Source organism: Janthinobacterium sp. BJB301 (genome assembly GCF_002735685.1).
In the GTDB taxonomy this organism is placed as follows: Bacteria; Pseudomonadota; Gammaproteobacteria; order Burkholderiales; family Burkholderiaceae_D; genus Janthinobacterium; species Janthinobacterium lividum.
This window is the reverse complement of the sequence record NZ_PDZJ01000005.1, coordinates 225,493-282,519: the sequence shown is the minus strand read 5'-3', so window position 1 is coordinate 282,519 and position 57,027 is coordinate 225,493. Positions and strand designations below refer to the sequence as shown.

The following is a 57,027-nucleotide window of genomic DNA, read 5'->3' as shown; positions in this document are numbered from 1 at the left end:
CCATCGAGGTGCACGATGGCCGAATCATTCGTCCATTCCAGGCGGCTGGCCCGGCCCTGCAGCACGCTGACGTTCGGCGCGAACTTGAGGGCGGCGTCCAGCGCCTGGCCCAGGTTGCGGTCTTCGATGATCCAAGCCAGGGTGCCCACATGGGCGCCGTAGGCGTCGAAACCGAGTCCGCCCGCCTGCGCGCCATCGCCGTTGACCAGCATGGCGTCAACGGGCGCCACCCTGTCGGGCGCCAAAGCACCCCATACCTTCAGCGACGACAGCAACTGGTGCGCCGTATGATTGAGCGCATACACGCGCACGTCCCAGCTGGCGTCGACCGGCTTGGCAGCCGAAGCGGGGGCGGGCGGGCTCACCGGCGATAGCAGGGTGACGCTTTGTCCTGCCTGGGCAAACGCCAGCGCCGTGGTTTTCGCGATGGCGCCATTGCCGACGATGCAAACGTCGCTGTGGCTATGCATGAAGCGCCGCATGGTAGGGGGAGTGGGACTGTTCATGCGGCCATTATAGCGTTTGCCCCACCCTTTTCAGATAGTCCGGAAGTACAGAACGCGTGCCCCAGATCAAGCGGCGCCATGAAAGACGGGCAGCACGTGGTCCGCGATCTCCTGCATCGTCTCGGCCAGCGGGCGGCTGTTCTGCCGCAGCTGCAGGCCGATATGCCGCACGCCGGCCGCGCGCATGGCGTGCAGCTCCGCAATCAGGCCATGGCGCCCCGTGCGTCCACCGAAGCGGAAGCGCTGCAGCGGCAGGTTCGGATCCTCGTCCAGGTCCAGGTGTATGAAGCTGACATACGGCTTGTTCTCTCCGGCCACGGCGCGCCATTGCGCCGAGCGCCGCGCATGGTCGTCCGGCGTGCCAGGATAGGCGAGCCAGCCATCCATCTGCGCGCCGATCCACGCGGGCGACTGCTGCGCCAGCCCCGCCACCAGCAGGGGCAAGGGCGCGGCTGGCCTGGGCAGCAAACGGATGCCGGGCGGCAGACGCGTCTCTCCCCAGTCGCGCAGCATGGCGACCTGCTCGCGGAAGGCCGCGCCGCGCTGCTCGAGATCGCGGCCGAAGACGGGATATTCGACGGGCCGGTCGCCGCTGGCCACGCCCAGCAGCAAACGTCCGCCGCTCAACTGGTCCACGCTGGCTGCCGCTTTTAGCGTCAGCACGGGCTCGCGCAGCGGCAGCACCACGGCGGCCGTGCCCAGCAAGATGTTCCCGGTGATGCCGGCCAGGTAGCCAAGATAGGTAAACACCTCGAAGACCTGGGCCGCGTCGCCGAACGACGGGTCGTACAGGGGCACGTCGCGCAGCCACAGGGCCCTGAAACCGAGGCGGTCGGCCAGCTTCGCCAGTGCCGCATGCTGTTTCAGGTCAGGTTCGCCCGGCACGCAGCCGGAGACCGCATTCGCCTGGCGCCCCATGGACGACCAGTCATTATCGAGCGGCAGTTCCAGGCCGATACTGAAACCGCCCTGCCCCAGCTTTGTCATGGCGCCCATCTCAATCCCACTGCGGCGCCAGGCCGTCCGGGTTGGCCAGGCGTTCGCCCCGTTCCAGGGTCGCCATCTGCGCCATCTCGTCCGGCGACAGGGTGATGCGCTGGAAATGCAGGTTCGCTTCCAGGTTGGCACGTTTCGTCGACGATGGGATCACGGCAAAGCCCTGCTGCAGCGACCAGCTCAGGGCCACTTGCGCCGGCGTCACGCCGTGCTTCGCGGCGATGGCGGCGATCACGGGGTCCGCCATCACCTTGCCATAGGCGAGCGGCATGTAGGCCGTGATGTGGATGCCCTGGCTGCGCACAAAATCGATGACCTTGCGGTTTTGCAGGAACGGATGGATCTCGATCTGCTGCGTGGCGATTTCTGCCGCACCCACCGTATCGATGGCTTGCTGCAGCTGCGCATTGGTGAAATTCGACACGCCGATGGCCTTGGTCAGCCCCTGCGCCTTGGCCTCCGCCAGCGCCGCCATGTATTCGGCGACGGGAATCGCGTCCTGCGGCGACGGCCAGTGGATCAGCGTTAAATCCAGCTGCTCCAGCTGCAGCTTGTGCAGACTGTCTTTCAAGCTGGGAATGAGTTTGTCGCGCCGCAAGCTCTCGATCCAGATCTTGGTCGTGACGAACAGCTCGTCGCGCGGGACGGGGCTGGCGGCGATGGCCTGGCCCACTTCGGCTTCATTGCCGTAGATTTGCGCCGTGTCGATATGGCGGTAGCCGACGTCCAGGCCCGTGGCGACGGAATCGATGACGACCTGTCCCTGCAGGCGGAAAGTGCCCAGGCCGATTTCAGGGATGGCGGTGTGATGGGTGGTGGCGTTCATGCGGTAATCCTCTCAAGTCAGTAACGATGACCACACTATGCGCCCATCCTTTGTTGAGAAAAATACCGTTTATATCAAATCATATTTGATCCACAAGCAAGTAAGGTGTTGCCTATGCAGAAAATCGGGGAAAAGTCACAGCCGGCTCTTGCATTCCCGTTTTGGTCTGCTATAATTCGCCACCTTGGCCTGGTAGCTCAGTCGGTAGAGCAGAGGATTGAAAATCCTTGTGTCGGTGGTTCGATTCCGCCCCGGGCCACCAAGAATTCGTTTTACATTCAAAAACGCCACCTTCGGGTGGCGTTTTTGTTTGTGGACTGCGCCAATTCACCGCAGCATCCCCCTCTTCCGGCCGCATGCCGGCATCCTCCCCTCATCCGATACGGTATTTCCCCTCCAGCGCATGGCCCGGCGGCCTGACGCGAGACGCCAGTACCCCGATACCGGCAGATATTCCCCGCGGGAAACATGTTAAAATTAAATAAACATTAACACCGGCATCAAGGATGATGAAAATGAAAAAATGGTTCTTGCTGGCTGCCACCAGCGCACTTGCCGGCATGGGCACGGCACAGGCCACGCAAGTGGCAGAGCAAGTGAAAAGCCCATCTAGCGCAACGCCTCAGGAACAGAAGAGTGCCGTCCTCCACAGGCCATGGGAACGAAAGGTGGAGGGGGAGAAATTTTCCATGGAGATGCTCGACAGCGACCGCCTCGATCCGGCGTATCCAGGCTTGCCGCTGGGCGCGGTCATCGAGGCAGTCAAAAAATTTGTGCGCGAGAAAAAGGGGGAGTTTGAATCGACGGCTGACTACAAGCGCAGAATGGCGGCAGCGCTGAACGAAAAAGTGGTGGCGGATTCGAGCTTGAATGATGCACTGGCCTTTGTTGTTTCCGTCAAAAAAGACGGAGCATATTCCGTTGGCATTGGGTACGATTTCAATGCGGATACGGGAAAAGTGAAGCTGTATGTCTTTCCCCGCACACGAGACTTGAATGGCATCGGCGCGCCTGACTATGACATCAACAAGCCTTCCTATAAAGGACTGGACCAATTTGACTTGAGCTCCAAATTGAACTCGAAAGGCCGTTATAAAGGACGCAGCACCTATCGCGGCTACTATCGAGGCTACTATCCCATTGAAGAAACGTACACATCCACGATGGGCGTTGCCGTCAATCGCATCCCATTCCTGGATATTGACCGGGGCTACACCCAATACATAAAACCTGCATTCCAGTTTACGCTGGAAAATGCCGTCGCGGCAAAAGAATTGCCGGTCTTGAAGGCGATGATCGTGATGCAGCTGGCATCGCCTTACATTGCCTACGACTACAAGTCGTCCGATTCAACACCACAACAAATCGACGTGACTACGACAGATAGAGTATTTCTTACTGGGAATATCTTGGGCATCGTTTTTTACTCCGGCATCACTGGCGAAATCCTGGGGCGATTACCAGCGTCATTTGGCCTGCCTGCTGCCAGGCAAGCCACGAATGAGAGAAGCGCGCCCGCAGCGCAGTAATGGCAACTGTCCAGATACCGGCCTAGCCTTGCATCTCCCCGTGCCTTGCTTGCGCCGGGTAACAGAATTTGCCGCGCCAATAAAAACGCCAACCTTCGGGTTGGCGTTTTTATTGAATCGAGCAAGGCTGCCGGCTGCGGCCAGCCCCGTCGTTCTTACCACATCAAATCATCGGGAATCTGGAACGCCGCATACGGATCGTCCTCGTCCACTTCCGTGCTGGCCTGTTTGACGCGCACGACGATGGCGGGGTCGCGTTCTGCAATCTTGTCGGCGATGATGCGCGGCACCAGTTCCACGGCGCCGCCCAGGCAGATGATGACCAGGCGGCCCGCCACCAGGTGGGCCTGCACGGCAGCCGTCACGTAGATGCGCTCGATCTTGTTGTTGAACGTGAAGTTATACGGCACGTCGCCGTTGTTGCCCTTGCTCTGGCGGTTCTTTTGCACCATTTGCGCGATCTGCGCCACGATGGCCTTCTGGTTGGCTGCCGCGTCGCGCTGGGCGTTCAGTTCGCGCGCGCGTTCCGCGTTCTTGCGCTGGGTCTCGAGCGCGGCCAGGCGCACTTCGTCGACGCTTTGCGTGCCGCTCTTGCGCTCGTCCTTTTTTTGCTTGCTCTTGTCCTGGTTGGCCAGCTTGACCTTCTTCTTGTCGACCAGGCCGGCCTTTAAAAACTGCTCTTGCAACGAGACCATAACTACTCCGTATTGAGGGTGCGCCGGCCAAGGCAGCGGCATCGGCCGGTGGAAAGTCGCTAGCATAGCAAAAAACAGGGGGGCTGCCGCCGCAAGATGGCTGCCCGGGGCAGCCGGCAGGTTCCTGGCGCCGGCCAGTAACAAAAAGACACACTCGATTGCAAATTTTGTTGATAAATGTCATATAGTTAGTTACGTTCTGCATATCGGCATTGCCTGCCGGTTGCATGTCCCCTTCCACTGACTGCGTCTACAAGGATTTGCCATGAAACAATTATTCGCCCTCTGCATCGCCGCCGCGTTTGCCAGCACCGCCTTTGCCGCCGCGCCGGAAGCGGCGCCCGCCGCCAAGACGACCCAACAGTCAAAAATGACGACCTGCAATGCGGACGCCGCCGGCAAGAAAGGCGATGAGCGCAAGGCATTCATGAAGGAATGCCTGAGCGCCAAGCCGGCGCCGGCCATGACGCAGCAAAACAAGATGAAGGCATGCAATGTCGACGCCAAGGACATGAAGGGCGATGCCCGCAAGGCTTTCATGAAGGAATGCCTGAGCGCGCCGAAAAAATAAGCGCCTCGTCTGCTTGCCCCACAACGCCAGCATCATGCTGGCGTTTTTTTTTCACGGCGATGCGTAGGCCTGCATGAGCAGGTCAAGGAAAACAAACAGCTTGCCATTCATGGCCTGCCAGTCGTGGGCGCGCAGGGTCGCTGGCTGCTGCACGAAGCGGTGCGACTCCACCGTGGCCAGTTCCGTTTCTGAAGCGGCGATCAGCAGGTCGACCACCTCCGGCGTGAACTCCATATGACACTGGAATCCGTACACCAGATTGCCGTATTCGACGATCTGGCGGGGGCAGCCTTCGCTGTGGGCGATGACCTTCGCGCTGTCAGTCAGGCCCGGCATGTCGCTATGCCAATGCCCGGTCTCCAGGACATCGCCGAAATGGGCGAACTTGTCGTTCGCCTGCCCTTCTCGCGTCAGCATGATGGGGAACTTGCCGATCTCCTTTTCTGGGCTGTGCGCATGGCGCGCTCCCAGGGCCGCGCCGATCAGCTGCGCGCCCAGGCAGACGCCGACGACCGCCTTGCCCGCCGCGGCACATGCGGCGATCAAGGCCTGTTCGGCGGCGGCGTCGAAATGCGGGCATTCCTCGCGCGTCGTCGACGGCGACTGCGGTCCGCCCATGACGACCAGCAGGTCGATGCCCGCGATGGACGGGGGCAGCGGTTCATGGGCGTGGACGCGGGAATACGTGGCCGCGTAGCCGCGCTCGCGTACCCATGTCTCGTAGGCGCCAGGCGACTCGAACGCTTCATGCACGATGAAATGGACTTTCATGATGTTCCCTTTCTGTGGCGAGGAATTAAAAAACTATGGCCGGCCCAGCACCTGGGCCAGCACGGCGGCGAACGCCTGCGCACGCGCTGCGTCCATGGTCGATACGGTGATCCGCAAGCCCTGCGTCGGCGCCTGCACGCCGAAGGCTTCGCCGCCGCGCACCAGCCAGCCATGCCGGGCCAGCGCCAGCACGGCCGCCTGGCTGCCGCCCGGCAGCGGCAGCCACAGGTTCAGTCCATCGGCAGGACTGGCGCCAACCAGGCCTTGCGCCGCCAGCGCATCGGCCAGGATGCCGCGGCGGCGCGCATAGTCGGCGCGGGCCAGGGCCACCTGCGCCAGCACGTCCGGTGAAGACAGGCAGGCGCTCACGGCATCCTGCAAGAGATGACTGACCCAGTTCGTGCCGGGCGCCAGGCGCAGGCGCAGGCGCTGGGCGGTCTGCCCGTCGCTGGCGACAACGGCTAAGCGCAGGTCGGGGCCGAAGATCTTCGATACCGAACGGATCAGCGCCCAGCGCCGGGCCGCATGGGGAATCACGTCCTGGTAGCTGGCGACGGACAGCAGCGAGAAATGGTCGTCGATGATGACCAGCACGTGCGGGTAAGCGGCCAGCACCGCGCGCAGCTGGTCCGCGCGCGCCGCGCTCAGGCTGCATCCGGTCGGATTGTGCGCACGCGGCGTCACGATGACGGCTTGCGCGCCTTGCGCCAGCGCCCGTTCCAGCGCCTCGGCCTGCATGCCCTCGGCATCGACAGCCACGCCAACGGCGTGCAGCCCGGCGATGCGCAAGGTGTTGATGCTGCTGACGAAGCACGGGTCTTCCACGGCCACCTTGTCGCCCGCGACCAGATACGCGGCCAGCAGGCGCTCCACCGCATCGACCGCCCCATTCGTCAGGGTGATGTCGTGGCCCTCAGGGCAATCGCCGGCCATCCAGCGCCGCGCCAGGGCTTCCAGCTCCGGATCCAGCGTGGCTTCGCCATACAGGCGCGGGCGGTATGGCTTGCGCGCCAGGGCCGCGCCGACATCGGGCAGCCAGGCAAGGTTAGGATTGCCACCGCCCAGGTCGGCCAGCGGCGAGCCGGGCAACATGCCTTCCTGCTCGCCGGGATCGCGCTGTGCGCGGATGGCCGTGCCCAGGCGTCCTTGCGTGACCGCGATCCCGGCCGTCACCAGGCGCTTGTACGCCAGCGACACGGTATTGCGGTTGACGCCCAAGGTCGCGGCCAGCTCGCGCACGGTCGGCAACTCCTGGCCCGGCGTCAGTTCGCCCGCCTGCGTCAGAGCACGGATGCTGTCGAACAGCTCCGCAGCGGTTTTCCCTGCAATCCTCATGATAGTCTCAGACATGATATATTTTGGCATAGGACAATCATACATCACTGCGGCGACTCCTGCCGCTCATAAGGCTGACACAAGGCTGACACATGAACAATGACACTCCCCTGCTCACTGCGACCATGCACGCGCAGCATGGGCGCTGGCCGCAAGCCGTGTCGGTGGACGACTTCCGCCGCAATCTGGCCGCCGTGCACGCGCGCATGGCCGCCGCATGCCAGCGGGTCGGCCGCGATCCGGCCGGCGTGCGCCTGCTGCCCGTCAGCAAGACCAAGCCCGAGGCGAGCCTGCGCCTGGCCTACGCCGCGGGTTGCCGCCTGCTGGGAGAAAACAAGCCGCAGGAGGCAGGCCGCAAGTGGGAAGCGATGGCGGACCTGGGCGACCTGCAATGGTCGGTGATCGGCCATTTGCAGACCAACAAGGCCAAGCTGGTGGCGCGCTTTGCCAGCGAATTCCAGGCTCTCGACAGCCTGCGCGTGGCCGAGGCGCTGGAACGGCGCCTGCAAGCGGCAGGACGGGGGCTCGATGTGTTCGTGCAAGTGAACACCTCGGGAGAAGCCAGCAAGTACGGCTTGCCGCCGGACGAGGTGGCCGCTTTCCTGCGCGCGCTGCCCGCCTTCCCCGCGCTGCGGGTACGCGGACTCATGACATTGGCGCTGTTGTCGGCGGAAGCCGTGCGCGTGCGCCGCTGCTTCGTGCTGCTGCGCACGCTGCGCGACCGGCTGCGCCAGGATGTTCCCGATGGCATCGGCCTAGACGAGCTGTCGATGGGCATGTCCGGCGACTATGAAATCGCCATTGAAGAAGGCGCTACCGTCGTGCGGGTCGGCCAGGCCATCTTCGGCGCACGGGACACGCCAGATAGCCACTACTGGCCCACGGCGGAAAAGGAATAGACGGCCCGATGCGCCCTGCGGGTAGTCGTGCAGTCAATCATATCGAATGATCAAGATGACATGCAGAACGATACCGCGTAATATTTTTACCATACTGCTCAGCTCGGCAGCACAGCTCCTTGGGGAAAGGACGGCAGCGTGGCCGCGTCAAACGATCTCGCGCACTGGCGCGGACAGATTTTTGCGCGCCTGCTGCAGGCGGTGCTGCTGCTTGGCATCGTCACTGCCATTCCCAGCGCCCTGCTGGCGGCGCGCGAAGCTATCTGGTCCATAGTCGCCCTCGACGTGCTGGCCATCGGCTGGGTCGGCCTCATCTGGCATCTGCGCGCCATGCCCTACCGCTGGCGCGTGTGGCAATTCCTGATCGTCGCCTACCTGGTGGGCGTGGGCCTGCTGCTGAAAATCGGCCCCGTCAGCCAGATCTACATGATGCTCATGCCCGTGCTGGCGGCCCTGCTGCTGGGGATGCGGCCAGCCTTGTCGACCCTGGCCCTGACTTCGCTGACCATTTTTTTCCTCGGCCTGCATCCCGACGTGGAGCTGCAATTGCGCGGCGTGCCCGACTCCCCCGTGCTGCGCGCGCTGATCGTGGCCCTGAACTTCCTGTTCATCGCCGCCGTGCTGACCCTCTCCTGCGCTTTTCTGCTACGCCACCTGGAACGCAGCAGCCAGGCACTGTCGCAGCTGAACGCCGATCTGCGCCTGACGGCCACGGCGCTGGCCCGCCTGAACGACATGGTGATGCTCGCCGAAGTGGCCGATGCCCCGCCAGGCGCGGGTGCGGCGCCGGCCACGCGCATCATCTTCGTCAACGACGCCTTCGAGCGCAGCAGCGGCTATGCGCGCGCCGAGGTGCTGGGCCGCAGCCTGCTGTTCCAGCAAGGCCCCGCCACCGATGCGGGCGAACTGGCGCGCATCGCCGCCGCCATGGCCCGCGCCCAGCCGGCACGCGCGGAATTGCTCAATTACAACAAGGCTGGCAAGGCGTACTGGGTCGAAGCGGAACTGGTGCCGTTCACGGATGCGGACGGCAGGCAGACGCACTGGGTGGCCGTCGAGCGCGAAATCGACGAGCGCAAGAAATCGGAAGCGGACATCCACCGCCTGGCCTTCTACGACGTGCTCACGGGCCTGCCCAACCGGCGCCTGCTGATGGACCGCATCGGCCACCTGCTGGCCGCCGCGCCGCGCGGCCATACCATCAGTGCGCTGATGTTCATCGACCTCGACCACTTCAAGCACATCAACGACGCGCGCGGCCACGCCACCGGCGACGCGCTGCTGCGCCTGGCCGGCGAACGGCTGGCGCAGCTGATGCGCAAGGCCGACACGGTGGCGCGCATCGGCGGCGACGAATTCGTCGTGCTGCTGGCGCACCTGGCCGATGACCTGCACAACGCCGCCCGTGCGGCGGCCCAGGTGGCCGAGAAAATCCGTGCCGCCATCGCGCGCGACTTCGAGATCGAAGGGCAGTCCTATCATTGCAGCGCCAGCATCGGCGTGACCCTGCTGCCGAAAGCGGGCCAGCAGGCGCACGACCTGCTGCGCGAAGCGGACATCGCCATGTACCGCGCCAAAGCGGAAGGACGCAACGGCATCGCCTTCTTTGAAGCGGCCATGCAGGCAGGCGTGGAACGCCGCCTGACCCTGGAAAGGACACTCGCGCGCGCCCTCGATGCCGGTGAATTATGCATGCACGTGCAGCCGCAGGTCGACCGCCACGGCCGCGTGACGGGCGCCGAACTGCTGATGCGCTGGCCGCAGGCGGACGGCGGCCATATCGCTCCCGCCATCTTCATCCCCATCGCCGAGGAATCGGGGCTGATCGTCAAGCTGGGCCACTGGGCCCTGCGCGAAGCGTGCCGCGCCGCCGCCATGCTGGCGCGGGCCGGATCGCCTGTCGCCCTGTCCGTGAATGTGAGTCCGGCCCAGTTTCGCCAGCCCGATTTTGCCGCCCGCGTGCAGGCCGCGCTGGCCGAACACGGCACGCCGGCCGGCGCCCTGATCCTGGAACTGACGGAAGGCTTGCTGATCGACCAGCGCGACGCCTCGCTGGCGCGCATGCGCGAACTGGCGGCCCTCGGCATCCGCTTTTCCATCGACGATTTCGGCACCGGCTATTCCAGCCTCGCCTACCTGACGTCGATGCCGCTGTACGAACTCAAGATCGACAAGCGCTTCATCGACGACACGCCGCACGATGCGCGCGACACGGCCATCGTGCAAGCGATCCTGGCCATGGCGCGCCACCTGGGCTTGCGCGTGGTGGCCGAAGGCGTGGAAACGCAGGAGCAGGCTGACTTCCTGATCGCCCACGATTGCGACGGCTTGCAGGGCTACCTGTATGCGCGGCCGATGCCGCTCGATGACTTTCTCGCCTGGCTGGCCCAGCGCCAAGCTTAGCTTTCCGACATTTCCTGCACGAAACTCCTCCGCTAGAATACCGGCCTCATAGCCTGTACCTTCACCATCCCCTTTGATTAAAGTGATCCCCGATGCGTCTGGTTCTTCCCCTGCTGCTCACCCTGATAGCCGCCCTGCCCGCCGCGCATGCGGCCCCATCCACCATCCCCCCCACGCCGATCACGCTGGACCAGGCCATGGCCGACCCCGACTGGATCGGCACGCCCGTCGAAGCGGCATGGTGGGGCTGGAATGGCCAGCTCTACTACAAGCAAAAACGCCTCGGCTCGCCCCTGCGCGACACGTATCAATTGCTAGGCGCAAACGCCAAACTGAATAGCGGCAAGAAGGTCGACGATGCGCAGCTGGCCAATCTCGATGGCCAGCAGATGGTCGTCAACCGCTCCGGCACGCGCGCCATCCTGCTGCGCAACGGCGACTTGTTCGAGCGCGACCTGAAAAGCGGCGCCTTGACGCAAATCACGCGCGGCGTCACGGCCATCAGCGACCCGCAGTACTCTGCCGACGGCGCCGCCGTGCAATACCGCAGCGGCACCGACTGGTTCAGCTGGAGCCGCGCGGAGCGCCTGAGCGCCCCCGTCGCCCTGCTGCGCGCCGCCAAGGACCCGGACGCCACACCGGAAGCGGACGCCCTGCGCGACCTGCAGCTGCGCCTGATCGTCAACCTGGCACGCCAGAAGCAAGACCGCGACGCGAACCGCGAACGCCGCCATGAAGAGCGCCGCCTGGACGCCACGCGCGCGCCGGAACCGATTTACCTGGGCGACAAAGTCACCATTTCCGGCAGCGCCCTGTCGCCGGACGGCCGCTGGCTGCTGTTCGTCACGCAAGACAAGGCGGCCGAAAAAGGCAAGCTGGGCAAACTGGCCCGCTACGTGACGGAAACGGGCTACCCGGAAGCGGACGACGAGCGCACGCGCGTGGGCCGCAACATGCCGATCGCGCAAAGCCTGAAACTGGCCGACCTGCGCACGGGCACCGTGCGCGAGATCGGTTTCGACAGCCTGCCCGGCATCGCCACCGACCCGCTGGCCAGTCTGCGCGCCGAACAGAAGCTGCCGCCCCTGAAAGGCAACCGTGCCGTGCGCATCGACGCCCAGCGCGACGGCATCGCCTGGACCGATGACGGCAGCAAGGTGGCCGTGCGCATCCGCGCCGTCGACAACAAGGATGGCTGGCTCGCCAACGTCGACCTGGCCAACGCCGCCCTCGTGCCCGTGCACCGCATCAGCGACACGGCCTGGGTCAACCGCCGCGCCGACGAATTCGGCTGGCTGCCCGACAACACCACCCTGTGGTATCTGTCCGAGGAAAGCGGCTACGCCCACCTGTACACGAAGACGGGCGCGGCCCCGGCGCGCGCGCTGACCAGCGGCCAGTGGGAAGTGAGCGCCGTCGAATGGAGCCGCGACGGCAAGCATGCCTATTTCATGTGCAACCGGCAGGCGCCCGGCACGTATGAAGTGTGCGCCAGCACGGCCAGGGATGGCGGCGCGCGCGAAGTGACGAATTTGAAAGGCGTGGAAAACTTCGGCCTGTCGCCCGATAACGGCAAGCTGCTGCTGCGCTATTCGACCAGCTATATGCCGGCCCAGCTGGCGACGGTTGCCGTCGCGGGCGGCAAGGAAAATATCCTGACCGATACGCGCAGCGACGCCTTCAAGGCGCGCAACTGGGTCATGCCGGAACTGGTGCAAGTACCGTCCACGCATGGCGCGGCGCCGATCTGGGCCAAGCTGTACCGCCCGGCGCAACTGGAAGCGGGCAAGCGCTATCCGATCGTCATGTTCGCGCACGGCGCCGGCTACCTGCAAAACGTGACCCAGCGCTATCCCGTCTACTTCCGCGAACAGATGTTCCACAACCTGCTGGTCGAGCAAGGCTACATCGTGCTCGACGTCGACTACCGCGCCTCGCTCGGTTACGGCAGCGCCTGGCGCACGGCCATCTACCGCCAGATGGGCCACCCGGAACTGGAAGATTTTATCGACGGCGCCAACTGGCTGGCGCAGCAGCACCAGGGCGACATCCGGAACGTGGGCATCTATGGCGGCAGCTATGGCGGCTTCATGAGCCTGATGGCACTGATGCGCGCGCCGGACGTGTTCAAGTCCGGCGCCGCCCTGCGTCCCGTGACGGACTGGACCACGTACAACCACGAATACACGGCGAATATCCTGAACACGCCGGACATCGATCCGCAAGCCTATAAAATCTCGTCGCCGATCGAATACGCGGACAAGCTGACGGGCAACCTCCTGATCGCCCACGGCATGATCGACGACAACGTGTTTTACCAGGACTCCGTGCGCCTGTCGCAGCGCCTGATCGAACTGAAAAAGGATAACTGGGAAATGGCCAGCTACCCCATGGAGCGCCATGGCTTCGTGCAGCCGGAGGCGTGGTATGACGAGTACCGCCGCATCTATCAGTTATTCCAGAGAACATTGAAATAGACCCCGATGCCCGCTTGATGCGGGCATTTTTCATGGACTCATTCAGTCAAACGGCACGGGCCGTGGCGTCGTGTCCGACGACGGTGGCAGGATCGGCAGCACGAGGTGCGGCTGCTTGCCCGTCAGGGTTTTCAGGAAGGCCACCAGCTTGGCGTTTTCATCGGGCGTGAAGGTGCGGCCCAGCTGCAGGCGGCCCATCACGTCGACGGCTTGCGTCAACGTCGCCGCTTCGCCATCGTGGAAATAGGGATACGTCAGTTCCACGTTGCGCAAGGTCGGCACCTTGAAGTTGAAGCGGTCCGCATCCTTGCCCGTCACGGCCGAGCGTCCCTGCGCCGTCATCGCCGTTTTATACGGTTCCACCACACCCATCTTCTGGAAGGTGTTGCCGCCCACGGCGGGGCCGTTATGACAGGCGATGCAGCCGCTCGATTTGAACAGCTGGTAGCCGGCCAGCTCGTCCTTCGTCAGCGCGCTCTTCTTGCCCGACAGCCATTGATCGAAACGGGAACCTGGCGTCACCAGCACCTCTTCAAAGGCGGCGATGGCGCGCGTGACTTGCTCGATGGTCAGCTTATCCTGGCCAAACACTTGCCGGAACTCCGCGCGGTAGGCGGGAATCGAGGCCAGCACGTCGATGGCCAGCTCGTGCGTAAAAGCCATTTCGCCGGGATTGGCGATGGGACCGCCCGCCTGCTCCTGCAAATCCTTGGCGCGGCCATCCCAGAATTGCGCCACGTTCATGCTGGAATTGAGCACCGTGGGCGAATTGATGGGCCCGCGCTGCCAGTTGTGGCCGATCGAGGTCTTGATATTGTCCGTGCCGCCCATGCTCAGGTTGTGGCAGCTATTACAGGAAATAAAGCCCGAACGCGACAGGCGGGGGTCGAAAAACAGCTTCTTGCCCAGTTCGACCATGGCCGGATTGGCGATCTTGGCAGCAGTGATGGGCTGGATCGGCTCCTTGTCGGCGGCATGCAGAACGCCGCCAAGGGCCAGGCTGGTGATGAAGAGAAAGGGTGAGAGGGTGCGGCGCATAATCTAACTCCTGGAAGCATTCCCGAATCGGCGGCGCGCGCCGGCGCGGGAATGCAGCGCACCGGCCCGGTTGCCACCCGTACATCGCTGGTTGGATGTTAATTTATATTAACTTTGACTAGTTAATAAGGAAAATGACCAGGGTCAAGGTTCTCGCCAAGTGCGAATCGCGCTTGCCATTTACGCAAGCGTGGCACATGATAAAGGCATGCACACACCTACCTACTCCCTGCTGCGCGCCGCGTGCGCCAGCTTCCTGCTGCTGGCCGCCAGCGCCTGCGGCAGCGCCCCCACGCAAGATGATGCGCCGCCCGCCCCCGGCAATGCCGGCCTGCTGGCGCAAATCCAGGCGGAAGTGGGCGTAGCCGCCTGCGATTCCACCCAGCAATGCCAGACCATCGCCATCGGCGCCAAGGCTTGCGGCGGCCCCGAGCGCTACCTGGCCTGGTCCAGCAAGGGCAATGACGGCAAGAAACTCAAGGCACTGGCCCAGGCGCAAGCCGAGGCGAGCCGCAAACAGCAGCAAGCGGACGGCATGATGTCGACCTGCTCCATCGTCACGGACCCGGGCGCCACCTGCGAGGCGGGACGCTGCGTGCTGCAAAAGAGCGCCCTGGGCGGCAGCGCCGCCATGTAAACAAAGCCGCTGAATCAGCGGCTTGAGTGCTTCGGCAACACGTCAGGACTGCAATTGCAAGGTCTTGACGATCTTGCTCTCCACGTTCTCGCCCGCGCCCGCGGTGGCATTCTTGCTCTCCTTGCGCAGCAACAATAAATGGTCGCCGCTGACGCCATACTGGCGCGTCTCGTCCGACTTCTGCGTAAAGCTGACGACGACAAAGGCGCGCCCGCTCACGTCAAAGTGGAAATGGCTGGCCAGCGGCGTGCCGTCCGCGGCGATCCATACCTCGATGCCGCCTTCGAACTTCTTCACATACTTGCGGTCTTTCTCAGGCACCTTGTCAAGCGACAAGGTAAAGCTGAGCAAACGCGCCGGCTTGCCCTTGTAGCTATCCATCTTTTCGCTGCTGAACACGGCTTCCTCGATCTCGCGCGACAGGGCATCGGCCGCCGACACCATGGAACGCAGCTCCGTCGCCTTCATTTCCCCCAGCGCAAAGCCGATCGGCGTCTTGACCTTCGGATCCTTCACCCTGGCGCGCTGCTCGGCTTCCACTTTCGCCAGCAAGTCCTTGCCGTAAAGCACCTGCAAGCCCGCCGGCCCGCCCTCGACAGTGACAGTGGCCTGGCCGCTATCCTCTTCCGCCGCCTTGCCCTCGCCCTCACGGCGCCAGGATTTCGATTCGACCTGCGCCTTGATGGGCATCTGGCCCTGCAAGCGCGCCAGCGCCGCATTCAAATCAGCGAGCCCGTCGGCCCGCGCCGTGCCGCACAACAAGCCGAACAAGCCCGCCACCGCCAGGCCTTGCACTCCAATACGTCGCTGCATCGCCACATCCCTTCAGTTCATACAAGGATGCCAAAACACTATGTTTTGGCCATCTGTTGCATTTGAACACAGCTAGCTCTGGTCAGGTGGAAAGTCTTTCTGCTATAATTCGCCGCCTTGGCCTGGTAGCTCAGTCGGTAGAGCAGAGGATTGAAAATCCTTGTGTCGGTGGTTCGATTCCGCCCCGGGCCACCAAGAATTCAGCAGCACATAGCAAAAAGCCAATCTTCGGGTTGGCTTTTTTGTTTCTCTTTACCAAACCCTCCCCCACCCCGCCGCTATGTACGCAAACGTACGGACTGCGGCCGCCCAAGAGTACATGCTGCAGGCAGACCACACCCCCTTCCCGCCGCCAGCGTCCTGCGCGACACGGCGCAACGGCCACCTGATCAGATTCTCGCCGTAACACCGCCATGCGAAACTCGCGCCCGACGCCGTCGAGCCGTTCCGTACATCACGGCACACTGCCAAAGGATGCATCATGAAAACTACCCTGATATTGCTCGCGCTCGCCTCTACCCTCGCCTTGACCGCTTGCCAGCGCGAAGCGCCACCTATCGTACAAGTGGTTCCCGGCCCTGCCGGTGCGCCTGGTCCTGCCGGCGCTACGGGTGCGACGGGCGCTGAAGCCCCTGCCGGCGCAACCGGTGCCACCGGCGCCACGGGCCAGACCGGCGACAGCGGTGCCGCCGGATATGACGGCGCCAAGGGCGCCACTGGCGCACAAGGCAACGATGGCGTTCAAGGCAACGATGGCGCCAAAGGCGACGACGGCGCCAAAGGCAAGACGGGCGACACGGTGATTGTCGTCCCGCAACGTTAATACGCCCCACGCCATACAGCACAACGCCAACCCATGCGGTTGGCGTTGTGCGTATGCGCTGTACCGCACAGTAACATTCGCCAAATCGGCCTACCCTGTTCTCATTACACAGGGAGATACGCATGCTGACGATCCTATTGATGGTAGCCCTGCTGGGCTTGGCTTTACTGTTCGCCCCCGGCCCCGTGCGCCGCGCCCTCGTCACCCCGCGCCTGCTGGCCTTGTTCAAGCGCATCTTGCCAACCATGTCCGACACGGAACGCGACGCGCTCGAAGCGGGTACAACGTGGTGGGACGCGGACCTGTTTTCCGGCCGGCCCGACTGGCCCAAGCTGCTGGCCTATGGACATGCCTCGCTCACGACCGAGGAGCGTCACTTTCTCGAGCATGACGTCGAGCGGCTGTGCGAACTGGTCAACGACTGGGAAACGCAGCAGGCGCAGGACTTGCCGCCCCAGGCCTGGGCCTACATGAAGGCGCAAGGTTTCCTCGGCATGATCATCCCGAAACAATACGGCGGCAAGCAATTCTCCGCCTACATGCACTCGCAAGTGGTCATGAAATTGTCGAGCCGCTGCTCGGCGCTGGCCGTCACCGTGATGGTGCCCAATTCGCTGGGGCCGGCCGAGCTGCTGCTGCATTACGGCACCGAAGAACAGAAAAACCATTATCTGCCGCGATTAGCCGCCGGCACCGAGATTCCCTGTTTTGCCCTCACCAGCCCGTATGCGGGTTCCGATGCGGCCGCCATTCCCGACCTCGGCGTCGTGTGCATGGGCATGCATGAGGGCCGCGCCACGCTGGGTTTCCGCCTCACCTGGAACAAGCGCTACATCACCCTGGCGCCCGTCGCGACCTTGCTGGGACTGGCATTCCAGACCAGCGACCCCGAACATCTGCTGTCCGAGCATGACACGCCGGGCATCACTTGCGCCCTGATCCCCGCCAGCCACGACGGCGTGGTGATCGGCCGCCGCCATCACCCATTGAACGCCGCGTTCCAGAACGGCCCCACCTCGGGCAACGATGTCTTCATTCCCATCGACTGGGTCATCGGCGGCCAGGCGCAAGTGGGCAAGGGATGGCGCATGCTGATGGAGTGCCTGGCGGCCGGGCGCGCCATTTCGCTGCCCTCGTCCAGCGTGGGCATGGGCAAGATGGCCGTGCGCGGCACCGGCGCGTATGCGGCCGTGCGGCGCCAGTTCAACATGGCTATCGGCAAATTCGAAGGGGTGCAGGAAGCGCTGGCCCGCATGGGCGCCAACCTGTACCTGATGGACGCGGCCCGCACGCTGGCCGCGCACGCCGTCGACCTGGGCGAAAAGCCGGCCGTCATTTCCGCCATCGTCAAATACCACGTCACGGAACGGGGCCGCGCGCTCGTCAATGACGGCATGGACATTCTCGGCGGCAAGGGCATCTGCGTGGGGCCCAACAATTTCCTGGCCAGCGCCTACCAGCAAATCCCCATCGCCATTACCGTCGAAGGGGCCAACATCCTCACGCGCAGCCTGATCATCTTCGGCCAGGGCGCCATCCGCGCGCATCCGTATGTGCTCAGGGAAATGGCCGCCGTCAGCGAAAGCGATGGCCGCAAGGCCCTGCGGGATTTCGATGCTGCCTTCTTTGGCCACGTGGGCTTTGTGCTGGGCAACCTGGCCAGGGGATTATGGTACGGACTGGGCGGCGCACGCCTGGCGGCCGCGCCCGACACCGGCGCGCCCGCACTGGCGCCCTACTACCGCGCCCTGACGCGGCTGTCGACGGCGTTTGCCGTCATGACGGATATGTCGATGTTCGTGCTCGGCGGCGAGCTCAAGCGCCGCGAGCGGCTGTCCGCCCGGCTGGGCGACGTGCTGGCGCAACTGTACCTGGCTTCGTCCGTCCTGAAACGCTACGAGGACGATGGCCGCCCCGAAGCCGACCTGCCCTATGTGCACTGGTCGCTGCAGGATGCGCTGGTCAAGGCGCAACAGGGCTTGACGGGCGTACTCGATAATTTCCCCGCGCGCGTGCTGGCCGTGCTGCTGCGCACCCTGCTGTTTCCCTTCGGCCTGCCGCATCGCCCGCCTTCCGACGAGCTTGGCAGTGAAGTGGCGCTGGCCCTGCAAACGCCGGGCGCCGACCGCGAGCGCCTGCTGGCCGACGGTTATGTGGCCAACGACAACACAGATCCCGTGGCTTGCGCCGAGCGGGCACTGGCCCTGCTGGCCGAGGTGCTGCACATCGAAAAACGCCTGAAAGACACGCCCGCAGGCGCAGCCCTGCGGCACCTGCCGCAAAGCCTGTCCGCCATGCAGCAGTGGCTGGCAACGGCCAAGGCCGCAGGCTCGGTCAGCTGCCAGGAGCACAATACCTTGCTCGAATATGCGCGCCTGGTCGACGGCTTGATCCAGGTCGACGATTTTCCCGCCGATGCGGCGCATCTGGCTCAAGGCGGCGGCGCCGTGCAGCGTCTTGATGACGAATCCGCTGGCGAGAGCCGCGCAGCCTAGGCGGGGCTGCTTTGCGGCCTATACTGAATTGAGCGGGTGCGGTGCCCGCTCTTTCCAGAAAGGAGTCGATCATGACGCGCAAATACATCGATTGCAGGGAATTCCCAAGCGACACGCATTGCTCGGTAGCCATCTCGGCTGACAGCGAGGAAGAGCTGTTGGGCATTGCTGTGGAACACGCAGTCTCGGTACACCATCACCACGATACCCCGGAGCTGCGCCAGCAACTACGCCAATTGTTCAAGGACGGCACGCCGCCCGAACATCTGCCCATGACCGGGCAAGCCGGCAGCAGCGGGGCCTCGCACGCGCACTAGCCTGCCAGGGCTTGCGCCGGTTTCTGCAAGCGCAAGCCCAGCACGAGCGGCACGAGTGCCGCGTACACGACGATCACCGACAGCCAGACGGCGCCGGGCCAGTACGCCCTGACGCCAAAATAGATGCTGGAAAACACCAGCGGACACAGCACGGATGCCAGGCTCACGGCCGAGGCCAGCACGCCCTGGAACTGGCCTTGCCGGTCCTCGGCCACCTGGCGCGTGGCCAGCGACTGCAGGGCCGGCGCGCCGATGCCGCCCAGGGCGAACACGGGCATGATGGCGAAGATCATCCAGCTGCGCGTGGCAAACGCCATGACAGTCAATGCCACGCAGGCGCAGGCCACGCCCGCCAGGATGGTGGCGCGCTCGCCCAGCAGTTTCACGGCCGGGCCAGGTAGAAAAGCCTGGGCCAGCGCCTGGCACACGCCGAAGGCGCCCAGCGACAGGCCGATCCACAGCCCGTTCCACGCGAACGCGTCGTGGCCCCACAGCGCCCAGCACACGCCATACACTTCGCCGGCCGCGCTGAAGGTAAAGAAGATGACGGTAATCGGCAGCAAGCTTTTCTCCGAGAAAACCCAGCGCAACGGGCGCAGAGGGTTCAATGCCGCCAGGTCGATTTTTCCCCGTGTCGGCGTGCGCGAGGGGGCGCGTGATTCTGGCAGCAGATGCCAGGCCAGCAGCAAATTGCCGGCATTCAAAACGGCTGCCGCCATGAACGGCAGGCGCAGCCCGTAATCGCCCAGCGCGCCGCCCAGCACGGGGCCGATGATGAAGCCTGCGCCGAACATGGCGTTGAGCAAGCCGAAGCGACGCGCCCGCTTCACCTCGGGAGAAATGTCGGTGATGTAGGCGGTGGCCACGGAAACGTTGGCGCTCGTCAACCCGGCGATGGCACGCCCCAGCAGCAGCATCCACAGGCTCGGCGCAAAGGCGAGGAACAGGTAATTGACGGCCGCGCCCGCCAGCGAGAGCAGCAGCACGGGGCGCCGCCCCAGGCGGTCGCTCAGCGCCCCCAGCACGGGCGCAAAGATGAACTGCATCAATGCATACAGGGCCGTCATGATGCCGATATACCGCGCCACGTTATCGGCGTGCGTGACCTCCCGCAGCAGCGCCGGCAGGATGGGGAAGATCAGGCCGATGCCAACGGCGTCGAGCACGACAGTGGTAAAGATGACGGGCAATGCCGCCACGGGAACAGATTCTTTCATATACTCAATCTAAATATGTACTCAGTACATAAATAGTACGCCCAGCCTGGCCGCGCCAGCAAGCCTTATCTGTACTCAGTACACTTCGTGTATGATCGTGGCAACATGACGATTCCTTCCGACCTCCGCTCCCGCAAACGCCTTGCCACCCGCCAAGCCATCTCGAATGCCGCCACGCGCCTGTTCTTCGTGCGCGGCTTCGAGCAAGTGACGGTGGACGAGATCGCGGCGGCCGCCAGCGTGGGACGCATGACGGTGTTCAACCATTTCCCCCGCAAGGAAGACATGTTCTTCGACCGCGAGGAAGAGGGGCGCGAACTGCTGCGCGACGCCTTGCGCCAGCGCGATCCCGCCATCCCGCCCATCGAAACCCTGCGCCTGCTGGCGCACCGGCTGGTACTGGAGGACAGTCCCTACATCACCTTTTCCGCCGCTGGCCAGGGTTTCATTGCCACCATCGAAGCCAGCGATACCTTGAAAGCGCGGGCGCGGGCCATCCGCGACGAACTGGCGCAAGTGGTGGCGCAAGCGCTGACCGAATCCACGGGGCGCGATGCAAGCGATCCCCTCGCGCACCTGGCGGCCAGTCTGCTGCTGGCCACGTGGAGCACCGCCCTCATCGAGGCGCACCGTGCCTTCGCGCAACATGGCGACGCGCAACTGGCCAAGGCCGGCTTCCTGTCCCTGGTGGACCGGGGACACACGGGCTTGAACGCCGCCATGGCGGGCACGCCCTACGCCTGAAGCGGCAACCCCGTCGTTCAGGCAGCCCATCGTCTGTCGCAGCGCAAGCCCTCGCATTTCCTTGTTTCATTTGCCAGCACCTGGGCTTGCGTACCGTCTGGTGCCTTCCTATCATGAAACCACGCGCTGGCAAACGATGCATGCAGGCCGGCACGCGGGGACAGTCCTCCTGCTTCCCGTCACCATACCCATAACCGCATGCAGCCGCTGGGAGGTACACGATGAATACCTTGACGAACGGCCAGCTCAATGAGTTGCAAGCCTCATTGAGAGGGCAACTGTTACAAACGAACGACGCCGGCTACGACAGCGCGCGCGCCGTCTGGAATGCGATGATCGACCGGCATCCGGCACTCATCGCGCGCTGCGCGGGCACGGCCGACGTGCGCACGGCGCTGGCATATGCGCGCGACCACGGCCTGCCCCTGGCCGTGCGCGGCGGCGGCCACAATATCGCCGGCAGCGCCCTGTGCAACGATGGCCTGGTGATCGACCTGTCCGGCATGCGCTCGGTGCATATCGATCCGCAACAACGCCGCGCCCACGTCGAAGGCGGGGCCACCTTGCACGACTTCGACCACGAGGCGCAAGCGTTCGGCCTGGCCACGCCGCTGGGCATCAATTCCACCACGGGCGTGGCAGGACTAGCCCTGGGCGGCGGCTTTGGCTGGCTCAGCCGCACGCTGGGCCTGGCGGCCGACAACCTGCTGGCGGCCGATGTCGTCACGGCCGACGGACAATTCCTGCATGCGAGCGCGACGGAGCATCCCGACCTGTTCTGGGCCTTGCGCGGCGGCGGTGGCAACTTCGGCGTGGTCACGCGCTTCGAGTTCCAGCTGCATCCGGTGGGGCCGCAAGTCACGGCTGGCCTCATCGTGTTTCCTTACGCGCAAGCCAAGGCGGTGCTGACGAAATACCGCGATTTCGTCGACGGCATGCCCGATGAATTGACCGTCTGGGCCGTCTTGCGCAAAGCGCCGCCGCTGCCCTTTCTGCCACCGGAAGTGCACGGCCAGGACGTGCTGGCCCTGCCCGTCTTTTCACCCGTGCAATCTGCCGCCATGCAGGAAGCGATCGAGCGCATCGGCAGCTTCGGCCAGCCGCTGGGCATGCACCTGGGCAGCATGCCGTACACGGCCTGGCAACAGGCGTTCGATGCCCTGCTCACGCCGGGCGCGCGCAATTACTGGAAATCGCACAACTTCACGCAGCTCAGCGACGCGGCCATCGATACTGTCATCCGCCATGCCGGCAAGCTGCCGACGCCGCAATGCGAAATCTTCCTCGGCCTGCTGGGCGCGCAGGCGAGCCGGCCGGCGCCGCAGGATACGGCCTATCCGCACCGCGACGCCCTGTACGTGATGAACGTGCACACGCGCTGGGACGAGCCGGCCGATGACGCACGCTGCATCGCCTGGGCACGCGAGTTTTTCAACGACGCCGCGCCGTATGCGACGGGCAGCGTGTACGTCAATTTCCTGACCGAGGATGAAAGCGGGCGCACGGCCGACGCGTATGGCGTGAACTATCCGCGCCTGGCGCGCATCAAGAAGCAATACGATCCCGCCAACCTGTTCCGCGCCAACCAGAACATCTGTCCGGCCGCCTAGGCTGCCACGGCGCAGCGCCTTGCAATCCCTTGATCCAGGGCAATGCAATGCGCTCGCCGCCCGCTTACAATCGCCGGCTTTGCCCCTCCTCCATGCGCCACGCTCCCGAACTCCTCCTGCCTGCCGGCTCCCTGGCCAAAATGCATGCCGCCTTCGACTTTGGCGCTGACGCCGTCTACGCGGGCCAGCCGCGCTACAGCTTGCGTGTGCGCAATAATGATTTTTCGACCTTGCAAGCCTTGCAGGAGGGAATTGATGGCGCGCATGCGCGCGGCAAGCAATTCTTTGTCGCCAGTAATATCTTCGCCCACAACGCCAAGCTGAAAACGTATTTGCGCGACATGGAACCCGTGATCGCCATGCGTCCCGACGCCCTGATCATGGCCGACCCGGGCCTGATCATGATGGTGCGCGACAAGTGGCCGGACATCCCCGTGCACCTGTCGGTGCAGGCGAACGCCGTCAACTGGGCCGACGTCAAATTCTGGCACCGCATGGGCTTGACGCGCGTGATCCTGTCGCGCGAATTGTCGCTCGACGAGATCGAGGAAATCCGCCAGCGCTGCCCGGAAATGGAGCTCGAAGTATTCGTCCACGGCGCCCTGTGCATCGCCTATTCGGGCCGCTGCCTGTTGTCCGGTTATTTCAACCACCGCGATCCGAACCAGGGCACGTGCACGAATTCCTGCCGCTGGGATTACAAGGTGAAAAATGCGTCCGAAGACGCCAGCGGCGACCTGGGCGGCATGCAGGTAGTGCCGCTGGAATTTCACCAGGCGCTGGCCGAAGCCGACAACAACGCGTTTTCCGCCCTGCACCAGCAGCCGCGCCACCCGCTGGCCGACCAGCCATATTTTATTGAAGAAGCCCAGCGTCCGGGCCAGCTGATGCCGATACTCGAGGACGAGCACGGCACCTACATCATGAATTCGAAGGACTTGCGCGCTGTCGAGCACATCGAGCGCCTAGTGAAAATCGGCGTCGACTCGCTGAAGGTCGAAGGCCGCACCAAGTCGCTGTACTACGCGGCGCGTACGGCGCAAGTCTACCGCCAGGCCATCGATGACGCCGTGGCGGGCCGCCCCTTCGATATTGGTCTCTTAGGTCAGCTGCAAGGCCTGGCCAACCGCGGCTACACGGACGGTTTCTACCAGCGCCACCACACGCAGACGCACCAGAACTACATGCGCGGCGCGTCCGAAGCGGACCGCAGCCAGTACGTGGGCGACGTACTGGGCGTGACGGATGGCTGGGCCAGGGTGGAAGTGAAAAACCGCTTCGCCGTGGGCGACCGCATCGAGGCCGTGCATCCGGGTGGCAACCGCGATGTCACGATTACCCGCATGCTCAGCGATGACGGCAGCGAGATCCAGGTGGCGCCCGGCAGCGGCCACTTCGTGCGCATCGAACTCGACGGGGCTCTCGACAAGGCCTTGCTGGCACGTTATTTGTAACCGCCAGTCTGCAGCGCGGGGTGAGGAACCAGTATCTAAGTGTTTGATTTGGCAAGTAAAAATCCACGCATCACCGCCTAAACAATTTGTTTAGGCTTCAACATTGCTATACGATACGGCCACCCTGCGCCCGGGGGCCTTATCGGCACCCGGTGCGTCCCTGACACGTTCACCGGAATCCCCGATGCCACCTGCCACTACCGCCCTGATCACCAATGACGCCGTCGTCCTCGGCTTGCTCGCCATGACCCTGGGAGGCGTCTTCTGGACCGCTTCCCGCCAGGATGGCTTCTGGAAAAAGTTTTATACGTATATCCCGTCGCTGCTGATGTGCTACCTGATCCCGGCACTGCTCAACACGTTTGGCATCATCGATGGCAACGCTTCCGGCCTGTATGCGGTGGCGCGCGACTACCTGCTGCCCAGCGCGCTGGTCCTGCTGTGCGTGGCCATCGATTTCGGCGGCATCATCCGCCTCGGCCCCAAGGCCATCATCATGTTCCTGATCGGCACCCTGGGCGTCATGCTGGGCGCCCTCGTCTCGTTCGAAGTCTTGCGTTTGATCCACCCGGAAACGGTGGCAGGCGACACGTGGCGCGGCATGACCACCGTGGCCGGCTCGTGGATAGGCGGCGGCGCCAACCAGGCAGCCATGAAGGAAGTGTTTGAAGTGGACGCCACCCTGTTCGGCCAGTTCGTCGCCGTCGATGTGCTGGTGGCCAACGTCTGGACGGCCGTGCTGCTGTTCCTGGCCGGCCGCGCGGGCGCCTTCGACCGCTGGACGGGTGCCGATTTGACGGCCATCAATGCGCTCAAGGACAGCATCGAAAGCTACCGCACGCAACACGCGCGCATCGCCACCCTGACCGACATCATGATCATCCTCGGCGTGGGCCTGGGCGTGACGGGCCTGTCGCACTTCCTGGCCGGCCCCATCATCAGCTGGATCAACACCCTGCCCGCCGCATGGCGCTTGCAGGACTACAGCCTGACGTCGAACTTCTTCTGGATCGTCGTGCTCGCCACCACCTTCGGCTTGCTGCTCAGCTTTACCCGGGCGCGCAGCCTGGAAGGCGCGGGCGCCTCGACCATCGGCTCGGCCATGCTGTACGTGCTGGTGGCAACGATCGGCATGCACATGGACCTGGGCGCCCTGCTCGACAAGCCGTTTTTGTTCCTGCTGGGCCTGATCTGGATCGCCGTGCACGGCGGCCTGATGCTGCTCGTCGCCAAACTGATCCGCGCCCCCCTGTTCTTCATGGCCGTGGGATCGCAGGCGAACATCGGCGGCGCCGCCTCCGCCCCCGTCATCGCCAGCGCCTTCCATCCGGCCCTGGCCCCCGTCGGCGTGCTGCTGGCCGTGCTTGGCTATGCGCTGGGCACCTACGGCGCCTACATCACGGGGCTGATCCTGCGCAGCATGGCGGGGTGATGACGATCCTGGCTTGACCAGGCGATCCGCAACGACAACGCCAGCCTTCGGGCTGGCGTTGTCGTTTGTGCGCGGCTCAACTTGCTAGCGGCCACCAATAGTTGCTAGAGAGAGACATGCAAACATAAATAAAATGCAATTTCGTTCCATAAATAGCATGAAGTACGATAGTATTTTAAAGCAATATATTTTCAAAAGAAGTCAGTTGCTCCCTTGCTTTGAATACATCCGATCGCACGTAACATGGCGCAGCTGGCCTATCTCCCTATTCATGAATGAACGTTCTCCAACTTCGTTGACTGAAGCCAAGTCCGTGTGGACAGGCGCCACGCGCCCGACACCCGCAGAAATGCGTGAGTTTCCTTACGATACTACGTCGCCGGCGTTCCCCGATAAAAAGCTGCTGGTCTGCGCAGCGCCACGCGCATCGAGCAAGCGGCTGGCCCGCCTGTTACTCGGCGCAGGGATCGGCGTGCCGCTGGAGTATTTCAATGACAATAGCGTGCAGGCGCTGACGGAGCGCTGGCAAATCAACAAACAGGATTACCTCGCGCATATTTTTGCCAGGCGTTCTGCGAATGGCCTGTTCGCATCGAATATCCAGTTTCCCCAGATGCAAAAATGGCCGTATCCGCACGACTTTACCGCCTTGTTCGAAGGCGCGACGGTCGTTCATTTGATCCGCGACAACAAGCTCGCCCAGGCGGCATCCCTGGCGACCTGCATGATCACGGGGCGCTGGGGTTTCGAAGTCGCCCCGGTGACAAAAAATTACTCGACCTGGCGCCTCAAACTGGCGGCGCGCAAGGCCATGCAGCTGATTGCCGTGGATGAACAGCTTTGGCAAGACTGGTTCAGGCAACGGGGTATCGAACCGCTCGTCATCAGTACCGAACGTGTCAACCGGCACGACATGACGCTGATCGATGACATCGCCGCCTTGCTCGGCGTCAACGCCGATGCGGCAAGCGCCCAGCGCATGCTGGACGTGGATCGGGGCGCCTACCCGGGTGATCTGGAACTGAAATCGCGCATGCGCACGCTCGTCGAAGAACTTGCGGCACGCGGCTAATCAACGCCCCGCCTCCCCATTTTCCTTAAACACGTACAACAAGAAGGACGAACATTGAATATCTTTATGGTGCGGCCCACCACTCGCAACATCGGCAACGACCTCATCGGCTACGCTACAGCAGAGCTCCTCTACGAAGTGTTCGGAGCAGCCACCAATGTCGTCAGCATTCCCGCCTTGAAGGGACCGCAGTTTGGCGGCCTGGTGCCACGCCAGATCTATGACATGAACCGTCTCGCCGACGCCGTCATCGTCGGCGGCGGGAACCTGTTTGAAAACGGCCAGCTGTCCTATGATGTCCAGGCCGTCAATGCCTTGCGCCGGCCGATGATGCTGATGGGCCTATCCCACGGCCGCATCACGGGGCGCGACGGGCAAATGGAAGACCGCACCGATGCGCTCAGCCCGACTGCGATACGGCACCTGGTCGAGCACGCCAAGGTGGCCATGGTGCGCGACACGGGTTCGCAGGAAATCCTAGCCGACCTTGGCGCCAAGGTGACGGTCGGTGGCTGCCCCACGCTGTACCTGCCGCCGAATGCCGAGGGTGAAGCGGCCAGGGGCGGCGTGATCATTTCCATCCGTCATCCCATGCGCATGAGCGTTCCTGCCCCCTTACAGTGGCGCATCGCCGAAGACTTGCGCCGCCTGATTGCCGCCCTGCGTGCCGAATATGCGCAACCCGTCTATCTGGCCTGCCACGACTACATCGACCTCGAATTTGCCGCCGGCTTCCCGGACGCGGCGCCCCTGTACTTTGACGAAGTCGGCCGCTACATCGAGGCGCTGCGCACCTGCAAGCTGCACGTCAGCTTCCGCCTGCATGGCTTCCTGCCCTGCCTGGCCATGGGCTCGCACAGCATCAACCTGTCGTATGACGAACGGGGCCGCTCGATGCTGTCGACCATCGGCATGGCGTCGTGGGATGTCGATCTGATGCAAAGTGGCGACTGCGTGAGCGCCATCATGGACCGCGCGCGCTCGGCCGCGCAGTATTACCGCGCCCGCCAGAACGCCCTGCCGCTGATACAAGAATTGCGCCAGATCACGGTGCACGGCTTGCAGACATTGCGCACCCTGGCATCGGAGCAATGAAGATGAGCGCTCCATCCTCGACACAGGGCGTGTGGCTCAAGTGTCACGTCCGTGAACTCGCTCCGTGGGCAACGATGACCGAACGCGTGCTCAGCGAAATCATTTCCACGGTCGAACAAATGAAGGGCACCTCGGCAGCCCAGGTGCTGCGCCAGCATGGCATCGAGCGGCTGCACGAAGTGATCGACACCGACGATGTGACGTCCTTGCGCAACCAGGTGCTGGAACGCTTGCGCCAGCCCTTGCTGGCCATGGCAACGGCCGTCGGCCGCCAGATCCTGGGCTGGGATGGTGATTTCTATGTGGATGACTATTTGATCCTGCGCATCAACTTCCCCTATGAAGTGGCGCGCAAGACCAATCCGGCGAGCGAAAATCCCGGCATTGGCCGCCTCAGCGCGTCCGTGCGCGAGCAATTTCAAGCCCGTAAAGTCGTTGACCCCGTGTACGCGCCGAAAGACTATCACCGGGGCCACCCGCCCGCCGCCTGGGCGCATGGTCCGCACATCGATAGCTGGGCCGGCCATTCGCGGGACGGGCGCAATATCTGGTGGGCCATCGGCGAAGTGCCGGCGGAAGCGGGCATGGTGCTGTATCCGGAATTGGCCAACACCTCGCTGCCCTGCGAGCGACGCACGCTGTACCTGCAAGCGGGCTACCGCCTGCCGGTGCCGACTTATCTGCCCCTGGCGGCAGGCGAAATGCTGGTCTTCGATCCAGAAGTGCTGCACGGCACGCACCTCAATACGACGGACGCGACGCGCGTGGCCATCTCCATGCGCCTGAATGCTTCCCGCCCGACCTTCGATCCCGCCTGTTTTTACTCGCGCGAATTCTGGCGCCGGGCCGCCGATATCGAGCAAGGCCACGATGAAGTGCTGCACCTGCGACGCGAAGACAACTTCGGCGCGCCCGTCGTCGCCGCCCCCGTGCAGACGCCGGCAGCCGTTCCCGTCATTGCCGGCCAGCTCGACCAGGCGAGCGGCTTCATACATGGCCAGCTGCCTGCCGCCGGGCCGGACACGCAGCGCATCATCGTCGATGCCGCGCCGTATCGCATCATGCTGGTGCACACCAGCGACGGCACCCGCGCCTACGACGCGGCCTGCCCGCATTACGGCGTAGACCTGGCCGATGGCGGATGCGATAGCGACAAAGTGTATTGCCCGGCCTGTGCCATCTCGTTCGACTTGCAAACAGGAAAATCATCGTGCCCGTCATTGACACTGCAACCGTATGACATCCGGCAAGACGGCGCAGCCATCCGCATCCGTGTTGCGCTGCCAGAAGCCGTGGCGCCATGAGCGTCGCCCCCGTCAGCGTCATCATTTGCACCAGGAACGGCTGGTCCAGGGGCTTTCTCGACGACACCTTGCAATCGCTGCTGGCCCAGTCCAGGCCCGCGCAGGAAATCTTGCTGATCGATGACGCCAGCAGCGATGGCACGGCCGCCTACGTCCGGCAAGCCTACCCGCACGTAATCATCGTGCACAATGCGGGCACCGGCCTGGCGGCCGCCCGGAACACGGGAGTGGCAGCCGCCCGTTTTCCATGGGTCTCCTTCATCGACGACGATGACATCTGGTGTCCTGGAAAACTGGCTGAACAACTGGCACAGGTACACGCATCAGTAACGCCAGATGCGATCATGTATGTATCACAAGTTGCCACGCTGAACAGCCATGGCGGCAATCCCGTGGCTTGGGCAACGCCACGGCAGTTTGCCACCTGGCCCGCCTGCCTGCTGGGTTCTCCCATCCAGCCATCCGGCGTGTTGCTCAGCAAACGACTGCTCTCCCGTATCGGGCCATTCAGCGAACAACTGAAGGAAGGTGCCGCTTACGACTACTGGATACGCTGCCTGAGTGCCGGCATGTCCATCCGCTACAGCAGCAACGTCCTGCTGCACTATCGGCAACATCATCCGCAGATGACGGCGCCGGCGCGCAAGTTCGAGCATTTCCTGAATATGGATGCCATTGTCGCGCCCTATCTCGAGCAGCTGGCGCCAGCGCTGGCGAAGCGGATCTGTTGCGCGCGCCGGCTGAACAATCTGCGTTCCCTGCTGAGCCATACCGGCATGCGGGCGGCGCTACGTTACTGGCGCGCCAGCGTGCCGCGCCCGGCATCCAGCCTGCGCACCCTTTCCTATTTCTTGTTAGACACTATTGCATGCCGGGCCCCGCACCGGATTCGCCACACGCTGCGGCAGCGCGCCATGCAGCTACTCATCGGCAAGGAAGCACTCTTGCCTGAGCTGCGCCCGAAACGATCCGGGCATCCGATGTAACGGCCCGCAACGCCAGCGCTCGCGCTGGCGTTTTTTGTTTTTCGGTCATTTTTTCCACCAGACCACTATCTGCTTTGCCTCGCCGCTTGATGGGAAAGCGCGCTCCAGAATGTAGCAGAAACCCCTCAAAACAAAATTTCCGCACCATTTTCGTGCAAAATCTGCGATGATAGTTGCCCAAATAACCGTTTACCTCCATGGAATTCTGATGAAATACGCATCTGCTCACGAGTATGTCCAGCATGTCGCCGCACGCAATCCAGGTCAACCCGAGTTTCTGCAAGCCGTCACCGAAGTCATGGAGAGCTTGTGGCCATTCCTGGAACAGCACCCGAAATACGCGGAACAAGGCTTGCTGGAACGCTTGATCGAGCCGGAGCGCGTGGTGATGTTCCGCGTGTCGTGGGTCGATGACCACGGGCAAGTACAAGTCAATCGCGGCTACCGCATCCAGCACAGCATGGCCATCGGGCCGTACAAGGGCGGCATCCGCTTCCACCCTTCCGTCACCTTGTCCGTGCTGAAATTCCTCGCCTTCGAACAGACGTTCAAGAATGCCCTGACCACCTTGCCGATGGGCGGCGGCAAGGGCGGCGCCGATTTCGATCCGAAGGGCAAGAGCCCGGGCGAAGTGATGCGCTTCTGCCAGGCCTTCGTGAGCGAACTGTTCCGCCATGTGGGTTCGGACACGGACGTGCCGGCCGGCGACATCGGCGTGGGCGGGCGCGAAGTGGGTTACATGGCCGGCATGATGAAAAAACTCAGCAACCGCGCCGACTGCGTATTCACGGGCAAGGGCGCCAGCTTCGGCGGCTCGCTGATGCGTCCGGAAGCGACGGGCTACGGCACCGTGTATTTCGCGCAGGAAATGCTGAAAACCCGGGGCCGCTCGTTCGAAGGCATGCGCGTGTCCGTGTCCGGCTCGGGCAACGTGGCGCAATACGCGGTCGAGAAAGCCATGGCCATGGGCGCGAAAGTCATCACCGTCTCCGATTCGAGCGGCACCGTCATCGACGAAGACGGCTTTACGCCGGAAAAGCTGGCCATCCTGATGGAGATCAAGAACCATCTGTATGGCAGGGTCAGCGATTACGCCGCGCGCACGGGCGTGCGCTTCGAAGCAGGCGTATCGCCATGGCATGTGCCGGTCGACATCGCCCTGCCCTGCGCCACGCAAAATGAACTGAACATCGACGATGCGCGCACCTTGATCGCCAATGGCGTGCAATGCGTGGCCGAAGGCGCCAACATGCCCACCACCATCGAGGCAGCCAAGGCCTTCGAAGCGGCCGGCGTGCTGTACGCGCCGGGCAAGGCCAGCAATGCGGGCGGCGTGGCGACGTCCGGCCTGGAAATGAGCCAGAACGCGGCCCGCATATCGTGGCCGCGCGAGGAAGTCGATGCGCGTTTGCTGCAGATCATGCAAGGCATCCACGCCGCGTGCAAGCAGTACGGCACGCGCGCCGACGGCACGGTCAGCTATGTGGATGGCGCCAATATCGCCGGCTTCGTCAAAGTGGCCGACGCGATGCTGGCGCAAGGTGTCATTTAACCCAATGACAAAATCTGGGGTCGGACCCTCAGGGTCCGACCCCGGCCCTTGCGTTTGGGGTTAACGCATTTCAGGCTTCATCAAACTCTTGCGGCTGATGGTCCTGCCCGACACCATGAACTCGCCATTGCCACGGTAGTGCAGGGTTTCGGGCAGCTTGGGCGACGTGGCCACGTGGGCTTTCACGCACTCGAAAATGAAGAAACCGCCTTTCGGGTTGCCCGACACCTGGGCCAGCTTGCATTCGAAGTTGGCGTAGCACTCGGCGATCAGGGGCGCGCCCACCTGCTCGGCCGGCTGGGCCGTCAGGCCGAAGGCCGTGAACTTGTCCGTATCTTCGCCGCTGCAATTGCCGATGGCCACCACCTGGTCGACCATATCGGCCGTGGGCAGGTTGATCACGCACTCCATGCTGCGCTTGATCATTTCATAGCTGTGGTTCGCGTCGGAAATGAAGCAGCCCAGCAAGGATGGCGTAAATTCCATCAGCATGTGCCAGGCCATGGTCATGACGTCGCTTTCCCCCTTCCACGTTGAACTGACGAGCACCACGGGCCCCGGTTCAAGGAAGCGCCGGATGTCGGCGACGGGATAGTCTTCTTTGTGGTAATTTTTCATGCAGTCTCCAGGACGCGGTACGCCATAGCATAGCCCAACGGCGCCTTGCCGGGCGCGCGGCTGCCCGATGGCAGCCGTATCATCCGCGCCGCGATTTGTGCAGTTCATCGCAAATTTCTCCCCAATGGAGATGTTGCACAATAGAATACACTGATCAACTACTCAAGGAAACCGCCATGCGCCCTCTGTTCCTGTTGTCAGTCCTGTCCCTTGCCTGCCTCTCCACGCTCGCGCATGCCGACGAGCAAACCCGCACGGTCGGCGCCTTCAACGCCATCGACATCCGCGGCCCCATCAGCATCGAAGTCGAATCGGGCAAGGAACAAAGCCTGCTGCTGCGCGGCGACCAGAAATTCCTCAGCGGCGTGATCACGGAAGTGGTCGATGGCGAGCTGAAAATTTCCATGAAGGACAAGGACATCAAGAAGACGGATGGCGACCCGCGGGTCATCATCACCATGCCCACCTTGCGCAAGCTGATCGCGGAAGGCGCGGGAGAAAAGATATTGACCAAGCTCAATGGTCCACGAGTCGACATCAGCTACAAGGGCGCGGGCCGCCTGGCGGCCGATGGACAGGTCGACTGGCTGCGCCTGAAAGCGCAAGGCGTGGGCGAAGTCGATACGAAAGCCTTGTTGGCGAAAAACGTCGACGTCAATTTCGACGGCATCGGTTCCGTCAAGGTGTATTCCTCGGGCGAACTGAACGCCGTGGTGCGCGGCATGGGCGAACTGATCTATTACGGCAAGCCGAAGATCGTGCACAAGTCGATCGCCGGCATCGGCAGCGTCAACGCCGCCAAATAAGATTTCCTGAAAATAACAAGGCCATCAGGCCACTGGAGACCGCATGACCGCAACACATGACACGCAAGCACCGCTGGTGCTGCGCGAGGACGAGGGTGGCCTGGTCACCCTGCGCCTGAACCGTCCACTACAATTCAATGCCCTGTCGGAAGCCATGCTGGCCGCGCTGCAGGCTGAACTCGACTTCATCGCCGGGCAGCCGCACGTGCGCTGCGTGGTGCTGGCCGCCGAAGGCAAGGCGTTTTGCGCAGGCCACGATTTGCGCCAGATGCAGGCGACGCGCCAGCTTGCGTATTACCAAACCCTGTTCGCGCAATGCTCGCGCGTGATGCAAGCCATTCAAACCTTGCCCGTGCCCGTGATTGCCCGCGTGCACGGCATCGCCACGGCGGCCGGCTGCCAATTGGTCGCCAGCTGCGACCTGGCCGTGGCGGGCGCGTCCGCCCGCTTTGCCGTGTCCGGCATCAACGTGGGCCTGTTCTGCGCCACGCCATCCGTGGCCCTGTCGCGCAATGTCTCGCCCAAGCGGGCCTTCGACATGCTGGTAACGGGCCGCTTCATTGACGCCGACACGGCCGCCGACTGGGGCCTGATCAACGAAACGGTGGCCGACACAGCGCTCGACGACGCCGTGGCGCGCCTGGCGCAGCAGATCATGGCGAAAAGCCCGACGGCCATCCGCTACGGCAAACAGATGTTTTACCAACAGCGCCAGCTGCCGCTGGACGAGGCGTATGCGTACGCGGGCGACGTGATGGCGCGCAACATGATGGAAGAGGATGCGGACGAAGGCGTCACCGCCTTCCTTGAAAAACGGCCGCCCGGCTGGGCGGCCGTCAGGTAACTTAACGCTGTTCCTTCATCTGCTGCTGGACAGAAAGACTCAAGGTGCCGAGGTCTTCCTTGCCCAGCAGCGGCAATTGCGCCAGCAGCTGCATCAGGGCGGAACTGCCCGTCACGTCCAGCTCGGACGACTGCACCAGCACCGTGCCGGCGCCCGTGAAGTCGATCTGTTTTTCCTCGCCCGACAAACTGAAACCGGTAAGCGCGCCGGCGGCCGAGGCCCAGCCCTGCACGTGGGCGTAATCGTAGTGATACGACGGGCTGGGGCAATCGGCCCAGCCCAGCACGGCCTGCTCGTCGACGCGGCACGGCAGTTCCAGGAAATGCACGGGGCCGTTCGACGAGGCGATCACCTTGCCCGTGCCGATCATGGTCAGATAGCCGGGCAAGGTCGATTCCTGGCAAATCACGTCCTTCGTAAAACCCAGCAGGTTTTTCGCGCGGATGGTCATGTTGGCGTTGTCCAGGTCGTAGCACGCCAGGTCATTGCCGTTGTCGCCCAGGATCAGTTGGCCTTGCCCTTGCGCCACGACAAAGTGGTGGATGTATTTTGGCGCATTGAAGGCGTTGCGCACGATCAAGTCGAGCACGCTGCTGCCCATGGCTTCGAAGCGCAGTTCGCCATAAAAGGCGATCATCTTGCCCTTGCGAATGAAGATCTGTTCCTTGACGTCGATGACATACGAAAAACGGTTCAGGTTATCGTTCTTCGGCAAGGTATCGGGATTGTAAATCGTCATGGCTTACCTTTCGCTCGCTTGGATGTAGACCGTGCCCTGGCCCGTGAACTTCACCTGGTACGATTCGCCGGACGCCTGGCCGACGAAGGTTTTCCAGTTCAGGTCCGTGACGATGGTCGAGCTCAGCTGCCCCGTATGGCCGATATACGCTTGCGGGTCGACAAACACGGGCACGTCCGGCGTGACGGGCAAGCCGATGGCGTTACCATCGGACAGGATCGCCACTTCGCCCGTGCCTTGCAGGGTGGTGGTAAACAAGCCCTGGCCCGAGGCCATGCCGCGCACCACGCCCTGCACGCCGCCCTGGTTGCCGAGGAACATGGTGCCAGCCGTCAGGCGCGCATCGAAGGCCAGCAGGGAATCGCTTTCCACATAAAACGTCTCGCCGCGCACGGGGACGATGGTGACGAACAGGCCGCCCTGGGCGTAAAACACGCTGCCCGTGCCACGCGCCGACATCATGGCGTAGCCTTCATTCGTGACGGCGCGCATGGCCAGGCTTTGCACGCCCTGGCCGGCCAGGAAGGAGCGGCTGAACGCCACGTCGCCCTGGTACGACACCATGGCGCCCTTGCGCGCGAACACTTCTTCATTGCCGAGTTTGACCTCAAGCATCTTTTCATTGATCTGCTGATAGACAGGCATCGTGGGTCCTCGCTGACTTAACGTTCGGCGGGCTGGATGAACACCACGCCCTGGCCTGTGAATTTGTGCTGGTACGATTCGCCCGAGCTCTGGCCGATCATCGTGCGCCAGTTGACATCAAAAACGAATTCCTGGCGGATGTCGCCCTTGAAGCCGACGAAAGCGTCCGGGTCCACGCGCAGCGGATGCGCCGGCGTCACTTCCAGCATGATCAGGTTGCCGCGCGAAATGACGGCCAGGTTGCCGTTGCCTTCCACGGTGGTGGAAAACAGGCCCTGGCCGGAACTGGCGCCGCGCAAGCCCGCAAAGCTGGTGCCCGTCTTCAGGCTCGTGTCGTAGGCCAGCAGGCTGCTGCTTTCGATGGTCAGCTTTTCGCCGGCCAGCGCCATGACGGTGATCTCGGCCGCATTCTGCGCGAAAAACACGGTGCCCGTGCCGGCGGCCTGCATCACCTGCATGCCTTCGTTCGTCACCTTGCGCTTGAGCGCGCCAAAGATGCCCTCGCCACCGAGCAGGGACTTTTCAAATTTGATGGCGCCCGTATAGGCGACCATGGCGCCGGCAATCGCCAGCACTTTTTCATCCTGCAGGCGCACTTCCAGCAGGCGGTCGGTATTGGTGCGGAAACTGGTCACGCGCGACTCCCCAAGAATGCCAGGGCACAAAGCCATGGCTATCCGACAAGATACCGGTGGCTTTGCCGGCGCGCAAGCGCTATTCCTCCCGAACGGGGGTGGGTGAATAAAAAAAAGGCGTGCCCGGAGGCACGCCCTGCGTTCACACAATGAACGGTTTATTCCGCCAGCACCGGCCTGGCGCCGCGCGCGTTCTGGAACAGCGGCACGGGATCATTGGTATTGACCTCGACCACCGTCACGCCCTGCACCACGCCAGCCACCTGGTAGCCGACGGCGCCCAGGTGGCGCTTGCCTTCGGCCAGGTTGGACCAGCTCAGGGAGACAGATGCGGTGCCGCCCGTGTAGGCCGTGCCCGGCATCAGCGCCTTGAAGCTGCCGTTGTTCAAGCCCGGCGCCAGCACCCACGACGACAAGGTGTAGTCGGCCTGGCCGTTTTGCGGCGCAAAACCGATCACGCACACCTTGTAGGTGCCGGCGGCAGGCAGGCGCAGTTCCACCTGCTCATTGGAACTCTCATTGCCGCTGCTGCCGACCAGCACATTGGCGGCGTTGTAGACCTCCATGTCCATGTCGGTATTCGCGCCGCCCGTCGTTTCCGCGTCGTAGGTGGCAAAGCGCGCCGCCAGGGTGCCGGCCGGGATCACCACGTTGTGCACGTTCACACCCGTGGCGCCGCCCGCCTTGCAGGCAGCCGATGCGGCAGCCCCTGTCGCCGCCTGGCCGATCGTGCGCGTCTGGCGCACGGCTTCGACGAGACCCGACTTGACGCCGACCAGCGCGCCCGTGAAGCCCGTGCCCAGGGTCAGCACCTTGCTGCCCGTGGCCGCTTCGCTGCTGACCAGCGGAATGGCGGCCAGCGAGGTGCCGCGCGCCGTCAGCGGGCTGCGCACGGTGTGCGTGCCATCCGTCCAGCTCAGGGCGCCGTAGGTCCAGGTATTGGCCGGCGCCGTGGTACGCGTCAGCTTGACCTGGTACTGGCCCTTGGCGCCCGGCGCCAGGTTCAGGCTGGTAGGCGTCACCGCCACCGTATAGCCGGGCAGGCTGGCCGAGACGTTGTAGACGGCGCTGCTGGTGCCCACGTTGGTCACCGTGCGCGTCAGCGTTTGCGTGCCCAGCACGTTTGCCGCCGTCAGCGACGCCAGGTTCAGGTTATAGGCCGTGATGGTACCGATGGCCTGGCACGTGGCGGCGCTGTAGACCTTCAGGTTCAGACCGCACAGGAAGCGCGCATAGTCGATTTCCGACATGTCGTACACGAGGCCAGGATCGGCCGCGCTGTTCGGCGCAATGTGGCCGGCGCCCTGGCCCCATGGCAGCTGGCCCGAGGTCTTCGCCGTGGCATCCCACGACACGGAACCGTTCAAGCCATCCGAATAGGTGCTGAAGGCCGTCGTCATCAGCGCCGACTTGATGGCCGCGGGCGACCAGTCGGGATGCTGCTGCTTGAGCAGCGCCGCCACACCAGCCACGTGCGGACTGGCCATCGAAGTGCCGGAATAGAAATCCCACTCGGCCGCCGGCGCCACGCCGCCCGCCGCCACGGCATCGCGCTGCGCCTGCGTCAGGTCGGCCGTCACGCCGGCCAGCACGTTGGTGCCGGGCGCCGAGAGATCCGGTTTCAGGATGTTCGCATTGGCCACGTTCGGCCCGCGCGAGGACCGGTCGCTGACGATCGGCGCCTGCACCGTGGTGTCGGGGATCGTATGGACTTCGCCCAGCGCCGCCGTGCCATCGGGCGTCGCCGCCATGAATGCCTTCAGCGCGTCGCCCTGCGCCTGCGCCAGGTGCACGGTCGACAGCACGTGCGCCTGGTTGATGATGGTGTTGGCGCCGCCGGCCACGTTGGCGATGATCACGCCCGCCGCGCCGGCCGTCTTCGCATTCGCGCTCTTGTTGACCAGCACGTTGCCGCCACGGTCGCACACGAGTATCTTGCCGGCCACTTTCGCCGGGTCCAGATACGCCGAAGTGGCATCGGCCGCGCCGAAGCAGCGCAGCAGATTGACGTCCGTCGGCAGCACGCCGGCCAGGCCCGCGTCGCGCGAGCGGATCAGCGGCAGCACCGGCGTCTTCGCATTGCTCGACGCGCCTTCCAGCTTGGTGCCGTTGCTGAGGATGACATTGCCCGCGTACAGGCGGTTGTGGGTGGAATTGGCAACGGTTGCCAGCCACGGGCTGATGTGCGACACGGGCGCCGGCACGTCCGGTGCGGGCGTGGCCGGACCGGAATTGCCGCCCGACGTGGCAACGAATACGCCGGCTGCCGCCGCGCCGAGGAAGGCCACTTCCGTCGGTTCGTCGAAGGCGCCGCCGCCCGCGTTCGGGCCGATGGAGAAGTTGATGACGTTGACGCCATCCTTGACCGCCTGGTCGATGGCGGCCACGCTGTCGGCCGTGGCGCAACCGTTGCGGCCCGTCGATGCGGCCGTCCAGCACACTTTATAGGCGGCGATGCGGGCGCGCGGTGCCATGCCCGATGCCTTGCCCAGCGACACGCCGTTCGAGGTGGCCAGGGCGCCATTGTTGCCGCCGGCCGTGGAGGCCGTATGCGTGCCATGGCCGCCGTGTCCCGTCAGGCCGGCGACGGAATCGCGCGGCGACAAAAATTCCGTCCAGTGCAGCGCCGACGTGGCGGCGCGGTAGTAGCGCGCACCGATCAGCTTGTTGTTGCAATTCTCGGCGGAGAAACCTTCGCCCGTCTGGCAAGTGCCCTGCCAGCTGGCCGGTGGCGCGCCGTACACGACATTGTTGCCGCTGTGGCTAGGTACGCCATTCTCGTCCAGGCGGTCGGCAAAGGCCGTGTTCTCTGGCCAGATGCCGCTGTCGACGATGCCGATGATGATGTCTTCACCCGCGTGCGCCTTGCCGCCCAGCTGCTCCCAGATGCCGCCCGGCTTGTCCAGGCCCAGGAAGCTGGGCGTGTAGCTGGTGTCGAGCTGCAGGATGGAGTCGGCGCTGATGCTGGCCACGCCACTGTTTTTCTTCAGGGCCCGCACTTCATCGTCCGTCAGCAAGGCGGAAAAGCCGTTGAAGACGACGCTGTACTGGTGCGTGATTTCAGCCGCGCTGACGGTGCCGGCCACGGCGGCCTGCTTGGTGTCGAGGTAGCTCAAATAGGCCTGCACATCGGCGGCGCCCACGTTGATGCGCGCGCCCGGGGCCGGCTTGGTGGCGGCCAGGCCGTCGACCTGGCCCGTGTAGGTGGCGGCCGGCTTGTCGACCAATTGCACGATGTAGGAGCGGCGTTCCTGCGCCTGCGCCGCTTGCGCCAGGCTGGCGGCCAGCAGGAGGATACCGAGTGAAACGGGACGTAATTTCATCTCACGCTCCTTGCACGGTGAACGCTGCGAACTTGCCGGTGCGGCGGCGCGACAGCATGCCGATGGCGCCCAGGCCGACCAGCATCAGCATGTAGGTCGACGGTTCCGGCACGGCGCTGATGTTGATATTGTCGAGCGCAAACTGGCCCTGGTTAAAGGCGGGGAAATCGATGGAATTGCTGCACGCGCCAGTGTCATTGAAAATGCACGCGTTGAAGGTCAGGCCCGTAAACGCGTAGTTGCTGAAGCCGCCCAGCAGGGAAGCGCCCTGGAAATGGTAATTGCCATCGCCGCCCTGGCCGGGAAACGCCAGCGAGGTACTGATCACCTGGCCGTTGCTCAGGGTGCCGCTCAGCTGCAACTGGCCCCAATTCATGTTGGGCAAGCCGGATACGGGCGCGATGAAGGAATAATCGAAACCGGCTAGGCTGAACGCCTGGCGGTCGGCACGCGAAAAATTCACGCCGCCATCGTTGAGGATGGCCAGGTAATTGCCGGTGGCGCCCTGCGGGCAGGCGGCGATATCGCACGACGAGCCCACGCGGCCATCGAGGATGGCGCCCACGCCGCTGACGCCGCCGCCGGCCGCCGTGGTCGGATCGGCCAGGAACAGCAGGTTGTAGCTCGACGTATTGAGCGTCTGGCCGCTGGCATACACGTCGGGGCGCAAGTTATCGAAGGTCAGGACATCGGCCATGGCCGGCGCCGAGGCCAGCACGGACAAGGTGGCCAGCGCGGCCAGGATGGTGGCGCGACCGCGGGTAGCGGGCGGATTGGCGGTGGCGGGCGATACCCGCGCATGTGATGAACGATTCATTCTATTCCCTTGTTTGTTGTGGATAGATAGGTCGGCAGGTCTGGCGCCCGCTTTCAGCTTTTTCACAAAAGTGTCAACAAATATAGCAAATCGCATAAAACAAATAACATATTTTTAATATCATTTATTTATTTTTTATCTAGCTCCGCGAAACTTTGTTTTGTTTTATCTATGAAAGCTTGAGCAATCTCAACGTTACATTGGAACAACAATGCTTCGCACTGCAGACGTGCGCGCCAGCGTGCCGGCCCGACTTCAGATAAGCTCGAAAACCGCGCCTGCCGCACCATCATCTTCCCGTCACATCGCGGTACACCTGTTCCATCCTGGAACACTAGTCTCTCCCCGCCACGCGCTCGGCCACAGCCCCAGCACCGATGGCATGAAGCTTGCACAACAAAGAGATCGACCGTGCTCAGGGAGCAGCATCATGGAACACTACCAACTGGCCGGCAGCGGCCGCTCAGGCACGCTGCCGGCCCGGCGCATCATCGCGTGCGGCACGCTGGCGCTGGCATTTTTCCTGCTGGCCGCCAGGCTGGACCTGGCCGAACGGCTGACGCGCGCGCTCTGGCGCCAGGAACACTGGCAACTCGATGAACTGGTCCTGAGCCTGTTGCTGCTGGTGCTGGCGCTGGCCGGCTTTGCCGTGCGGCGCGGACGCCAGGTGGCGCTGCTGCTGGCGCAAAACCGCGCCCTCACGCAGCGCCTGCTGCGCGCGCAGGAAGAGGAGCGCTGCGCGCTGGCGCGCGAGCTGCACGATGAAGTGGGACAAGACTGCACGGCCATCCGCGCCGCCGCCAGCTACATCCTGCGCGCGCGCGATGGCGACCAGGCCAACGTGCAGGCCTGCGCCGCCAGCATCGCCCGCTCGTCGGAAGCGCTGCATGCGATGGTGCGCACCATGCTGCGCCGGCTGCGCCCGCCCGTGCTCGACAGCCTGGGCTTGGAAGCGGCCCTGCAGGCGCTGTGCGACAGCTGGGCCCAGCAGCACGGCATCGCCTGCCATTTCGCGGCGCACGCCATCCCCGCCAGCCTCGACGACAGCACCGCCACCGCCATCTACCGCCTGGTGCAGGAAGGCTTGACGAACGTGGCGCGCCACGCGGGCGCCGACCAGGCCACGGTGGAATTGCACGCCGATGCGCGCGGGGTGCTGCACCTGGCCATCGAAGACAATGGCCGGGGCTTGCGCCAGGACATGCAGAAGGAATCCGGTTACGGCATGCTGGGCATGCGCGAGCGCGTGGCCGGCTTGCGCGGCCATATCCGCTGGATCAGCGCGCTGGGCAAGGGCTTGCGCATCGAAGTGGCCCTGGCGGCACGGTGCGCGGCATGAGCGCCGTGCACGGCAGCATACGGCCGATCCGCGTGATGCTGGTGGACGACCACCCGGTGGTGCGCACGGGCTACCGCCGCCTGCTGGAACAGGGCGGCGACATCGCCGTCGTGGCTGAGGCGGGCAATGGCGAAACGGCGTATGCCTTGCACCTGGAGCAGGCGCCCGACGTCTGCGTGACGGACTTGTCCATGCCCGGCATCGGCGGCCTGGAATTGCTGCGCAAGCTGCTCGCCCGCGATGCCGGCGCCCGCGTGCTGGTGTTTACCATGCACGACACGCCGCAGCTGATCGCGCGCGCGCTCGATGGCGGCGCCTGCGGCTTCGTCAGCAAGCAGGCCGACCCGGAACACCTGGTCGACGCCGTGCGCGCCGCCCACGCGGGCCGGCGCTACCTGGACCCGCACAGCGCACCGGGCATGCTGCAAGGCACGGCCCGCATGGAAGCGCAGCGCTTGAGCAGCCTGAGCCAGCGCGAATTCGAAATCTTCCGCCTGCTGGCCGAAGGCCGCAGCGCCGCCGACTGCGCCCGCCTGCTGCACGTGAGCAGCAAGACGGTGGCCAACCATCAGACCTGCATCAAGGAAAAGCTCGACGTGCCCGGCCCCGCCGCCCTCGTCCATCTTGCGCTGCGCAACGGTGTCATTGAGCAGGTCCACCCTTAAAACGCGTAGCGCACACCCACGTTCACGCTACGCGGCGCGCCGGCCGCATAAAACGTGGCATTGACCATCGGATATTCGCCGTTCACGGCGGGCAGCGGCCGGGCACTGAAATTGCCGCTGGCATCGAAACCCGTCGCGCCCAGCTGGGCCGCTGTCGCATATTTCCGATCGAACAGATTATTCACCTGGGCGAACACGCTGAGCCGGGGCGTCAGCTGGTACTTGCCGTTCAGTTCGACCACGGCATAGCCGCCGCTCTTGCCCGCGCCCAAGTACGATGGACCGCCCGCCTGGTGCTGGTTATTTTCATTGCCGCGCGCATACGCGCTGGAGACGGCCGTCATGGCCAGGCCCACCGTCCAGTCGCGCCCGCCCTGATAATCCACGTGCGCCTTCAGGATATGGCTCGGTGTCAGGGGAATCCGGTTGCCCGGCGCGATGACGATATTGCCTTCCAGGCCGGGCGCCTCCGCATCGCTGCTGCTGTTGGCGCTGCCGTTGACCATTTCCGGGCTTTGGTAGGTCGCCTGCAGCCACGTGTAATTGACGCCGAAGTCCAGCGCACCCGCCTTGCCATCGACCGCCAGTTCCACGCCCTGGTGGCGTGTCTTGCCGAAATTCTTGAAATAGCCGAAACCGGCCTGGTTGTCGGCGACGAACAGGATATCGTCATGGTTTTCCGCGCGGAACACGCCCGCACTCCAGCGGGCCACGTCGCGCCACTGGCCGCGCACGCCCGCCTCCCACGTCTTCGTCACCACCTGTTTCAATGGCGGGTCGCCGGCCATGGCGTTGGGCAGGCGGCATGGGTTTTCCGGGTCGGCGCAACCAAGTTCGATGGCCGTCGGCGTGCGGCTGCCTTCGTTGTAGCCGAAATACGCGCCGGTACCTCCGGCCGGCGCATACGCCAGGCCGATGGCGGGATTGAAGCGGCTGAAACGATGGTCGCCATCGAGCGAGCCGCTGCCGCCACCAGGCGTGATGGCATCGCGGTTGCGCACCGTGCTGCGGTTGTAGCGGCCGGAGATGGTCAGGGTCAGGTCTTGATTGAACGCCATGCTGTCGCTCGCATACACGCTCCACGTGCGCATGCGCCCGCTCAAGTCGACCCGGTTATCGACGGGCGTGCCATCGTCATCGATCTGCGTGCCATCGGCAAAGAAATCCACGGGCGTGATGCTGCGGTCGGGATTCAGATAGCCGAACTGGCTCGTCTGGCGGAAGGTGGCATGGCTCGTGTCGTAGGCGGCACCGGCCGTGACGGCATGGCGTGCTCCCGCCACGTCGGCCAGCGCGGTGAACTGACCGGAAAAACCATAATTTTCCTGCCGCGTATGGCTGCGGTTGAGCATGCCATTGCACTTTTCGGCCGGCTCATCGCTCAGCAGCACATTGGCGATGCAGCGCCATTTGGGGAATGGCGTGTTGGATGCATTCGCCCCGCTGGCGGGAAAGCCCGTGTAGCCGGCCGCCGCCAGGGCCGCCCGCTCGGCCGCACCGGGCTGGTAGACGGACTGGTCGAGCGACTCGTCGTTCAGGTCGCCGTTAAACGTGTGCGTGTCGATCTTGCGGTAGTACACATTGCCGGACAAGAGCAAGGCAGCGCCGGCCTGGTGCTTGCCCGTCAGGTTCAGCAGGGTCGACCTGTTTTGCGTCAAATCGGGCTTGGTGTAGACGCTGCGGTAGTCGCGCGCCAGCAGGCGCTGTTCCTGCAAGCCGTTGCCCGTCAGCGCATTGTCCGCGTGGGCCACGGTGACGGCGATGTCCGTGCGCGCATCGCTCCAGCCCAGCTTGCCAAACGCCTGGCGCACGTCGGACGGCGAATCGTCGCGCCAGCCGTCTTCCTTGAAGCGGTTGCCCGTCACATACCAGTGCCAGCCTTGCGCATTGCTGCCGCCATGCTCGACCTCGACGCCGCGCCGTTTATCGGAACCCAGGCGCGCCTCGATGGCCGTGCCGGGACTGCCCCTGCCATCCTTGGTTTGCAGGGCCAGCGCGCCGCCCAGGGTATTCAAGCCAAACAGGGGATTCGAGCCCGGCATCAGGGTCAGCGATTCGATGGCCATGCGCGGGATCAAGTCCCAGCTGACGACGTCGCCAAACGGCTGGTTCAGCCGCATGCCATCCAGATACACGGAGAGCCCCTGCGGCGTGCCCAGCAGGGGCGAAGCCGTGTAGCCGCGGTAGCTGATGTCGGGCTGGAACGGGTTGTTCTGCACCTCGTTGACAACCACGCTGCCCAGGTTGCGGCGCAGGAAAGCGGAGATATCGAGCGCGCCGCTGCGGGCGATCTGCTGCGCGCTGGCCGTCTGCACGGGCGCGGCCAAGGCATCGCGCGGCTGCTCCACGGTGGGCAGCGGCATGCTGCCCGTGATGATGACGGTGGGCAAGTCACCCGAGGTGGCCAGGCTCGCGGCCAGGCTGGCGTCAGCGGCAAGGTCGGCGGCCTGCGCCTGGCACAGCGCCATGGCGGCGGCGGCGAATAAAGTCAGTTTCATGCGTATCCCCAGTTTTATCGTGGTTTTTATTGCGTCCAGTATCGGACAGCCACAGGGGATGCACTAGGGAAAAACTCCCGCCGTGCAGGGAGACTTGCAACACCTAGACAAAACCGTAGCGAGCGGCAGTGAGTTGTGGCTGAGAAGCGGAGCTGTGCGAATGCACAGTGAGCATCGGAGGCCGCAAGGCACGACGCGCAGTAGGTTTTGTCAGGTGTTTAACGTTGCAAGGGCAGGTAGCTCTGTTTAAGCTGGCGCAACACGAAACTCGATTTGCTGTGGCGGATGCCGGGAATTTTATACAGGCGCTCGCGCAGCAGGCGTTCATAGTCGCGCGTGTCGCTGACCGCGATGCGCAGGTAGTAATCGTAGTCGCCCGAGACGAGAAACGCTTCCAGCACTTCCGGGATCATGGCCAGCGCGTGGCCGAATTCGAACAGGGCCTGGTCGGAATGGTCGTCCAGCGTGACTTGCACGATGACGGTGTCGGCCAGCCCCACCTTGGCCGCGTTGACGTTCACCGTATAGCCTTCGATGACGCCATCGTCTTCCATGCGCTTGATGCGGGCCCAGCATGGCGACGAGGTCAGGCCCACCTTGGCGCTCAGCTCATGCAAGCTGATGCGGGCATCCTGTTGCAGGGCCGTCAGGATGGCGAGGTCGAATTTATCCAGCTTCATTCTGTCATCTCCTCATTTCACAGCAAATTTTGCTGAAGATTGCATTTTATACGAGAAAACCAGCAGCCTTTTCTGTCGGGGCGAGCAGAAAATAGACACATGAAACCCGATCCCGATCCCCTCCTCGCTCCCGCCACCGATACTGCGCCGCGCAACGGCGCCAGCGTCCTGATCGACACCCTGCTGGCCCTGGGCGTCGACACTGTCTTCGGCTACCCGGGCGGCGCCGTGCTGCCCCTGTACGATGCGCTGCACGCGCAGCCGCGCTTGCGCCACGTGCTGGTGCGCCACGAACAGGCAGCCGTGCATGCGGCCGAAGGTTATGCGCGCAGCACGGGCCGGCCCGGCGTCGTCTTCGTCACGTCCGGCCCCGGCATGAGCAACACCACCACGGGCTTGCTCGACGCCCTGTGCGATTCGGTTCCCGTCATCTGCATCAGCGGCCAGGTGGCCACCACCAGCATCGGCACGAACGCCTTCCAGGAATGCGACGCGCTGGGTATTTCACGCCCCGTCACCAAGTGGAACCGGCAAATCCGCGCGGCCGACGAGACGGCTGGCGTGGTGCAGGAGGCGTACTCGCAGGCCACGCAGGGCCGGCCCGGTCCCGTGTTGATCGATTTTCCCAAGGATATGCAGTTGGCGCGGGTCGCGGCCGGCACGCCGCTGCCGTCCGTCGCCGCCGTCCCTGCCCCTCTGCCCGGCGCGGCCGATATCGAGCAAGCCGCCGGCCTGATCGCCGGTGCGCGCCAGCCCGTATTCTATGGCGGCGGCGGGCTTATCAATTCCGGCCTGGATGCCTGCGCCGCGTTCGGCCAGCTGGTGAAACTGGCGGCTGCGCCGTGCACCTTGACCCTGCTGGGCCTGGGCGCCTTTCCCGCCTCGCACCCAGCCTTCCTCGGCATGCTGGGCATGCACGGCACCCTGGAAGCCAACCTGGCCATGCACCATGCGGATTTGATCGTCTGCGTCGGCGCCCGCTTCGACGACCGGGTCACGGGGCGGCTCGACGCCTTCTGCCCCGGCGCGAAAATCATCCACGTCGATATCGACCCGGCGTCGATCGGCAAGGTGGTGCGCGCCGACGTGGCCCTGCGCGGCGATTGCGCACCCGTGCTCGCTGCATTGCTGGCGCAGCTGCGCGGCCGCCTGCTGGCGGACCGCCAGCCGTGGTGGCAACGGATCGAAGGCTGGCGCGCGCAAGACTCGTTGGCGTTCGACGACACGCCGGAAGTGATCGCGCCGCAGGCGCTGATGCGCCGGCTGCAGGCCGCGCTGGACAGCATGGATGGCAGCGACGCCATCGTCGCCACCGACGTGGGCCAGCACCAGATGTGGGCGGCACAACACCTGCGCTTCGAGCAGCCGCGCCGCTGGCTCACCTCGGGCGGCGCCGGCACCATGGGTTATGGATTGCCAGCGGCCATCGGCGCGCAGATCGCCCATCCCGGCAAGCGCGTGGTGTGCGTCAGCGGCGATGCGTCGATTCTGATGAATATCCAGGAACTGGCCACGGCCGTGCAGCACCGCCTGCCCGTGAAAGTGGTGTTGTCCAACAATGGCTACATGGGCATGGTGCGCCAGTGGCAGGAACTGCACCACGGCGAGCGCTACAGCCACAGCTACACGGAAGCGCTGCCCGATTTCGTCGCCCTGGCACGCGCGTTCGGCTGGCAGGCACAGACGGTGAGCCGGCGCGAGGAGCTCGACGCGGCGCTGGCGGCCTGCCTGGAATCCAGCGGCCCCTACTTCCTCGACGTGCGCGTGCATGGCGCGGAAAACTGCTTCCCCATGATGGCACCCGGCGCGGGGCACCATGAAGTGACCCTATCCAAGGGAAAAGTGTACAGCGAGCGGTAGGTCGGATTAGCGGGGCAGCCGCGTAATCCGACACCAGCGTCTTGCAACAATGTTGTCGGATTACGCGAGACCAGGCCTCGCTAATCCGACCTACGCCCTCAATTCCAGATTCTGTAAATCCAGTAGCTTTCATCGTCGCGCATGGCCCGCACCAGCTCGGTGGGACTCAAGCCAGTGATTTCGCGCGTCTCGCGGCAGAAATGGGCCTGGTCCGCGTAACCGCCGCTGGCGGCGACGTCGGACCAGGACGCCGTACCTTGCAGGATGGCGCCGCGTTCGTCGAGAAACAGCTGTTCCGCGCGGCGCATGCGGCGCAAGGTGCGCATGGGCTGGCCGGCCCAGGCCTTGATGCGGCGCTCGACATTGCGCGCGCTGCTGGCCAGGCCCGTCGATGCCGCCTGCACGCCAAGGCGGCGCACCCAGTCCTGCACGGCGCCGGCCGGATGGTCTCCGCTCTTGCGCGCCAGCTGCCAGCGCGGCGCGAGAAAATCTTCCACCAGCCTGACGCGGGCCTCGTCGTCCGGCGCCGCCAGCACGGCGTCGGACAGGGCCTGCCAGTCGGCATCGAACAGCGCGTCGAGCGGGCGAAACTGGTCCAGCAGGGCATCCATCGACACGCCCGTCAACGCATGCAGGGCGGCCGGATAAAACATCACGACAAACGAACGCACGGGACCCGGGTTGTAGCTGACCAGCGGATACGATCGGGGGCCGCCGAACAGCGCGGGCGGCATGCGCACGTCCCGCAGCGACAGGCCCGGCGCGGCCGCTTCCACGTCGCCGGCGACGGTCCAGATGATGCTGCACATGGGTGCGGCGGGAAAGCGGTTCAGGCGCTGCGCCGGCGGCAGGGGCGCGCAGCCCGTGGTGTCGCGCACGAGGAAGGCGCGCACGCAGGAAGCGAGCGCCGTGCGCGGCGCGATCAAACGGGTCAGGGGCGTAGGGGCGGCAGGCATGGCGACGATTGTACCGGCAATTTCTGGCCGCACACGATGTCGTATTCGTTCAAGACGCGGGCGCGCAAGCGCGCTACAGTCATGCCATCGTTCCCACTGAAACAGGAGCTTGCCATGCCGCCACTCGACCACGCCGCCGCACCCGACATTGCCCGGCCGCTGCGCCAGATCCGCCGCTTGCCGGGGCCCTTCGCCCTGCCCATCGTCGGCAACAGCCTGCAACTCAAGCTCACGCGCATCCACCGCGACGTGGAAGCGTGGGTGCGGCGCTACGGCCCCTACATGCGCGCCTGGTTCGGCCGCACCCTGGTGCTGGTGGTGGCCGACAGCGAGGCCGTCGGCGCCGTGCTGCGCGACCGGCCCGACGGTTTTCGCCGCCCCCTGAGCAGCTCCATCGTGTCCGAGGAAATGGGCGGCATCCCCGGCCTGTTTCTGGCCGAGGGCACGGAGTGGCGCAACCAGCGCCGCATGGTCATGGCCGGCATGGCGCCCGGCGCCATCAAGGCCTATTTCCCCGCGCTGGTGACGGTGGCGCAGCGCTTGCAGCGGCGCTGGCATCTTGCCGCCACGCAAGGCCAGGCGATCGACCTGGACGGCGACCTGAAACGCTACACGGTCGACATCATCGCCGGCCTGGCCTTCGGCACGGAAGTCAACACGCTGGAAGCGGGCGAAGACGTGATCCAGCGCCACATGGACGACATCCTGCCCGCCGTGGCGCGGCGCAGCCTGTCCATGTTCCCGTACTGGCGCTGGTTCAAGCTGCCCGTCGACCGCCGGCTGGACCGCGACGTGGCGGCCCTTTCCGCCGCCGTGGCCGACCTGGTACAGCAGGCGCGCACGCGCCTGGCGCACGACCCGGCGCGCCGCGAACACCCGCCCAACCTGCTCGAAGCCATGATCGCCGCCGCCGACCTGGAAGGCAGCGGCGTGACGGACCGCAACGTGGCCGGCAATGTGCTGACCATGCTGCTGGCCGGTGAAGACACGACGGCCAACACGATTTCCTGGATCATCTACATGCTGCAACGCAATCCGCACACCCTGGCCCGGGCGCGCGAGGAAGTGCGGCACCTGGCGCCCGACGTGGCGCACTTCACGATCGAGCAGATGGATAGCCTCGACTACCTGGGCGCCTGCGCCAGCGAAGCCATGCGCTTGAAACCGGTGGCACCGTTCCTGCCCGTCGAGGCGCTGCGCGACACGGTCATCGCCGACATCGCCGTGCCGGCCGGCACCCTCGTGTGGTGCGTGATGCGCAACGACACGGTATCCGATGCGCACTTTCCCGATGCCGGGACCTTCCAGCCCGAACGCTGGCTGGCCGAAAGCGGCGAGGCGAACAACAAGCGCGCCTCGATGCCCTTCGGCGCCGGCTTGCGCACGTGCCCGGGCCGCTATCTGGCCTTGCTGGAAATCAAGATCGCCATGGCCATGCTGCTGGGCAGCTTCGACATCGCCGGCGTCGATACGCCCGATGGCGGCGAGGCGCAGGAACTGATGGGTTTTGTGATGTCGCCCATCGGCCTGACCATGCGCCTGGCGCAGCCGCAGTGATACCATGGGGGAAGTCCCATTCATTCGACCTCCCTCATGACTATCCGCCTGGAATCGCCGCAGCAAGCCGATGTGCAAACCCTGATCGCCGAGCTTGATGCCTATCAACAGACCCTGTACCCGGCCGAGTGCGTCTACTCGCTGGACCTGGCATCGTTGCCGCCGGAGACCCTGCTGTTTGCCGTCGCCCGCGATGCGGCCGGTGCGGCGCGCGCCTGCGGCGCCATCGTCGTCACGCCCGCTTTCGGCGAGGTCAAGCGCATGTACGTACACCCGGACAGCCGCGGCCTGGGCCTGGCCAAGCGCCTGCTGGCCCTGCTGGAAGAACAGGCGCTGGCGCGCGGCTGCCGCTTGCTGACCCTGGAGACGGGCATCCACCAGCCAGAAGCCATCGCCCTGTACGCGCGCCACGGCTACCAGCGGCGCGGGCCGTACGGCGACTATCCCGACGATCCGTTCAGTGTCTTCATGGAAAAAACGCTGCAGGCGGCGGCATGAGCGCGCCCACCGACAGCCTGCTCGACATTCGCGCGCGCCTGCGCGCCTTTGCCGACGAACGCGACTGGGAGCAATTCCACACGCCGAAAAACCTGGCCATGGCCCTGTCCGTGGAAGTGGCGGAACTGGTGGAACACTACCAGTGGCTGCCCACGGGGGCGGACGCGGAACTGGACGAAGCGAAGCGCACGGGCATCCGCCACGAACTGGCCGACGTGCTGATGTATCTGGTGCGCCTGGCCGACAAGAGCGGCGTCGACCTGCATGGGGCCGTGCTGGAAAAGATGGAACTCAACGCGCAGAAATACCCGGCGCAGCAGGTGCGTGGCGATGCGCGCAAATACAGCGAATACTGATCCGTCATCCGTGCGTGGCTGCCGCGCAAAAAGGCGTAGCATCGGGCCATGCGTATGCCTCTTTCCCTGCTGCTTGCCTGCCTGCTCACTGGCCCTGTTGCCCTGGCGCAAACCGCGCCCGTGCCGCAAGTCAAAGTCGATGCCACGCGCGACCCTGTCGACAAATCGTATCGCAAGATGCTGCAGGGCGTGGACCGCTTCGAGCGCGACCATGCGCTGGCGCCGCAGGCCGTGCTGCGCTTTCGCTTGCTGCCGCGCCAGCCCGGCGTGGACATGACGGGCGTGCAGCTGCGCATCGCTGGCGACACGGTCAGCATCCCCTTGCCCTTGGCCGAAGACAACAGCTTTGCCCCCGTGCGCCATGCGCAGGCGGCGCGCGAAGACGCCGTGCTGATCGCCAACCGCAAGGCCACCACCATGAGCTGGCGCGCGCAAGTCATCACGCCCGGCTTGCCGCCCGGCACGCGGCGCCTGGGCGACTTGCGCCTGGAATGCCGCGCCGGCATGGATTCCGGCCTGATCTCGAACGACCCGCAAATCATTGCCTGGCTGTCCAGCATGCTCTACAGCACGGACAAGGTGTGTTCCGAGCCGGACGGCAATTATCTGTTCTTCACGGACCGTCCCCTGTTCGGCGTCACCCTCGTGCATGGCGAGCGCCGCCTGGCCCTGCCGTTCACCATGCTGTATGCGGGCGGCGAGCAAACGCCCGCCTCGCTGCCCTATTGCGATTGCCAGGTCTTGCTTGACCGCACGTACTACGCGCCCCTGTGGGATGCCAGCTGGCCCGACGATACCCTGCTGGAATTTACTTATATGGACGAGGTGGCGCCATGAAGTGGCTCAGTGTCTTCGCGCTGGCGCTGCTGGCCGCCTGCTCCGGCACGCGCGCCTTGCAGGCAAGCAAGAATGTGCCTTACGCAACGCTGGAGCAAACGGTACAGCCGGGCAGCAGCACGCGCGAACAGGTGCGCGCCGCGCTGGGAGACAGCACATCCATCCGTTTCGACAGCGGCAATGAAGTGTGGATGTACACCTACCCGGCCGCCTCGGGCGCGCAGGGAGAATATGTGATTCTATTTGGCGGGGATGGGGTGGTGCGGAAGGTGCGCAGCGGCGAGGTGTACCGGGTGAAGAAGTAAAACTACCCAAAAAACAAACTGGGGTCGTACCCTGAGGACTCGGCGTCCCCGTACGACCCCGGTCTTTCGCCGTTGGGGTAATTATCTTGCTTTCAGCAAGGCCCGCGACGCCACGCCGGCCGCCACGCTGGGACTGCGCCCCACGCCAGCCGCCTTGCGCTTGGGCGACGTCTTCAATTTGAAGATGCCGATCGACTGGGCCACGCTGTCGGTGCGCTGCGCCAGGTTGGTGGCGGCGGCCGCCGCCTGCTCCACCAGCGCCGCATTCTGCTGCGTGATGCCATCCATGTGGATGACGGCCTGGTTGACTTGCCCGATGCCCTGGTTCTGCTCGCGCGTGGTGGAGGAAATCTCGTCCATCACTTCCGTCACGCGGGCCACCGAGGCGATCACTTCCGTCATGGTGGCGCCCGCATTGCTGGTCAGCACGCTGCCCGCGTTCACGGTGGCGATCGAATGGTCGATCAGGTTTTTCACCTCTTTTGCTGCCGTTGCCGAGCGCTGCGCCAGGCTGCGCACTTCACCGGCCACGACGGCGAAGCCGCGGCCATGCTCGCCCGCGCGCGCCGCTTCCACGGCTGCGTTCAAGGCGAGGATATTCGTCTGGAAGGCGATGCCGTCGATGAGGCCGATGATGTCGAGAATCTTGCGCGACGACGTGCTGATCTCGTCCATCGTGGTGACCACTTCGCTGACGATGGCGCCGCCCTTGGCCGCGACGGTCGACGCCTGCGCCGCCAGGTCATTGGCCGTGGCCACGTGGTCGGCGCTGTTTTGCACCGTGGAAGTCAGCTCTTCCATACTGGCCGCCGTCTGCTCGAGGCTGGACGCCTGCGATTCCGTGCGGCTGGACAGGTCCATATTGCCCGTGGCGATCTCCGCCGTGGTGATGCGGATATCCTCGAAGTTCGCGCGCACGTCGCCGATGATGCTGTGCAGGTTGATGTTGGTCTGGCGCAAGGCCGCCATCAATTGCCCCATGTCGTCGTCGCGCACCTTGTCGATGACGCCCGTCAAGTCGCCGCCCGCCATCTTGCGCGCCACGGTGATGGCGTCGCCCAGCGGTGCAACGAGGGAATTGTGCAGATGGGCCCAGAAATACAGCATCAGCGCCACGGCCGCGGCGGCAGCACCGCTGAGCCAGCTGCGCGTGGCCGTGCTCGTGTCGCCGTCGATATTCCACACGGCGCAGCCGAGGATGGCCAGCACCACGCCAAACACGATGCAATGCAGGGCCAGGTCTTGCGACAGGCTCAGCTTGCGCCACTCGGCCAGCTTGGCGGCCCAGCCCTGGCGCACGACGCGGCCATTGCGGATAGCCAGGTTGGCACTATTGCCGTCCTTGAAACTTTTATACAGGGCTGCCGCTTCGTTGATCTGCTCGCGCGTGGGCTTGGTGCGCACGGACATATAGCCGATCGGGCGGCCGTTTTCGATGACGGGCGTGATATTGGCGAAGACCCAGTAGAAATCGCCATTCTTGCAGCGGTTCTTGACCATGCCGGTCCATGGCATGCCCGTCTTGATGGTGTCCCACAGGTCGGCAAACGCTTCGGCCGGCATATCGGGATGACGCAAGATATTCTGTGGCGCACCCAGCAATTCCATTTCTGAAAAACCGCTGACTTCAATGAAATACTGATTGGCGTAATTGATGTTTCCCTGTAAATCCGTGGTGGAAACAATCGTCATGCCTTCATTTAATACGTATTCATTTTGCGTGATAGGTGTATTGACCCGCATCGTCGCTCCTCTATTTTTTTTCAACTAGCATAACAAAAACATAAAAACAATATACCACATCAAGCACCCATGATATATCGCCTCGGCGACAGTGACGCCAGTCAAATAATTTAATAAAAGCCAATTCATTTATGTTTTAGAATTTACTTTGATTCAACTTGATTGATTTTATTGAATGTAAAATTTAAATTGCGCGCATACAAAACAATTAATAAAAAATTATGTATCGATGCACCGGTCGATAAATACGCTGCTTGTGCCGATAAAAATGCGCAGAGGGGCATGCCAATTACCGGCACATGGCGGCGCCAGTTGCCAACCATAACGCGGCAACCATGTTCATTTCTTGAGGGAAAATAAAAACTGGCGCGAATGCGCCAGTGGGGGAACTGTCTCCAATCCGCGACACAGGCGCCGGAGCGCCCGTGGGAATGGCTTACTTGTACGTTTTACGGGGTGGCGACTTCGGACGCGGTGGCGCAGGCTTGCGCTCCGTCGTGCCATCGTCAAGGCTGATGCGCAGCTTCTGGCCCGAGACCACGACCGATTTCAGGTGGTCGAGGATTTCCGGCGGCATGCCTTCCGGCAGGTCCAGCACGCTGTAGTTGTCAAAGATATCGATACGGCCGATATGCTTGGCTTCCAGGTTCGCTTCGTTGGCGATGGCGCCGACGATGTTGCTTGGCGTTACGGCATGCTCGCGGCCCACTTCAATGCGGTAGGCCGTCACGCCTGGGCGTGGACGTTCCTTCTTCGGCGCGCGCGGGGCAACTTCGCCCGCGTCCGCTGGCGTATCCTTGAACGCTGGCGCGGACTTGGCGGCGAACGGCTTGCGTGGCGCGGCTGGCGGTGCCAGGTCCGGCGCGTCGCCGTCGCGGCTGATGCGCAGCTGCTGGCCCGCCACCCACACGGTTTTCAGTTGGTCCAGCAATTCTTTCGGCATGCTGTCAGGCAAGTCCAGGACGCTGTAATCGTCATAGATTTCGATGCGGCCGATGTTTTTCGAATCGATGCCCGCTTCGTTGGCGATGGCACCCACGATATTGCCCGGCTTCACGCCATGCTGATGACCGACTTCGATGCGGAAGGTCTGCATGCCGGCGTCGGCCGGACGCTGGATGCGTTCCTTTTTCGGGAAGGCCGGGCGTTCGCCACGGTCGCTGCGCTCGTTACGGTCGAAGCGGTCGCCCCGTTCCGGACGGTCGTTGCGCTCGAAGCGGTCTTGGCGCACGGGACGGTCGTCCTGCCACGTGGCTTGCTCGCGCGCCTTGTTCTTGTCCAGCAGCAGAGGCACATTGCCACGCGCCATCTTCGCCAGGGCGGCGGCGATTTCGATGGCGGGAATGTTCTGTTCGCGTTCGAAGTCTTCGATCAGCGACTGGAACTGTTCCAGTTCGCCCAGGGCCAGGGTTTCGCTGATCTGTTCCTTGAACTTGGCGATACGCACGTCGTTGACGGCCTGAATCGTCGGCAGTTCCAGCATGCCGATAGGCTGGCGGGTCGAGCGTTCGATGGCTTTCAACAGGTTCTTTTCACGCGGGGTGATGAACAGGATCGCTTCGCCGCTGCGGCCGGCGCGGCCCGTGCGGCCGATGCGGTGGGTATAGCTTTCCGGATCGTGCGGCACGTCGTAGTTGACGACGTGGCTGATGCGCTCGACGTCCAGGCCGCGGGCGGCCACGTCGGTTGCCACGAGGATGTCGATCTTGCCGTCTTTCAACTGCTGGATCGTGCGCTCGCGCTGGGCTTGCTGAATGTCGCCATTGATGGCGGCAGCGGAGAAGCCACGGGCTTGCAGCTTGCCGGCCAGCTCTTCCGTGCCCAGCTTGGTGCGGGCGAAGATGATCATGCCGTCAAACGCTTCCGCTTCCAGGATGCGGGTCAGTGCGTCGAGCTTGTGCATGCCCGACACCAGCCAGTAGCGCTGGCGGATGTTATCAGCCGTGCCCGTCTTGGCGGCAACCGTCACTTCGGCCGGGTTCACCAGGTAGGTCGTGGCGATGCGCTTGATGACGGAAGGCATGGTGGCCGAGAACAGGGCCGTTTGATGGCCTTCCGGCGTTTCTTGCAAGATGCGTTCGACATCGTCGATAAAGCCCATGCGCAGCATTTCATCGGCTTCGTCCAGCACCAGGGTCTTCAGTTTGGACAGGTCGAGCGAACCCTTGTCCAGGTGATCGATGACACGGCCAGGGGTGCCGACGACGACGTGCACGCCGCGGCGCAGGGCCGACAGTTGCGGGCCGTAGCTTTGGCCGCCGTAGATCGGCAGCACGTGGAAGCCGGGGATGTGGGCGGCATACACCTGGAACGCTTCGGCGACCTGGATGGCCAGTTCGCGCGTCGGTGCCAGGACCAGGGCTTGGGGTGAGCTTTGTTTCAGATCGATGCGCGACAGGATCGGCAAGGCGAAGGCGGCGGTTTTACCCGTGCCTGTTTGCGCCTGGCCCAGCACGTCGCGGTTCGCGAGCAATAATGGAATCGTGGCCGCCTGGATAGGCGACGGTGTTTCGTAACCGACATCCTTGAGCGCGCGAATCAGCGGCTCGCTCAGGTTAAGGTCGGAAAATAAGGAAATTGGTGTATCAGACATGAAATCACTCACAAGTTCGCTCGAATCGCCCAATGCGAAAGAGTGTATCTGCTAGTTTACTCTTTACTGGACCTTACCGGGTGGCCGCATGCCGCAGAACGCCGTTTTTTGCACCATATCTACGTAAAAAAGCCAGAAAAATCGGCGATCCGCACGCAATTGGCGCGTGATTTTGCCAACATTAAACGATACACAACAATCTGCGGCCTGCGCCGGTTCCATGCGTCAACAGCAACGGCGGGCGCCTCGGGACGATGGCGCCCGCGCCGTTTCAGGTGCGCAAGAACTCCAGCAAGTCCTCGTTCAGCCGGTCCTTGTGCGTCGTCGCCAGGCCGTGCGGCGCGCCCGCATACACGAGCAGCTTGCTGCCGATAATGAGCTCGGCAGTGCGCCGCGCCGAGGCGGCGATCGGCACGATCTGGTCGTCGTCGCCATGGATCACCAGGGTCGGCACGTCGAACCTGGCCAGGTCGGCCGTAAAGTCCGTCTCGGAAAATTGCTTGATGCACAGGTAGGCGGCCGGCATGCCCGCCTGCATGCCTTGCCGCCAGAAACTGTCGCGCACGCCCTGCGACGGGGTGGCGCCGGGCCGGTTGTAGCCATAGAAGGCCTCGCTCAAGTCGTGGAAGAATTGGCTGCGGTCGGCTTGCACACCGGCGCGGATGTCATCAAAAACGGATAGCGGCAAGCCCAGAGGGTTCTCCGCGGTTTGCAGCATCAGCGGCGGCACGGCGCCCACCAGCACGGCACCGGCCAGGCGCTGCGTGCCATGGCGGCCGATGTAGCGCGCCACTTCGCCACCGCCCGTCGAGTGCCCCACGAGGGTGGCGCCCGTCAAATCCAGTGCGGCGAGCAAGGCGGCCAGATCGTCGGCATAGGTATCCATGTCGTTGCCGTCGAACGGCTGACTGGAGCGGCCATGGCCGCGCCGGTCGTGCGCGATGACGCGGTAGCCGCGCGAGGCCAGATAAAACATCTGGTCTTCCCACGCGTCGGACGACAATGGCCAGCCGTGGCTGAAGACGACGGGCGGGCCGCTGCCCCAGTCCTTGTAGTAGATCAGGGTGCCGTCGGCGGTACGCAGGGTATTGCTCGATTGCAAGTCAGGGGTAGTCA

The 57,027-nt window shown here is 64.0% G+C and carries 49 protein-coding genes and 2 tRNA genes (2 of these 51 cut by a window edge); 30 read left to right on the top strand and 21 right to left on the bottom strand.

Annotated elements, in window-relative coordinates; genetic code table 11:
- From CSQ91_RS25345 to dkgB, 3 genes are all read right to left on the bottom strand, one after another.
- A protein-coding gene (locus CSQ91_RS25345) for an FAD-dependent monooxygenase (RefSeq protein WP_257217476.1) crosses the window boundary here: on the bottom strand, positions 1–506 show its 5' end (the start). 733 nt of this gene lie to the left of the window's left edge; the window shows 506 of its 1,239 coding nt (coding positions 1–506); it begins with the start codon at positions 504–506; the stop codon falls past the left edge of the window.
- Positions 507–572: 66 nt separating this feature from the next.
- On the bottom strand, positions 573–1,502 hold the full coding sequence (locus CSQ91_RS25340; RefSeq protein ID WP_099389958.1) for a TIGR03571 family LLM class oxidoreductase: 930 nt from the start codon (positions 1,500–1,502) through the stop codon (positions 573–575).
- Between the two features lies 1 nt (position 1,503).
- The gene (gene dkgB / locus CSQ91_RS25335) at positions 1,504–2,328 is read right to left on the bottom strand and encodes a 2,5-didehydrogluconate reductase DkgB (RefSeq protein ID WP_034785660.1); all 825 of its coding nucleotides are present in this window, start codon (positions 2,326–2,328) and stop codon (positions 1,504–1,506) included.
- Positions 2,329–2,514: 186 nt separating this feature from the next.
- Between dkgB and CSQ91_RS25330 the strand changes: the two genes are divergently transcribed.
- A tRNA-Phe gene (locus CSQ91_RS25330) sits at positions 2,515–2,590 on the top strand.
- 253 nt (positions 2,591–2,843) lie between these two features.
- On the top strand, positions 2,844–3,857 hold the full coding sequence (locus CSQ91_RS25325) for a hypothetical protein (RefSeq protein WP_099389957.1): 1,014 nt from the start codon (positions 2,844–2,846) through the stop codon (positions 3,855–3,857).
- Between the two features lie 155 nt (positions 3,858–4,012).
- Here the strand turns inward: CSQ91_RS25325 and CSQ91_RS25320 are convergent, their stop codons facing one another.
- Positions 4,013–4,552: a DUF2058 domain-containing protein gene (locus CSQ91_RS25320; RefSeq protein ID WP_034784389.1), complete on the bottom strand. Its 540-nt coding sequence runs from the start codon at positions 4,550–4,552 to the stop codon at positions 4,013–4,015.
- A gap of 265 nt (positions 4,553–4,817) precedes the next feature.
- Here CSQ91_RS25320 and CSQ91_RS25315 point away from each other — a divergent pair, with 265 nt between their 5' ends.
- Complete coding sequence (locus CSQ91_RS25315) at positions 4,818–5,123, top strand: PsiF family protein (RefSeq protein ID WP_099389956.1); 306 nt, start codon at positions 4,818–4,820, stop codon at positions 5,121–5,123.
- Positions 5,124–5,174: 51 nt separating this feature from the next.
- Here CSQ91_RS25315 and CSQ91_RS25310 read toward each other — a convergent pair whose 3' ends face one another.
- Positions 5,175–5,894: a glutamine amidotransferase-related protein gene (locus CSQ91_RS25310; RefSeq protein WP_099389955.1), complete on the bottom strand. Its 720-nt coding sequence runs from the start codon at positions 5,892–5,894 to the stop codon at positions 5,175–5,177.
- A gap of 33 nt (positions 5,895–5,927) precedes the next feature.
- Positions 5,928–7,229: a MocR-like B6 salvage transcription factor PtsJ gene (ptsJ, locus tag CSQ91_RS25305; protein ID WP_099389954.1), complete on the bottom strand. Its 1,302-nt coding sequence runs from the start codon at positions 7,227–7,229 to the stop codon at positions 5,928–5,930.
- A gap of 92 nt (positions 7,230–7,321) precedes the next feature.
- Between ptsJ and CSQ91_RS25300 the strand changes: the two genes are divergently transcribed.
- The 3 genes from CSQ91_RS25300 to CSQ91_RS25290 all read left to right on the top strand — a co-directional run bounded on the left by CSQ91_RS25300 (position 7,322) and on the right by CSQ91_RS25290 (position 13,008).
- Positions 7,322–8,128, top strand: coding sequence for a YggS family pyridoxal phosphate-dependent enzyme (locus tag CSQ91_RS25300; protein ID WP_099389953.1), 807 nt, complete (start codon positions 7,322–7,324; stop codon positions 8,126–8,128).
- A 138-nt stretch (positions 8,129–8,266) separates the two neighbouring features.
- Positions 8,267–10,531 (top strand): putative bifunctional diguanylate cyclase/phosphodiesterase, encoded by a 2,265-nt coding sequence (locus CSQ91_RS25295; RefSeq protein ID WP_099389952.1) that lies wholly within the window; start codon positions 8,267–8,269, stop codon positions 10,529–10,531.
- 92 nt (positions 10,532–10,623) lie between these two features.
- Positions 10,624–13,008 (top strand): S9 family peptidase, encoded by a 2,385-nt coding sequence (locus CSQ91_RS25290; RefSeq protein ID WP_099389951.1) that lies wholly within the window; start codon positions 10,624–10,626, stop codon positions 13,006–13,008.
- Between the two features lie 42 nt (positions 13,009–13,050).
- On the opposite strand, the gene CSQ91_RS25285 is transcribed toward CSQ91_RS25290, so the two are convergent.
- Complete coding sequence (locus CSQ91_RS25285) at positions 13,051–14,046, bottom strand: cytochrome-c peroxidase (RefSeq protein ID WP_070259844.1); 996 nt, start codon at positions 14,044–14,046, stop codon at positions 13,051–13,053.
- 208 nt (positions 14,047–14,254) lie between these two features.
- Between CSQ91_RS25285 and CSQ91_RS25280 the strand changes: the two genes are divergently transcribed.
- A complete protein-coding gene (locus tag CSQ91_RS25280) occupies positions 14,255–14,683 on the top strand; it encodes a hypothetical protein (protein WP_070259846.1) in 429 nt (142 codons plus the stop codon).
- A gap of 42 nt (positions 14,684–14,725) precedes the next feature.
- Here CSQ91_RS25280 and CSQ91_RS25275 read toward each other — a convergent pair whose 3' ends face one another.
- Positions 14,726–15,496 (bottom strand): hypothetical protein, encoded by a 771-nt coding sequence (locus tag CSQ91_RS25275; RefSeq protein WP_257217474.1) that lies wholly within the window; start codon positions 15,494–15,496, stop codon positions 14,726–14,728.
- 119 nt (positions 15,497–15,615) lie between these two features.
- On the opposite strand from CSQ91_RS25275, the gene CSQ91_RS25270 reads away from it, so the two are divergent.
- The 4 genes from CSQ91_RS25270 to CSQ91_RS25255 all read left to right on the top strand — a co-directional run bounded on the left by CSQ91_RS25270 (position 15,616) and on the right by CSQ91_RS25255 (position 19,131).
- Positions 15,616–15,691: transfer RNA gene (locus CSQ91_RS25270), tRNA-Phe, on the top strand.
- A gap of 286 nt (positions 15,692–15,977) precedes the next feature.
- Positions 15,978–16,319, top strand: a complete 342-nt coding sequence (locus CSQ91_RS25265; RefSeq protein WP_099389949.1) for a hypothetical protein — start codon at positions 15,978–15,980, stop codon at positions 16,317–16,319.
- A 122-nt stretch (positions 16,320–16,441) separates the two neighbouring features.
- On the top strand, positions 16,442–18,814 hold the full coding sequence (locus CSQ91_RS25260) for an acyl-CoA dehydrogenase (protein ID WP_099389948.1): 2,373 nt from the start codon (positions 16,442–16,444) through the stop codon (positions 18,812–18,814).
- Between the two features lie 71 nt (positions 18,815–18,885).
- Positions 18,886–19,131, top strand: coding sequence for a DUF1059 domain-containing protein (locus CSQ91_RS25255; protein WP_099389947.1), 246 nt, complete (start codon positions 18,886–18,888; stop codon positions 19,129–19,131).
- Here the strand turns inward: CSQ91_RS25255 and CSQ91_RS25250 are convergent.
- Entirely contained in the window at positions 19,128–20,348 is a 1,221-nt protein-coding gene (locus CSQ91_RS25250) for a TCR/Tet family MFS transporter (RefSeq protein WP_099389946.1), read from the bottom strand. The two genes, CSQ91_RS25255 and CSQ91_RS25250, sit on opposite strands and share 4 nt — an antisense overlap.
- 105 nt (positions 20,349–20,453) lie before the next feature.
- On the opposite strand from CSQ91_RS25250, the gene CSQ91_RS25245 reads away from it, so the two are divergent.
- From CSQ91_RS25245 to gdhA, 9 genes are all read left to right on the top strand, one after another.
- A complete protein-coding gene (locus CSQ91_RS25245) occupies positions 20,454–21,092 on the top strand; it encodes a TetR/AcrR family transcriptional regulator (protein WP_034784272.1) in 639 nt (212 codons plus the stop codon).
- A 221-nt stretch (positions 21,093–21,313) separates the two neighbouring features.
- Positions 21,314–22,702, top strand: coding sequence for an FAD-binding oxidoreductase (locus tag CSQ91_RS25240; protein ID WP_099389945.1), 1,389 nt, complete (start codon positions 21,314–21,316; stop codon positions 22,700–22,702).
- A 92-nt stretch (positions 22,703–22,794) separates the two neighbouring features.
- On the top strand, positions 22,795–24,156 hold the full coding sequence (gene trhP / locus CSQ91_RS25235; RefSeq protein WP_099389944.1) for a prephenate-dependent tRNA uridine(34) hydroxylase TrhP: 1,362 nt from the start codon (positions 22,795–22,797) through the stop codon (positions 24,154–24,156).
- Between the two features lie 184 nt (positions 24,157–24,340).
- Positions 24,341–25,588 (top strand): DUF819 family protein, encoded by a 1,248-nt coding sequence (locus CSQ91_RS25230; protein WP_099389943.1) that lies wholly within the window; start codon positions 24,341–24,343, stop codon positions 25,586–25,588.
- Between the two features lie 157 nt (positions 25,589–25,745).
- Positions 25,746–26,660 carry a Stf0 family sulfotransferase gene (locus CSQ91_RS25225; protein WP_180278515.1) on the top strand — a complete coding sequence of 305 codons (915 nt, stop codon included), beginning with the start codon at positions 25,746–25,748 and terminating at the stop codon, positions 26,658–26,660.
- 54 nt (positions 26,661–26,714) lie between these two features.
- The gene (locus CSQ91_RS25220; protein WP_143451097.1) at positions 26,715–27,755 is read left to right on the top strand and encodes a polysaccharide pyruvyl transferase family protein; all 1,041 of its coding nucleotides are present in this window, start codon (positions 26,715–26,717) and stop codon (positions 27,753–27,755) included.
- A gap of 2 nt (positions 27,756–27,757) precedes the next feature.
- Entirely contained in the window at positions 27,758–29,059 is a 1,302-nt protein-coding gene (locus CSQ91_RS25215) for a Rieske 2Fe-2S domain-containing protein (protein ID WP_180278514.1), read from the top strand.
- Entirely contained in the window at positions 29,056–30,045 is a 990-nt protein-coding gene (locus CSQ91_RS25210) for a glycosyltransferase family 2 protein (RefSeq protein WP_099389939.1), read from the top strand. The genes CSQ91_RS25215 and CSQ91_RS25210 overlap by 4 nt, the downstream gene beginning before the upstream one ends.
- 208 nt (positions 30,046–30,253) lie before the next feature.
- Positions 30,254–31,597 carry an NADP-specific glutamate dehydrogenase gene (gene gdhA, locus CSQ91_RS25205; protein WP_092608844.1) on the top strand — a complete coding sequence of 448 codons (1,344 nt, stop codon included), beginning with the start codon at positions 30,254–30,256 and terminating at the stop codon, positions 31,595–31,597.
- Positions 31,598–31,657: 60 nt separating this feature from the next.
- Here the strand turns inward: gdhA and CSQ91_RS25200 are convergent, their stop codons facing one another.
- Positions 31,658–32,215: a flavin reductase family protein gene (locus CSQ91_RS25200; protein WP_099389938.1), complete on the bottom strand. Its 558-nt coding sequence runs from the start codon at positions 32,213–32,215 to the stop codon at positions 31,658–31,660.
- A 176-nt stretch (positions 32,216–32,391) separates the two neighbouring features.
- On the opposite strand from CSQ91_RS25200, the gene CSQ91_RS25195 reads away from it, so the two are divergent.
- Together CSQ91_RS25195 and CSQ91_RS25190 are read left to right on the top strand one after the other, a co-directional pair.
- A complete protein-coding gene (locus tag CSQ91_RS25195) occupies positions 32,392–33,021 on the top strand; it encodes a head GIN domain-containing protein (RefSeq protein ID WP_070259867.1) in 630 nt (209 codons plus the stop codon).
- Between the two features lie 43 nt (positions 33,022–33,064).
- On the top strand, positions 33,065–33,865 hold the full coding sequence (locus CSQ91_RS25190; protein WP_099389937.1) for an enoyl-CoA hydratase: 801 nt from the start codon (positions 33,065–33,067) through the stop codon (positions 33,863–33,865).
- Between the two features lies 1 nt (position 33,866).
- On the opposite strand, the gene CSQ91_RS25185 is transcribed toward CSQ91_RS25190, so the two are convergent.
- The 5 genes from CSQ91_RS25185 to CSQ91_RS25165 all read right to left on the bottom strand — a co-directional run bounded on the left by CSQ91_RS25185 (position 33,867) and on the right by CSQ91_RS25165 (position 40,024).
- Complete coding sequence (locus CSQ91_RS25185; protein ID WP_034784287.1) at positions 33,867–34,604, bottom strand: AIM24 family protein; 738 nt, start codon at positions 34,602–34,604, stop codon at positions 33,867–33,869.
- 3 nt (positions 34,605–34,607) lie between these two features.
- The gene (locus CSQ91_RS25180) at positions 34,608–35,249 is read right to left on the bottom strand and encodes an AIM24 family protein (RefSeq protein WP_099389936.1); all 642 of its coding nucleotides are present in this window, start codon (positions 35,247–35,249) and stop codon (positions 34,608–34,610) included.
- A gap of 17 nt (positions 35,250–35,266) precedes the next feature.
- Complete coding sequence (locus CSQ91_RS25175) at positions 35,267–35,884, bottom strand: AIM24 family protein (RefSeq protein WP_034784290.1); 618 nt, start codon at positions 35,882–35,884, stop codon at positions 35,267–35,269.
- 158 nt (positions 35,885–36,042) lie between these two features.
- Complete coding sequence (locus CSQ91_RS29380) at positions 36,043–39,207, bottom strand: S8 family serine peptidase (protein ID WP_099389935.1); 3,165 nt, start codon at positions 39,205–39,207, stop codon at positions 36,043–36,045.
- Position 39,208: 1 nt separating this feature from the next.
- A complete protein-coding gene (locus tag CSQ91_RS25165) occupies positions 39,209–40,024 on the bottom strand; it encodes an NF038120 family PEP-CTERM protein (RefSeq protein WP_034784293.1) in 816 nt (271 codons plus the stop codon).
- Between the two features lie 430 nt (positions 40,025–40,454).
- On the opposite strand from CSQ91_RS25165, the gene CSQ91_RS25160 reads away from it, so the two are divergent.
- Both CSQ91_RS25160 and CSQ91_RS25155 read left to right on the top strand, forming a co-directional pair.
- Positions 40,455–41,363 carry a histidine kinase gene (locus tag CSQ91_RS25160; protein WP_180278513.1) on the top strand — a complete coding sequence of 303 codons (909 nt, stop codon included), beginning with the start codon at positions 40,455–40,457 and terminating at the stop codon, positions 41,361–41,363.
- A complete protein-coding gene (locus CSQ91_RS25155; RefSeq protein WP_099389933.1) occupies positions 41,360–42,028 on the top strand; it encodes a response regulator in 669 nt (222 codons plus the stop codon). Before CSQ91_RS25160 ends, CSQ91_RS25155 begins: the two co-directional genes overlap by 4 nt.
- On the opposite strand, the gene CSQ91_RS25150 is transcribed toward CSQ91_RS25155, so the two are convergent.
- Both CSQ91_RS25150 and CSQ91_RS25145 read right to left on the bottom strand, forming a co-directional pair.
- On the bottom strand, positions 42,025–44,526 hold the full coding sequence (locus CSQ91_RS25150) for a TonB-dependent receptor (protein ID WP_099389932.1): 2,502 nt from the start codon (positions 44,524–44,526) through the stop codon (positions 42,025–42,027). The genes CSQ91_RS25155 and CSQ91_RS25150 overlap by 4 nt on opposite strands.
- Positions 44,527–44,744: 218 nt before the next feature.
- Positions 44,745–45,206 carry an Lrp/AsnC family transcriptional regulator gene (locus CSQ91_RS25145; protein ID WP_034784295.1) on the bottom strand — a complete coding sequence of 154 codons (462 nt, stop codon included), beginning with the start codon at positions 45,204–45,206 and terminating at the stop codon, positions 44,745–44,747.
- Positions 45,207–45,305: 99 nt separating this feature from the next.
- Between CSQ91_RS25145 and ilvB the strand changes: the two genes are divergently transcribed.
- On the top strand, positions 45,306–47,066 hold the full coding sequence (ilvB, locus tag CSQ91_RS25140; RefSeq protein ID WP_099389931.1) for a biosynthetic-type acetolactate synthase large subunit: 1,761 nt from the start codon (positions 45,306–45,308) through the stop codon (positions 47,064–47,066).
- Between the two features lie 98 nt (positions 47,067–47,164).
- Here the strand turns inward: ilvB and CSQ91_RS25135 are convergent, their stop codons facing one another.
- Positions 47,165–48,022, bottom strand: coding sequence for a helix-turn-helix domain-containing protein (locus tag CSQ91_RS25135; protein WP_225317173.1), 858 nt, complete (start codon positions 48,020–48,022; stop codon positions 47,165–47,167).
- 114 nt (positions 48,023–48,136) lie between these two features.
- On the opposite strand from CSQ91_RS25135, the gene CSQ91_RS25130 reads away from it, so the two are divergent.
- Genes CSQ91_RS25130 through bamE form a run of 5 tightly spaced genes read left to right on the top strand, consistent with a single transcriptional unit; the run spans position 48,137 to position 51,575 of the window.
- Positions 48,137–49,579 carry a cytochrome P450 gene (locus CSQ91_RS25130; protein ID WP_257217472.1) on the top strand — a complete coding sequence of 481 codons (1,443 nt, stop codon included), beginning with the start codon at positions 48,137–48,139 and terminating at the stop codon, positions 49,577–49,579.
- 36 nt (positions 49,580–49,615) lie between these two features.
- The gene (locus CSQ91_RS25125) at positions 49,616–50,077 is read left to right on the top strand and encodes a GNAT family N-acetyltransferase (protein ID WP_099389929.1); all 462 of its coding nucleotides are present in this window, start codon (positions 49,616–49,618) and stop codon (positions 50,075–50,077) included.
- Positions 50,074–50,433: a nucleotide pyrophosphohydrolase gene (locus tag CSQ91_RS25120; RefSeq protein WP_070259888.1), complete on the top strand. Its 360-nt coding sequence runs from the start codon at positions 50,074–50,076 to the stop codon at positions 50,431–50,433. The genes CSQ91_RS25125 and CSQ91_RS25120 overlap by 4 nt, the downstream gene beginning before the upstream one ends.
- Before the next feature lie 48 nt (positions 50,434–50,481).
- Positions 50,482–51,270, top strand: a complete 789-nt coding sequence (locus CSQ91_RS25115) for a hypothetical protein (protein WP_070282912.1) — start codon at positions 50,482–50,484, stop codon at positions 51,268–51,270.
- Positions 51,267–51,575 (top strand): outer membrane protein assembly factor BamE domain-containing protein, encoded by a 309-nt coding sequence (gene bamE, locus CSQ91_RS25110; RefSeq protein WP_099389928.1) that lies wholly within the window; start codon positions 51,267–51,269, stop codon positions 51,573–51,575. Before CSQ91_RS25115 ends, bamE begins: the two co-directional genes overlap by 4 nt.
- 81 nt (positions 51,576–51,656) lie before the next feature.
- On the opposite strand, the gene CSQ91_RS25105 is transcribed toward bamE, so the two are convergent.
- The 3 genes from CSQ91_RS25105 to CSQ91_RS25095 form a co-directional block, all read right to left on the bottom strand.
- Positions 51,657–53,318 (bottom strand): methyl-accepting chemotaxis protein, encoded by a 1,662-nt coding sequence (locus CSQ91_RS25105; RefSeq protein ID WP_099389927.1) that lies wholly within the window; start codon positions 53,316–53,318, stop codon positions 51,657–51,659.
- A 436-nt stretch (positions 53,319–53,754) separates the two neighbouring features.
- Complete coding sequence (locus CSQ91_RS25100) at positions 53,755–55,911, bottom strand: DEAD/DEAH box helicase (RefSeq protein ID WP_099389981.1); 2,157 nt, start codon at positions 55,909–55,911, stop codon at positions 53,755–53,757.
- A 271-nt stretch (positions 55,912–56,182) separates the two neighbouring features.
- Positions 56,183–57,027: the 3' portion of an alpha/beta fold hydrolase gene (locus CSQ91_RS25095; protein ID WP_099389980.1), read on the bottom strand. The gene runs 1 nt beyond the window's last position; 845 of the gene's 846 nt are visible here — the last part of the coding sequence; the start codon is cut by the window's right edge — 2 of its three bases fall inside, at positions 57,026–57,027; it ends in the stop codon at positions 56,183–56,185.

Excerpts from the sequence above, each read along its gene's own strand:
- CSQ91_RS25340 (WP_099389958.1), bottom strand. The coding sequence starts at position 1,502 with ATGGGCGCCATGACAAAGCTGGGGCAGGGCGGTTTCAGTATCGGCCTG.
- dkgB (WP_034785660.1), bottom strand. The coding sequence starts at position 2,328 with ATGAACGCCACCACCCATCACACCGCCATCCCTGAAATCGGCCTGGGC.
- CSQ91_RS25325 (WP_099389957.1), top strand. The coding sequence starts at position 2,844 with ATGAAAAAATGGTTCTTGCTGGCTGCCACCAGCGCACTTGCCGGCATG.
- CSQ91_RS25320 (WP_034784389.1), bottom strand. The coding sequence starts at position 4,552 with ATGGTCTCGTTGCAAGAGCAGTTTTTAAAGGCCGGCCTGGTCGACAAG.
- CSQ91_RS25315 (WP_099389956.1), top strand. The coding sequence starts at position 4,818 with ATGAAACAATTATTCGCCCTCTGCATCGCCGCCGCGTTTGCCAGCACC.
- CSQ91_RS25310 (WP_099389955.1), bottom strand. The coding sequence starts at position 5,894 with ATGAAAGTCCATTTCATCGTGCATGAAGCGTTCGAGTCGCCTGGCGCC.
- ptsJ (WP_099389954.1), bottom strand. The coding sequence starts at position 7,229 with ATGAGGATTGCAGGGAAAACCGCTGCGGAGCTGTTCGACAGCATCCGT.
- CSQ91_RS25300 (WP_099389953.1), top strand. The coding sequence starts at position 7,322 with ATGAACAATGACACTCCCCTGCTCACTGCGACCATGCACGCGCAGCAT.
- CSQ91_RS25290 (WP_099389951.1), top strand. The coding sequence starts at position 10,624 with ATGCGTCTGGTTCTTCCCCTGCTGCTCACCCTGATAGCCGCCCTGCCC.
- CSQ91_RS25285 (WP_070259844.1), bottom strand. The coding sequence starts at position 14,046 with ATGCGCCGCACCCTCTCACCCTTTCTCTTCATCACCAGCCTGGCCCTT.
- CSQ91_RS25280 (WP_070259846.1), top strand. The coding sequence starts at position 14,255 with ATGCACACACCTACCTACTCCCTGCTGCGCGCCGCGTGCGCCAGCTTC.
- CSQ91_RS25275 (WP_257217474.1), bottom strand. The coding sequence starts at position 15,496 with ATGCAGCGACGTATTGGAGTGCAAGGCCTGGCGGTGGCGGGCTTGTTC.
- CSQ91_RS25265 (WP_099389949.1), top strand. The coding sequence starts at position 15,978 with ATGAAAACTACCCTGATATTGCTCGCGCTCGCCTCTACCCTCGCCTTG.
- CSQ91_RS25260 (WP_099389948.1), top strand. The coding sequence starts at position 16,442 with ATGCTGACGATCCTATTGATGGTAGCCCTGCTGGGCTTGGCTTTACTG.
- CSQ91_RS25255 (WP_099389947.1), top strand. The coding sequence starts at position 18,886 with ATGACGCGCAAATACATCGATTGCAGGGAATTCCCAAGCGACACGCAT.
- CSQ91_RS25250 (WP_099389946.1), bottom strand. The coding sequence starts at position 20,348 with ATGAAAGAATCTGTTCCCGTGGCGGCATTGCCCGTCATCTTTACCACT.
- CSQ91_RS25245 (WP_034784272.1), top strand. The coding sequence starts at position 20,454 with ATGACGATTCCTTCCGACCTCCGCTCCCGCAAACGCCTTGCCACCCGC.
- CSQ91_RS25240 (WP_099389945.1), top strand. The coding sequence starts at position 21,314 with ATGAATACCTTGACGAACGGCCAGCTCAATGAGTTGCAAGCCTCATTG.
- trhP (WP_099389944.1), top strand. The coding sequence starts at position 22,795 with ATGCGCCACGCTCCCGAACTCCTCCTGCCTGCCGGCTCCCTGGCCAAA.
- CSQ91_RS25230 (WP_099389943.1), top strand. The coding sequence starts at position 24,341 with ATGCCACCTGCCACTACCGCCCTGATCACCAATGACGCCGTCGTCCTC.
- CSQ91_RS25225 (WP_180278515.1), top strand. The coding sequence starts at position 25,746 with ATGAAGTACGATAGTATTTTAAAGCAATATATTTTCAAAAGAAGTCAG.
- CSQ91_RS25215 (WP_180278514.1), top strand. The coding sequence starts at position 27,758 with ATGAGCGCTCCATCCTCGACACAGGGCGTGTGGCTCAAGTGTCACGTC.
- CSQ91_RS25210 (WP_099389939.1), top strand. The coding sequence starts at position 29,056 with ATGAGCGTCGCCCCCGTCAGCGTCATCATTTGCACCAGGAACGGCTGG.
- gdhA (WP_092608844.1), top strand. The coding sequence starts at position 30,254 with ATGAAATACGCATCTGCTCACGAGTATGTCCAGCATGTCGCCGCACGC.
- CSQ91_RS25200 (WP_099389938.1), bottom strand. The coding sequence starts at position 32,215 with ATGAAAAATTACCACAAAGAAGACTATCCCGTCGCCGACATCCGGCGC.
- CSQ91_RS25195 (WP_070259867.1), top strand. The coding sequence starts at position 32,392 with ATGCGCCCTCTGTTCCTGTTGTCAGTCCTGTCCCTTGCCTGCCTCTCC.
- CSQ91_RS25190 (WP_099389937.1), top strand. The coding sequence starts at position 33,065 with ATGACCGCAACACATGACACGCAAGCACCGCTGGTGCTGCGCGAGGAC.
- CSQ91_RS25185 (WP_034784287.1), bottom strand. The coding sequence starts at position 34,604 with ATGACGATTTACAATCCCGATACCTTGCCGAAGAACGATAACCTGAAC.
- CSQ91_RS25180 (WP_099389936.1), bottom strand. The coding sequence starts at position 35,249 with ATGCCTGTCTATCAGCAGATCAATGAAAAGATGCTTGAGGTCAAACTC.
- CSQ91_RS29380 (WP_099389935.1), bottom strand. The coding sequence starts at position 39,207 with ATGAAATTACGTCCCGTTTCACTCGGTATCCTCCTGCTGGCCGCCAGC.
- CSQ91_RS25165 (WP_034784293.1), bottom strand. The coding sequence starts at position 40,024 with ATGAATCGTTCATCACATGCGCGGGTATCGCCCGCCACCGCCAATCCG.
- CSQ91_RS25160 (WP_180278513.1), top strand. The coding sequence starts at position 40,455 with ATGGAACACTACCAACTGGCCGGCAGCGGCCGCTCAGGCACGCTGCCG.
- CSQ91_RS25155 (WP_099389933.1), top strand. The coding sequence starts at position 41,360 with ATGAGCGCCGTGCACGGCAGCATACGGCCGATCCGCGTGATGCTGGTG.
- CSQ91_RS25150 (WP_099389932.1), bottom strand. The coding sequence starts at position 44,526 with ATGAAACTGACTTTATTCGCCGCCGCCGCCATGGCGCTGTGCCAGGCG.
- CSQ91_RS25145 (WP_034784295.1), bottom strand. The coding sequence starts at position 45,206 with ATGAAGCTGGATAAATTCGACCTCGCCATCCTGACGGCCCTGCAACAG.
- ilvB (WP_099389931.1), top strand. The coding sequence starts at position 45,306 with ATGAAACCCGATCCCGATCCCCTCCTCGCTCCCGCCACCGATACTGCG.
- CSQ91_RS25135 (WP_225317173.1), bottom strand. The coding sequence starts at position 48,022 with ATGCCTGCCGCCCCTACGCCCCTGACCCGTTTGATCGCGCCGCGCACG.
- CSQ91_RS25130 (WP_257217472.1), top strand. The coding sequence starts at position 48,137 with ATGCCGCCACTCGACCACGCCGCCGCACCCGACATTGCCCGGCCGCTG.
- CSQ91_RS25125 (WP_099389929.1), top strand. The coding sequence starts at position 49,616 with ATGACTATCCGCCTGGAATCGCCGCAGCAAGCCGATGTGCAAACCCTG.
- CSQ91_RS25120 (WP_070259888.1), top strand. The coding sequence starts at position 50,074 with ATGAGCGCGCCCACCGACAGCCTGCTCGACATTCGCGCGCGCCTGCGC.
- CSQ91_RS25115 (WP_070282912.1), top strand. The coding sequence starts at position 50,482 with ATGCGTATGCCTCTTTCCCTGCTGCTTGCCTGCCTGCTCACTGGCCCT.
- bamE (WP_099389928.1), top strand. The coding sequence starts at position 51,267 with ATGAAGTGGCTCAGTGTCTTCGCGCTGGCGCTGCTGGCCGCCTGCTCC.
- CSQ91_RS25105 (WP_099389927.1), bottom strand. The coding sequence starts at position 53,318 with ATGCGGGTCAATACACCTATCACGCAAAATGAATACGTATTAAATGAA.
- CSQ91_RS25100 (WP_099389981.1), bottom strand. The coding sequence starts at position 55,911 with ATGTCTGATACACCAATTTCCTTATTTTCCGACCTTAACCTGAGCGAG.